This window comes from Paenibacillus sp. FSL R5-0378, assembly GCF_038009285.1.
Taxonomy (GTDB): domain Bacteria; phylum Bacillota; class Bacilli; order Paenibacillales; family Paenibacillaceae; genus Paenibacillus_AQ; species Paenibacillus_AQ favisporus.
This window is the reverse complement of the sequence record NZ_JBBPAY010000001.1, coordinates 6,640,592-6,698,262: the sequence shown is the minus strand read 5'-3', so window position 1 is coordinate 6,698,262 and position 57,671 is coordinate 6,640,592. Positions and strand designations below refer to the sequence as shown.

Here is a 57,671-nt window from a genome sequence, read left to right as displayed (position 1 = left end):
TATCTCATTTCCTCTCCTGAGGGGATGATGAAAGACGGAGCAATCTGTCACTTGCGGATGGGCCTGCGGCGCATTAGCTAGTTGGTGAGGTAACGGCTCACCAAGGCGACGATGCGTAGCCGACCTGAGAGGGTGAACGGCCACACTGGGACTGAGACACGGCCCAGACTCCTACGGGAGGCAGCAGTAGGGAATCTTCCGCAATGGGCGAAAGCCTGACGGAGCAACGCCGCGTGAGTGATGAAGGTTTTCGGATCGTAAAGCTCTGTTGCCAGGGAAGAACGTCCGATAGAGTAACTGCTATCGGAGTGACGGTACCTGAGAAGAAAGCCCCGGCTAACTACGTGCCAGCAGCCGCGGTAATACGTAGGGGGCAAGCGTTGTCCGGAATTATTGGGCGTAAAGCGCGCGCAGGCGGTCATTTAAGTCTGGTGTTTAAGGCCAAGGCTCAACCTTGGTTCGCACTGGAAACTGGGTGACTTGAGTGCAGAAGAGGAGAGTGGAATTCCACGTGTAGCGGTGAAATGCGTAGATATGTGGAGGAACACCAGTGGCGAAGGCGACTCTCTGGGCTGTAACTGACGCTGAGGCGCGAAAGCGTGGGGAGCAAACAGGATTAGATACCCTGGTAGTCCACGCCGTAAACGATGAATGCTAGGTGTTAGGGGTTTCGATACCCTTGGTGCCGAAGTTAACACATTAAGCATTCCGCCTGGGGAGTACGGTCGCAAGACTGAAACTCAAAGGAATTGACGGGGACCCGCACAAGCAGTGGAGTATGTGGTTTAATTCGAAGCAACGCGAAGAACCTTACCAGGTCTTGACATCCCTCTGACCGGTCTAGAGATAGACCTTTCCTTCGGGACAGAGGAGACAGGTGGTGCATGGTTGTCGTCAGCTCGTGTCGTGAGATGTTGGGTTAAGTCCCGCAACGAGCGCAACCCTTGATTTTAGTTGCCAGCACTTCGGGTGGGCACTCTAGAATGACTGCCGGTGACAAACCGGAGGAAGGCGGGGATGACGTCAAATCATCATGCCCCTTATGACCTGGGCTACACACGTACTACAATGGCCAGTACAACGGGAAGCGAAGCCGCGAGGTGGAGCCAATCCTATCAAAGCTGGTCTCAGTTCGGATTGCAGGCTGCAACTCGCCTGCATGAAGTCGGAATTGCTAGTAATCGCGGATCAGCATGCCGCGGTGAATACGTTCCCGGGTCTTGTACACACCGCCCGTCACACCACGAGAGTTTACAACACCCGAAGTCGGTGAGGTAACCGCAAGGAGCCAGCCGCCGAAGGTGGGGTAGATGATTGGGGTGAAGTCGTAACAAGGTAGCCGTATCGGAAGGTGCGGCTGGATCACCTCCTTTCTATGGAGAATCGCTTCCTGCAACGGAAGCATTCAAATACAAATCTAGCCAGGTCGGCTAGTTACTCACTCGTTGGTCAGTTTTGAGAGTTCAAACTCTCACATACGATTTCCAGAACTTGCTTGTAGCTAAGCAATTCGGGATTTGGTATGATATGAGTCCGGTCGCAAGACTGGATGATTTGATCCTTGAAAACTAGATAACGAAACGAATCTGCGTTTTAGAAATATCCTTTTAGCTGAACTTGTGTCACAACAAGTTAAGTTTTAAGTAGCAGACGAGTGTTTTGAACGATGAGAGCCTTTGGCTTTGCGCTTGCGCAAAACAAGAAAACGAATCGAGCAAAACAGGAGTCAAATGGTTAAGCTACTAAGAGCACACGGAGGATGCCTAGGCGCTAGGAGCCGATGAAGGACGTGGCGAACAACGATACTGCCTCGGGGAGCTGTAAGCAAGCTTTGATCCGGGGATGTCCGAATGGGGAAACCCGGCTGATGTAATAGTCAGTCACTCATAACTGAATACATAGGTTATGGTGAGGCATACCAGGGGAACTGAAACATCTAAGTACCCTGAGGAAGAGAAAACAAGAGTGATTCCGTCAGTAGCGGCGAGCGAACGCGGAACAGCCTAAACCGGTCAGCTTGCTGGCCGGGGTTGTGGGACGTCTCACATGGAGTTACAAAGGAATTGGTTAGGCGAAGAGGTCTGGAAAGGCCCGGCATAGAAGGTAAAAGCCCTGTAGCCGAAAGTCAGTTCCCTCCGAGACGGATCCCGAGTAGTGCGGGGCACGTGAAACCCCGTATGAATCTGGCAGGACCATCTGCTAAGGCTAAATACTCCCTAGCGACCGATAGTGAAACAGTACCGTGAGGGAAAGGTGAAAAGCACCCCGGAAGGGGAGTGAAATAGAACCTGAAACCGTGTGCTTACAAGAAGTCAGAGCCCTGTTTATGGGTGATGGCGTGCCTTTTGTAGAATGAACCGGCGAGTTACGTTCCCGTGCAAGGTTAAGGTGAGAAGCCGGAGCCGCAGCGAAAGCGAGTCTGAATAGGGCGATTAAGTACGTGGACGTAGACCCGAAACCGTGTGATCTACCCCTGTCCAGGGTGAAGGTGCGGTAACACGCACTGGAGGCCCGAACCCACGAATGTTGAAAAATTCGGGGATGAGGTGGGGGTAGCGGAGAAATTCCAATCGAACTCGGAGATAGCTGGTTCTCCCCGAAATAGCTTTAGGGCTAGCCTCGGTGAATAGAGTCGTGGAGGTAGAGCACTGATTGGGTGCGGGGCCCGCAAGGGTTACCAAGCTCAGTCAAACTCCGAATGCCATTGACTTGTAACCGGGAGTCAGACAGTGAGTGCTAAGATCCATTGTCAAAAGGGAAACAGCCCAGACCATCAGCTAAGGTCCCCAAGTGTGTGTTAAGTGGGAAAGGATGTGGAGTTGCACAGACAACCAGGATGTTGGCTTAGAAGCAGCCACCATTGAAAGAGTGCGTAATAGCTCACTGGTCGAGTGACTCTGCGCCGAAAATGTAACGGGGCTAAACACACCACCGAAGCTATGGCTTGATGCTTGCATCAGGGGTAGGGGAGCGTTGTATACAGCGTTGAAGGTATACCGTAAGGAGTGCTGGAGCGTATACAAGTGAGAATGCCGGTATGAGTAACGAAAAGATCAGTGAGAATCTGATCCGCCGAAAGCCCAAGGTTTCCTGAGGAAGGCTCGTCCGCTCAGGGTAAGTCGGGACCTAAGGTGAGGCCGACAGGCGTAATCGAAGGACAACAGGTTGAAATTCCTGTACCACCGTAAACCGTTATGAGTGATGGGGTGACGCAGGAGGGTAGTGACGCGAGCTGATGGATGCTCGTCCAAGCAGTGAGGCTGGTGTGTAGGCAAATCCGCACACTTTAAGGCTGGGCTGTGACGGGGAGGGAAAATTATAGTACCGAAGGTCATGATCTCACACTGCCAAGAAAAGCCTCTAACCAGGTGAAGGTGCCCGTACCGCAAACCGACACAGGTAGGCGAGAAGAGAATTCTAAGGCGCGCGGAAGAACTCTCGTTAAGGAACTCGGCAAAATGACCCCGTAACTTCGGGAGAAGGGGTGCCCCGGTAGTGTGAATAGCACGAGGGGGCCGCAGTGAAAAGGCCCAAGCGACTGTTTAGCAAAAACACAGGTCTGTGCGAAGCCGCAAGGCGAAGTATACGGGCTGACGCCTGCCCGGTGCTGGAAGGTTAAGGGGAGCGGTTAGGGGTTTACCCCGAAGCTGTGAACCGAAGCCCCAGTAAACGGCGGCCGTAACTATAACGGTCCTAAGGTAGCGAAATTCCTTGTCAGGTAAATTCTGACCCGCACGAATGGCGTAACGACTTGGGCGCTGTCTCAACGAGAGATCCGGTGAAATTTTAATACCTGTGAAGATGCAGGTTACCCGCGACAAGACGGAAAGACCCCATGGAGCTTTACTGCAGCTTGATATTGGATTTGGGTACGATCTGTACAGGATAGGTGGGAGCCTTTGAAACCTGAGCGCCAGCTTGGGTGGAGGCGCCGTTGGGATACCACCCTGATCGTATCTAGGTTCTAACCTGGTACCGTGATCCGGTATGGGGACAGTGTCAGGTGGGCAGTTTGACTGGGGCGGTCGCCTCCTAAAGAGTAACGGAGGCGCCCCAAGGTTCCCTCAGAATGGTTGGAAATCATTCGAAGAGTGCAAAGGCAGAAGGGAGCTTGACTGCGAGACCTACAAGTCGAGCAGGGACGAAAGTCGGGCTTAGTGATCCGGTGGTACCGCATGGAAGGGCCATCGCTCAACGGATAAAAGCTACCCTGGGGATAACAGGCTTATCTCCCCCAAGAGTCCACATCGACGGGGAGGTTTGGCACCTCGATGTCGGCTCATCGCATCCTGGGGCTGAAGTAGGTCCCAAGGGTTGGGCTGTTCGCCCATTAAAGCGGTACGCGAGCTGGGTTCAGAACGTCGTGAGACAGTTCGGTCCCTATCTGTCGTGGGCGTAGGAAATTTGAGAGGAGCTGTCCTTAGTACGAGAGGACCGGGATGGACGTACCGCTGGTGCACCAGTTGTTCCGCCAGGAGCATGGCTGGGTAGCTACGTACGGACGGGATAAGCGCTGAAAGCATCTAAGCGTGAAGCCCCCCTCAAGATGAGATTTCCCAGTATGTAAGACCCCTTGTAGACGACGAGGTAGATAGGTTGGAGGTGGAAGTGCAGCAATGCATGGAGCTGACCAATACTAATCGGTCGAGGGCTTATCCAAAAAAATACCCACCAAAGTGAAGAACAGCGTTGAAGCTGATTCGGAGTACTTTGGCGGGGACCCGATAATTCTTAAAGCGCAGATTCGTTTCGTATCTAGTTTTCAGGGAGTCAAAATTGCTGATTTCACTCCAAGCGGGTGAGAGAAGCGTGCCTGACTTTCAGCATTTGGCGATGCTGAAACCTGAATTATGCATTTGGTGATTAACCAATGCTCCGTTTGGTGGCGATAGCGGAGGGGTTCCACGCGTACCCATCCCGAACACGACCGTTAAGCCCTCCAGCGCCGATGGTACTTGGACCGAAGGGTCCTGGGAGAGTAGGACGTTGCCAAGCGGAAAACCACTTTTGTGGTATTTTTTTTGGCCTTGATGGTCACCTACATATGACAAAACTGGTTGGTTGTAACAACGTTCCCTGATAGCTCAGTTGGTAGAGCACTCGACTGTTAATCGAGTTGTCACAGGTTCGAGTCCTGTTCGGGGAGCCACTTTTAAAAAACGTCTAAGGATGTTTTGTTGCAGAAAACAGAATTAGACTTTATATATATGGCCCGTTGGTCAAGGGGTTAAGACACCTCCCTTTCACGGAGGTAACATGGGTTCGAATCCCATACGGGTCACTTTCTTATTAACATCAGGGATGAGAATCCCAAAAAGGGTTCGTCGGAGCGTGACTTCGGTAGCATCTGCATCGCAGTCTCGAACGAAGTGAGAGTATCCCATACGGGTCACTTTCTTATTAGCATCAGGGATGAGAATCCCCTATAAGTTTCAAAAGATTATGGAGGCTTAGCTCAGCTGGGAGAGCATCTGCCTTACAAGCAGAGGGTCGGGGGTTCGATCCCCTCAGCCTCCACCACTATACCTCAAAAAGTTTATACCGAATTACTTTTCGAGGGCCCAATATCAAATTACTTTTTAATGACGCGGGGTGGAGCAGTCCGGTAGCTCGTCGGGCTCATAACCCGAAGGTCGCAGGTTCAAATCCTGCCCCCGCAATTATCTCCTTAAGTTGGAGATCCCAAAGGCCGTGGAACCGTGGTGTAGAGGCCTAACATGCCTGCCTGTCACGCAGGAGATCGCGGGTTCGAATCCCGTCGGTTCCGCCATTTTAAATTGCTTCAGGGATGAGAATCCGGATACGGGTTCGTCGAAGCATCTGTTTCGTTAGCGCTGCATCGCAGTCTCGAACGAAGAGAGAGTATCCCGTCGGTTCCGTCATTTTAAATTGCTTCAGACGGAATCCAAATGGTTATTTGCTTTCGCGATAGATGGTTATCGCTTTGAAATTATTCAAATATTTATGCGCCGGTGTAGCTCAATTGGTAGAGCAACTGACTTGTAATCAGTAGGTTGGGGGTTCAAGTCCTCTCGCCGGCATGTTTATGGCGGTCGTGGCGAAGGGGTTAACGCACCGGATTGTGGCTCCGGCATTCGTGGGTTCAAGTCCCATCGATCGCCCCATTAATTGTTGGGGATTAGCCAAGCGGTAAGGCAACGGACTTTGACTCCGTCATGCATAGGTTCGAATCCTATATCCCCAGCCAGTGAGAGCCATTAGCTCAGTTGGTAGAGCACCTGACTTTTAATCAGGGTGTCGAAGGTTCGAGTCCTTCATGGCTCACCAGTTTTATTTACAGGTTTTGCGCGTGTGGCGGAATTGGCAGACGCACTAGACTTAGGATCTAGCGTCTTTGACGTGGGGGTTCAAGTCCCTCCACGCGCACCACTTTGTTTGATGCGGACGTGGCTCAGCGGTAGAGCATCGCCTTGCCAAGGCGAGGGTCGCGGGTTCGATTCCCGTCGTCCGCTCCAAATGCGCCCTTAGCTCAGCTGGATAGAGCGTTTGACTACGAATCAAAAGGTCAGGAGTTCGAATCTCTTAGGGCGCGCCATTTAACTGTTTTACAATAGATATCGGGATGTAGCTCAGCTTGGTAGAGCACCTGGTTTGGGACCAGGGGGTCGCATGTTCGAATCGTGTCATCCCGATACGCATGCACGGCTTCGTGTAAGTCTTGATCTTTCTGCGCTCAAGGCTTGCACGGAGAATCTGCGGGTGTAGTTCAATGGTAGAACTTCAGCCTTCCAAGCTGATAGCGTGGGTTCGATTCCCATCACCCGCTCCATACATAAAACATAACGCCGAAAGGCGTTTTTTGTTTAGAGCGGTAGTCTGATTTAAGCGGTTATAACTAATCCGAAGATTTTCCCATGGTGCAACCTTCCATATTTTCTTTGCGTCTGTAGGAAAGACAAGACCAAATTTTCCCGAAGAAGGTGTGGCTAGATGAAGAAGAAGCATGTTGTATCAGGAAGTGTTGCAGCCCTGGCGTTATCCCTGGCGATCGGCGGGTCCGTGTTCGCGGCAGGAGAGGGCTTTACGGATTTGGCGGGAGTCGCCGGTGCCGATAAAATCGCTGCGCTCCAGCAGCAGAAGCTGCTGAAGGGAGACAGTGATTCGGCCTTCCGGCCGCAGGCACAACTGACGAACGCGGAAGGAGCTCAACTGCTGGCAAACTTGCTTGCTGACGTGCCGGTCACGAAGGCAGCCGAGGGAAGCGAAACCGCAGCCCTGACAAACGTGAAGGCAGGCGCTTGGTTTGCTCCAGCTTTTCTTACGGTTACGAACCATGGCATCGCCCTTCCGGCTGATATTCAGCCAAGTGAAGGCATGACTCGTGAAGCTTTCACGCAATATTTGATCGAGACGGTGGAAAAGAAGGGCAACCTGCCGATGATCAATTTGGTACCTAAAGACATCGCGGATGACAGCAAAATGACGCCTGAGTATCAAGGGGCTATTCAGCGGGCGCTCGCCTGGGGGATTGCCGACCTGGACAGCAGCGGCAACTTCCGTCCCCAAGATCAAGTGACCCGGTCTGAAGCAGCGGTAATGGTGTACAACGCGCTTGAATTTTTAAAAACGCACAATTACCCTAAGCCGGAATAAAAGCGTCGAAAACGGTCACTGTTGTCAAACGGAAACGAGATCCGTCGATGAAGCACAGCCGAAAGGCACGACGAATATCGACAAAAAAGTCACCCTCGCAAAGGGTGGCTTTTTTTGTTGAGAAGACGCTTTTTAGAAAAATAGGAGGCGATCAAGAAAGGGGGAAACCTCTTTTTTCTGCTATAAAAAAAGGACAAGTCTCCCTAAAACCGCCTCTTGACTATCCGGCTGCGGAGGCGTAATATTACTTAAGTATTTAATGATTAAGTTACTAATTGATTAAAAATTTATCTATTAACAAATAATTAATTAGTGTCCTAATGCAACTGCGGCAATACGACGCGGATGGTCACAGATCCATACCACGCCAAGGAGGTCAACCGTTTGTCCAGAAATGAACAATTGTTTGAAGTGGCGGCGATGTTCCGGTCGCTGCTGAAAAGTATGTCCCATGAATGGAACAAAAACAGTGCCAAGCAGTATAATCTGACTTTTCCCCAGTTCCAGGTATTGTATGCATTGAAGCTCCGGGGCCCACAGAAGGTATCCGAACTGGCCGAATTGCTTGGCCTGACGTCTCCCGCCATAACGAGTTTGACGGATAAGCTCCTTGCTTCGGGTTATGTAAACCGGGAAAGGGCCGAGAACGACCGGAGGGTTGTGTATACCTCCATTACAGAGCAAGGGATGTCCACGATCGGGCAAATCGTTGAGGACCAGCAAGAAATCATTACGGTGTTCTTTGAAATGTTGTCCGAAGAGGATGTACAGCATTTGAGAAGGATCTTCTCATTAATGCTTTTGAATATAGATCATCATGAAGCATAGAGGTGAAAGAGGTACATGGAGCATTTAACGCTGAAGCGTAAAGTAACCATCATGATCGCGATTATGGCGGCGATGTTTTTTGCGGCCATTAACCAGACGATCACAAGCACGGCGATGCCGCGCATTATCGCGATCCTGGATGGTATGGATTACTATACATGGACGATTAATATTTATTTGTTAACTTCGACGATTGCGACGATTCTGGTCGGTAAATTGTCGGATATGTTTGGACGCAAGCCGTTCATCCTGATCGGCATCCTATTTTTCATGTTAGGCGCGTTCTTAACCGGTACTTCGGATAATGTGTACCAGTTCATCATTTATCGCGGGATTCAGGGTATTGGCGCCGGTATCATCCAATCGACGGCCTTTACGGCGGTAGGGGATTTGTTCCCTCCGCGCGAACGAGGCAAATGGATGGGCCTCATGACGGCGGTGTTCGGTTTCTCCAGTGTCCTTGGACCGACGCTTGGCGGTTATCTGGTGGATCATATCGACTGGCACTGGCTGTTCTGGATCTTCCTGCCGCTTGGCGTTGTCGCTTTTATTATGATTCTGACGCTGTTTCCAAAAGTGGACCGCAAGCACGGACAGAGCGTCGATTACGTAGGTTCTTTGTTCCTGACGACGACGATCGTTCCACTGCTTCTTGCCTTTTCCTGGGCAGGTACCGAGTACGAGTGGGGCTCTTGGCAGATTCTTAGTCTCCTTGGAGCAACCGTTGTATCTGCACTCATTTTTATTTATGTGGAAACCTTGGTGAAGGAACCGATTCTCCCGCTGCATTTGTTTAAAAACGGCGTGGTGACGGTCTCGAACTTGATCGGCTTTATTATGAACTTTGGCCTGATGGGAGCCATGATTTATATTTCCTTCTACGTGCAGGGCGTGCTGGCTATTTCTCCGACTTATGCGGGTTACGTCACGATTCCGATGTCGCTGTGTATGGTCATCACGAGTGCCATTACCGGTCAATTGATTGCCAAAATCGGGAAATACAAGCGCTTTGCCCTGATCGGGATGCCGGTTATGATTATTGGCATGGGCCTGATGATCTTTATGGATAACATCGCGATGACGATCGTCAGCACGATCATTTTCGGTATTGGCCTGGGCCTCGGGATGCCAGTCTTCTCGCTGGCAACGCAAAATGCGGTGTCGCATAAGGAGCTCGGTGTCGTTACCGCATCGACGCAGCTGTTCCGTAACCTTGGCGGTACGATCGGTATCGCTGTGATGGGTACGGTTATGTCGAACAGTTTGACGAAACATTTGAAAGAAGCGCTGCAGTCGCCGAGCGCGCCGGACTTCAGTTCCCTGGATCCGAAGACGGCACAAGGCCTGCTCGCCTTCGCCAATCCGCAGACACTCATGAACAAGCCACTGGTCGAAAAGACGGAAGCGAGCCTGCCGGAGCAAGCCAGAGCACTGTTCGTGCAAATGATCGACAGCATCCGGCACGCGCTGGGTGATACGCTGTCCACCGTATTCCTTACAGGTACGCTGGTGCTTGTCGTGGCTCTGGTGCTCGTGTTCTTCTTGAAAGAACTGCCGCTTCGTTCCACCAACCAGACACCGGAAGCGAACGCCTCGTCGGGGAATGCGAACGTGAAGCCGGGCAAGGCAGTAACGGCCGAATAATTCCGTTATTGACGGTATCATAGATCGATAACACTGATGAATATGAAAAGCCTGGGCGAAAGGAATTCGCTCCAGGCTTTTTTCGATAGGCGGGGCAGGGGGCCCCGTCTTATTGAAATTTCACGACAAGCGCATTGCTGATTTTCCGGCCGGGAGTGGTCAGGTACTTGCCGTTATAGTACAAACCGCTGGAAGCCCCGCCATCCAGGTTCATGGCCTGGTAGGCTCCGGCCTTCTTCATGATTTCCGCCAGCTGGGGAATGGTAGCTCCCCCGGTGGTCAGCAGGATCAGCCGGTGATCCCGGGTCAGGCCGAGCGCGCTGCGGGCGCCTCCACCGGTAAGAATCTTTGGATCTTTAAAGCCTTCCTTCTTCACATTCAGCGAAACTTTGCCGTTCACCAGCAGCCGCGGCCCGGCCTGAAGTCCGCCATCTATCCATCCCTGCTCAAAGGCTTGGCCAAAATCGGGACCGGCGATGATCCGCGCCAAGTGGTTGGCGTCATAAGCGAAGATCGAACGCTTGTCGCCGGGGCTTGGCATCTTGACGGTGCCATGGCTCACGATATAGCCGTATGGAGCCTTGTAGGCGCCGCTGGTATAAGCGTCAAAAAAGGTGCCGTTGACGGCTACCTTTGCGCCGCTGCGCTTGGCGATGCTGGAGAGGTCTTCGACCTTGCCGGGGGTATTCCCGGCGAGTACGACATCCAGCTGAATTTTCGGATGCAGCAGGTCGATCGTCACCGTCTGGGCGGAAAACGATCTGCCGCCGACCTTATACGTTTGACGTGCGCTCACGATCGGGTTTTTCAGGGCTTGTCCGACGTTTCGGGTAACGTAGGGGAGATACTGTTCCACTCCTTCCCTGGTCAGCTTGACGGCTGCTTCGTCCTTCTGCCAGCTGGCTTCAACGCCGAGCTTGCTGACGATGAGCGACAGCGGTACATAAACCGAACCGTTCTCACGGAACGGGGCGGCGGCTAGAGCGAGGCTAGTGCCGTCGAAAGCGGCCGACTTCTGCGCGAGGTGAAGCGTCAGACGGTGGTTGCCCTGGAAAATGTCGAGCTGCTTGGCGGCGTCGTTCCACTGGGTGGTCACGCCTTCGAATTCGGTCAAGGAGCGGACCGGCAGGAAGGAATAGCCGGTTTTTGCATCGACGATCACGACGTTTTTGACGGCCGAAGCGGCGGAGGCAGGCGCGGATGGCGCAAGGCACACCCAGGTAAGGCACATGATGAGTACTGCGGTTAACCATTTTTTCATGCTGCAAAAATATCCCCTTTGTCTCGAAATATAAACCAATGTTCAGGAAATCATTTCCTTACTAGTATATCGGCTTACAGAGCGGGAACTTTGAGCCGGATGTCATAAGGTTTATTCGCTAAACTATGCTGGGCGAAGCCGGACAAGCTCTCGATGGTGCAAGCAGAAAAAAGGAGGAACTTCGATCAACGAAGCCCTCCTTTTGCAATCCGCTCTGTAATCGCAGCGCCTATTCCGCTACGCGCACGTATACCCGGTCTCCGTGACGGTCGACCTCCACCGGGGATTCGAACAGGTCGCTGAGCGTGTCCGCGGTCAGCACGTCCTCGGTCCGCCCGCTGCAGACCGCCTCGCCGCGTCTCATCAGCATCACGTGGCTAAACGCCGGCAAAATTTCCTCCGTGTGGTGCGTAACGTAAATGAGCGTCGGAGCTTCCGGCTGCAGGGTCAGCTCCCGGATGCTGTCCAGCAGCTTCTCCCGGGAAAACAGATCCAGCCCGTTGCACGGCTCGTCCAGAATCAGGATGCGTGGATTGGCCATCAGCGCGCGGGCAATGAGCAGCTTCTGCTTCTCGCCCTGTGAGCAGGTGCGGTATTCGCGGTCCCACAAATGGCCGCAGTTCATCGTTTCCATCAACTCGCGGGCACGGTCGAAGTCCTCATCGCTCGTTTTGTCGTACAGGCCCACTGTGGCGTGCTTGCCGCTGACGACGATGTTCTGGGTGCGATCCGATCCGTACAGACGCTCCTGAAAGGAGTTGCTGACCCAGCCGATCGATTTGCGCAGCTCGCGCAGGTCCACTTCCCCGAAGCGGTGCCCCAGCACACTGACCGAGCCTTCGGACGGCCAAATATAACCGTTGACGATGTTCAGCAGCGTCGTTTTGCCCGAGCCGTTCAGGCCCAGCAGCGCCCAATTCTCTCCGGGCTTCACCTGCCAGCTTACATTTTTCATTAACGTATGCTGCCCGCTTCTCCACGTAATGTTCTCGATATCGATGATCATCAGGTTCCCTCTCTCTCTTGATCCGCAGTCGGATACATGCTGTTCTTCACATGTTAAAACAAATCCCGGTCCTGTCAATACCTGAGCCGAAGAAACGGCAGAGGATAACGTCCCTGGGATGCTCTGATCACTGGCCCCGTCTGGCGATTTCCTTAAATCATACGACGCGGGGAAAAGGGCTGTCGCCGCGATAATTGCTGAACGGGGGAAGCATTTTTTGCTATAATGGGCATCAGACAGCCGGAAATCGGGGCCTGATCCGGCCAAGCCGTCAAGCCGATGGGGAGCTCACGTGCTTATACGGCAGGCAGGAGAACAGCGGGTCCACAAAGGAGACATTTTCATGAAAAGGGAAAGCTTTATTCAGCCGGATGCTGCAGGCTGGCTGCAAAAGTTTCATTTTTCAATCCCGATCAAGGTGCGCTACTGCGAGACGGATATGCTTGGACATGTGAATAACGTCAGCTATTTTATGTATTTTGAACAGGGCAGAATCGAATACTTCGAGCAGCTCGGGCTGTTTGCCGACTTGTTCGGCGAGGAGAAAGTGATGGTGGTTGCCGACCTCGAGTGCCAGTATCTCGCCCAGATGTACCGCAGCGATCCGGTGCAGCTCCATGTGCGGGTGGCGTCGATCGGACGCTCCTCCCTGGACATTGAGTATGCCGTCGTCGCTTCAGGAGCACTGAAGGCGGCCGGACGCGGCGCGGTCGTGCTGATCGAAACGAAGAGCGGGAAGAGCACTCCGCTGCCGGAGGAAATCAAGGAAGCCATCCGGGCGTTCGAAGGAACGGGTCTGGCGCAATAGCCGTCTGCTTGGAAGAACGTCACTGTAGATGGGGAAAAAGATGCAGAAGCAGATAGGAGCAAATGCTAGTTATGGCAAAGCAAAAATTTTACGTCGTCTGGGAAGGGCATAAGCCGGGAATCTATACGTCTTGGCCCGAATGCCAGACTCAGGTGAACGGGTATACGGACGCCAAATACAAGTCCTACGAATCGCGCGCGGAGGCGGAAGCGGCTTATGCGGGCGGATGGAAGAAAAACTGGGGCAAAGCCAAGGCGTCGGGCTCAGCCGGAGGTTATACGTCCAAAGCAGCCAAATCCGGCAAGCCGTCTGCGTCGGCATCCTCGATGGAAGAGATCGATTACGACAGCATCTCGGTGGATGTCGGTACGCGCGGCAATCCCGGCCCGGTCGAGTACAAAGGCGTCGATACGCGGACCGGGGAAATTCTGTTCTATGTCGGGCCGGTTGAAAATGGAACGAACAACCTGGGCGAATTTATCGCGATCGTCCATGCGCTGGCGTATTTGAAGCAGAAGGGCAGCAAGAAGACCATTTACACCGACTCGAAGACGGCGCTGGCCTGGGTGCGCAACAAGAAACCGGCGACGACGCTGGCCCGTACCGAGAAAACGCGGAAAATTTGGGAGCTGACGGACCGCGCCGTGCAGTGGCTGCACGAGAACAAGTACGAGAACAAAATCGTGAAGTGGAAGACCGAGGAATGGGGCGAGATCAAGGCGGATTTCGGCCGGAAATAATATGGAAAAAGAGCCCGGAGCAGCTTGGAAGCGCTCCGGGCTCTTTGGTTTGCAGGAGAGTATGGGTTTAGGCGAAAGCATAAGCATGTATGTTCGCGACCGCTTGTATTTTTGCGTAAGTATGTGTTTATGCGTATCTGTACTGTGCTCTTTCGTTAGCATAGGGTTATGCGCAAGCCTGTATGTCCGAGTATGCGTGTGTGATTGCCAGTACGCTTGCGCTTGAGAGAAGCATGCGTTTATGAGATGGGGGCGTGTGTCTTGGGTAGAGACAGGCTGCCGCTGCTCGCTATTTCCCTTCCGGCTGGCCGTAATCCAGAACGACCATTTGGTGGCACTGCCACTCCGGCAGCTCATACGTGACGAGGCCGTTCTGCTGCCGGAAGTCGATAGGCGTCATCTGCGGCGCCAGGTATACGCCGGTGACCGGCTCGGAAATCCGCAGCTCCGCGGTTGTTCCACGGATCGGCAGCAGGTCCTCGATCACTTCAATGTTACGACCGCGCTTCACCGGCGAGGCGTACAGCGAATGATGGACATAACGCTTCTGGTCCGGCTGATGCTGAACCGTTGTTACGCCCTGCGCGGGAAGGTTCGTACGCAGCGTCTTCTCCGGCAGCAGACGGTTCAACGCGTACAGGACGGTTTCCTTTAAAACAAGGCTTCCCTTGGAAGCATAATCTTCGAACACGTTCCAGGCGATATAAATTCCGTTCGCATGCTCTACCATGCCCGGCCCGCCGTACTCTCCGCTGTTCGGTGTATGCTGATGGGAGCAGAACGTGAACGCGTCGCGGTTAAAATACGGATTTTCCCGTTTGCCAAGCTCGGTTCCGCCCTCGGCAAGCGTCACTTTCTGCCCCTCCGAATAGAAAATAAACGCCGATTCCTGCAGGCTCGCCAGCGGATGCTGCGGATGGTAGTAGTCCGGACGGAACGGATTGACGCCGGCGTGGCGAACGCCCAAGTCGATGGCAAATCCGCTGCCGTCCGGCTTCAGGCCCGACTCGCCGGTAGCAAGGATGCGCCCGCCGCCGGCCAAAAAGCTGTTCAGCTTGGCCAGGATCGCATCGTTGATCCGGATCCGGTCGGGCAGGATCAGGACGGCATACGGGCTGAAGTCGGCTTCCAGGTCGACGACGTCGAACAGGATATGCCCTTCCAGCAGCATGCGCACCGCGCCGGCGTCCGGATCGCCGGTGAAGCTGTCGTGGCCGCCAGTCGCCTGATGGGTGCCGGCCGCTTCCACCGACAGCAGCGCTACGTCGGCGACGTTGACCGCGTCACGGCACCACGCTTCCTTGGCTTCGACTTCGGCATAGGCCGCGCCAATCAGCCGGTAGGTGGCTTCATCCATCGCGCCCAGCGGATGCAGCTGGTCCCCGATGGAGCAGGCGGCGCCGTTCGCCAGACTGAGCGCGGCTTCATAACGCAGGGCGTTCGGGTGCTTATAGCCGCCGAATTCGCCCCAGGTGGTATGAAACTTGCCGGTCATGCCAAGGAACGGCATGCCCAGCGTCTGGGCGTAGCGGGCGGACAGCGGGAAGTGGTCGTAGCCCCAGCCCCCGGTCGGCAGTGACTCTAGCTCGAGATGCGAGTTCATGTGTGCAAGGTCGCGGCGTCCGCGGCGGATGTGGCCGCCGTTATGGAAAATCGGCAGCCCGGGTTTGTGCCGGTGCACCGTTTCTTTAACGCGGCTGGTGTAATTGGCGTAAGTTTGCTCCCAGAGCGGGCGCATGGCGCTTTTGTCCCGCGGGTCGATCCCCTGTTCGCGGGCCGCCGCTACGCAGGTGGCGCAATAGCACTCCCGCACCCCGACGATGTCCAGAAAGATGCCGTCGGCATCATAACGCTGCGCGACCTCTTCAATCTGGGACAGCAGAATGTCCAGATAAGGCGTATTCAGGCAGAGCTGGTGGTATCCCGGCGTGAACAGGTCGCCTTCGCGGCTGAAGCGTTCACGGATCAGCCATTCGGGATGCCGCACGGCAAGCCTCTCGTCAAGGCCTGCGGACAGGTAGACAGGAGTTCGTACCCCGATTTCGTGGGCGGCTTCAATCATGGCACCGAGCAGGTCGAAGGACAGTCCCGGATGCGTGACGTTCGCCTCGGAGGGATGGTATGCCCATCCGTGATGGCATTTGGAAAACACGGTGATCGAATCCACATGGCCAAGCTTCAGCGCCTGCTGAAACTGTTCCTTGCTGAAGCGGGTGCCGATGGGATGAATCGCTTCGGACGTATGAAAGTCGAGATGAACTTGGCGCATACGCATGGCAGATGTTCCTCCATTCAATAAGCAGAGATTTGAAAACGGCTTTGCACATACCCCTAAGGTAAAGGAAAATGGATACCGCTTCCATGCGGAATAGCGACTTTGTTCTGTCCGATATCGACTTTTGAAAAATGACCGAAACAGCATATTATGCTAGGATGAATTTATTGATGAGAAAGATCTGCCACGATATCGACTTGTGCAGGAGGTAGAGGAAGCCCATGAAATGCCTCGAGCTGGCGATTCCGCCGCTGCCGTCGCTTCTGACCGTCGGGCGCGCCGTATGGGCGCCTGGAAGCCGGCATCAGACCCGCAGCTTTGACGCCTACGATCTGATTCTGGTCAAAAAGGGCGCCATGTATATGCGGGAAGACGATACCGAATATGTCATTCAGGACGGCCAGCTGCTGCTGCTCGAGCCGGGACGTACCCATTGGGGCACTCAGGCTTGCTCGGAGCCGACGGCGGTGTATTGGGTGCACTTCCGGCACCCGGAGCCCCTGCGCCGGATGGAGTCGGAGGAAATTCCCTGGTCGGCGGTGCTCCCTCAAGGGCAGGACAGCGACGAGCATCCGGCAGAGCAAACGATGTATCTGCCGAAATTCGGCGATGCTCCTTTTCACCTGCTCCAGCCTTTGCTGGATCGGATGGTGGAGCTGCATCGCGGTTTTGCCGTGGAGCAGTCCTTGAAGCTGCAGGTGCTGTTTTGCGACCTGCTGGATCTGCTGCAGGCGGATTTGGGGCGCAGGCCGGGCTCGCGATCGGCCGCTCTCGCCCGGGAGACGGTCAGCTATCTGCAGCGCAGCTGGAACGAGCCTTTTCGCTCGGAGGAGCTTGAGGAGGCGCTGCATTTTCAATTCGACCACATTACCCGCTGCCTGAAAAAGTACACGGGCATGACGCCCCTTCAGTATGTGCAGCATTTGCGGATCAGCCAGGCGATGGTTCTGCTGGAGCAGACTTCGCTGACGGTGCAGGAAGTGGCAGAGCAGGTCGGCATTCCGAGCGCGAGCTTTTTCGGGAGGCTGTTCCGGGACCGTACGGGGATTTCCCCGGGGCAGTACCGCCAGCGCCGGCAGAGCCATTTATAGAGACTGGCGGTGGACAGGATTGGAGCCGGGAAGGCTTTCTTTGAACGCATGGCGAAATAGAAAAGCGGACCTCTTTTCGAACACACAACATCGAAAGAGTGCCGCACTGCTGTAGAATGAACTTAAGGAGGACGGTATGTCGACCATCGAAGTGCTGGATCAGGGCTATGTGCGTTTAGTGAATCATATGGGATCGGACTTAACCGTCGTTAATGCGGCCCGTGTCTCTTATGCCAAGCAGTCGCTGGAGTTGAACGAACGGGACGTGCGGCTTATCAAGTTCCTTGCCCGCGAAGGGCATACGTCGCCTTTTCGCCATGCCATCGTTCAGTTTGAGGTCTATGCCCCATTAATGGTGGCCAGACAATGGTGGAAATACGTGGTCGGGTCTGCCCATTATGAGGGGACCGGCGACAGCTTGGAGGCATGGAACGAATCAAGCCGGCGATACATAACAGAAGACCCTGCATTTTATATCCCAAAGGCAGGCGAGTGGAGGCTCCAGCCGGAAAACTCCAAGCAGGGCAGCGGCGGAGAGGTGAATTGGGAGCTTGGCGTGAAGCATACCCAAGAGCTGATGGGTTATGTGGAGCTGGGCATTTCCAAGTACGAAGCCGCCCTGGCGGACGGCATTTGCGCGGAACAAGCCCGGTTGTTCCTTCCCGCTTACGGGATGTATGTACGCTGGTACTGGACGGCGTCGGTTCAATCCGTCGCGCACTTCCTGTCTCAACGGCTGGAGCATGATGCGCAAAAAGAAATCCAGGAGTACGCAAAAGCGGTGCTCGAGCTGATCAAACCGTTATTTCCCGTTTCGCTGGGGGAGCTCCTTGGGAATGAGGAATAGCCAGTTCGATGCAAACGGAAAACTGGAAAGTCATGAAATGACCCATGACTAATAGTCTAAAATTCTAATATTCGTAATCTAACTTTGAGGAGGAATAATCACATGCCGAAAACGATCCAATGGGGTATTTTGGGAACGGGCTGGATTGCGTCGCAGTTTACAAAAGATCTTGCTTTTGCGGAAAATGGGGTGGCAGCGGCCGTAGGCTCCAGAACGCTCGACAGTGCTTCGCGATTCGCTGCTGACTATGGAATCGGGAAAGCATACGGCAGCTACGAAGAGCTGGCAAACGATCCGGACATTGACGCGATCTATGTCGCGACGCCGCATCCTGCGCATAAGGAAAACGTCCTGCTGTGTTTGAAGGCGGGCAAAGCGGTATTGTGCGAAAAGCCTTTTACGGTGAACGCGGGCGAGCTGGAGGAGGCCGTATCTTATGCCAAGGAGAACAAGGTTTTTCTGATGGAAGGAATGTGGACGAGATTTCTTCCGGTCATCCGCAAAGTGAGGGAATGGCTGGATGAAGGGCGGATTGGTGACGTTCAGCTCGTCAAAGCGGATTTTGGATTCCGTGCCGGCGTCAATCCGGAAAGCAGGCTGTTCAATCCGAGCCTTGGGGGCGGGGCACTGCTGGATGCCGGGATTTACCCCGTGTCTTTTGCATCGATGATCTTTGGGGCTGAACCGGAGGAAGTGTCGAGTACCGCTCAGATCGGCAGTACCGGCGTGGATGAGCAGTTCTCTCTCCTGCTGTCCTATGGCCCAGGCAAAACCGCACAGCTGAACGGGGCCATACGCCTGAATATGGACAATGAAGCATGCATTTACGGAACGGAAGGGTATATTCGAATTCCTTCCTTTTTGAACGCGACCAGAGCTGCGTTATATGTCAACGGCAGTGAAGAGATTTTTGAAGATGACCGGACATCGCTCGGGTATGCGTTTGAAGCCGAGGAAGTGGCAAGATGTCTGGCGGAGGGGCGGACCGAAAGCTCGGTCATTCCGCTTGAAGAGTCGGTGGCGATTATGAAGCTGCTCGACCGGATCCGAGGTCAATGGGGACTCCGTTATCCGTTTGAGTAATGTTCCGATATTTAAATTTCAAGGAGGCCTGCTGCCATCCAGGAGCAGGTCTTTTGGTGTGTACACTACTTAATCAACAACCTTTTTACGGTTCATTACGGCTGTAGCAAGGGAGAAAATACCGAGGGAGGAGACCAGAAACAATACGGTTACATCCTGGATATAAACATAAATAGCCCCAACTAACGCTAACCCGGCTGCATTAAAAACAGCAAGTCTTGTTACAAGCGATCTTCTTGCGAATGCTGCCGCAGCGAAATGAAGAAAACTTACTACGGCATGAAATCCATACAGTATCAAAAAGAAAAACACAAACACGACGAAATCCCCTGGGCCGCTAGCGTATGGGGTATCGGATACCAGCGAATGGTTGATATGGACGACAAGGGCACCGTTTAAAATGCTTAGAACAAGGGAGAGAAGGCAGAGGTTGACCACCAATTCTTTTTTCGCAATATCCATGATATAACTCCTGAATTTGGCTTTTTCTATATCATAAACTATTCTTGGCTGGAAAGCCTAGACTGGGGCTTGTCGAAGATCTGTCACTTTTTGCTGGTTTCAGAGCGATAAGGACAGGTACTATAATAGCTGTACATCCATGACGAAGGTCGCCTATCCGATTACAATGAATGCGACTGCTTAAAGGAGGCCGCAGCTATGAGTTCCTATATTTCTGAACGCATAAAAATTCCGCCGGGATTGTGGGCAGGATTCCGTCAACTCGGGATTGCCCCGCATGACGTTGTCCGCAGCGCAGGACTCCCGCTTACGATCATTGCAGAACCCGAGGTCACCTCGGTCCAATATTTCGCCATTTGGCAGGCTTATTCCGAGCTGGCCGGCGACGTCGCCCAAGGCATCATCCAGCTGGCGACTGTCTTTGAAACGGCGAAATACCCGCCGACCGTTTTGGCGACGTATCATGCCCGTGATTACCGTGACGCGCTGTACCGGATGGCCCGGTACAAGCAAATGTGTCCCCCCGAGAGCCTGCGCATCACCGAGGAGGGAGAGCACTGCACCATCGAGCTGGGCTGGCTGCATCCCGGGGAGTCCGGCCCGCCGGTGCTGGTTGGCATCACGCTGGCATGCCTCATGGAGCTTGGACGCCGGGGGACAGGGCAGCCTGTGCAAGCACGGTCCGTTGAATTTACGCAGCCAATGGGTGATATCCAGACCCTTGAAAGTTATTTCGGCTGCCGGATCCAGGTAGGTGCGACACGCAACCGGCTGACGCTGCACCGGAGAGATCTGGATCGGCCTTTTCTATCGTACAACGAAGAGCTGCTGGACATTCTGACTCCCGCGCTGGACCGGTCCCTTGATGAGCAGCAGCGCAGCCGCTCGTTCCCCGAGACGGTCAAATGGATTCTGAAGCGCAGCCTCACGGCAGGGCGCCCCGACATCCAGGCTGTCGCCAGAGAGCTCGGGATGAGCGACCGTACCTTGCAGCGCCGGCTTACAGAGGAGAACACCAGCTTCAAACACCTGCTGACGCAAGCCAGACATGAGCAGGCGCGGGAATATTTGGCGGACCCTTCGCTTGATATTAAAGAGGTCGCTTTCCTGGTTGGATACGAAGACCAGAATTCGTTCTACCGGGCCTTCCGGCTTTGGGAAGGAAATACGCCTTCCCATTGGCGTGCTGAACATGTAAGTACGAACTCGTGAGCAGAGCCCGATTTTCGATTCGATTTCCAAACCTCGGACTGCTTCGGCTTGTCGGGATATTCTGTTATTTTATTGGCGTGTATAGCAAGAATGTTGGCGCAGCACACTAGTTACTGAACCCTCCTGGTCAGGTAATATGATCTCTATCCGGAGTAAAAGGAGTTTTTTGTTATGGATATGGGATTAAACAATAAGACAGCGTTAGTTACAGGATCTACGAAAGGGATCGGAAAGGCCATTGCCATCGAGCTGGCCAAAGAAGGCGTTCATGTACTCATTAACGGCCGAAACGATGCAGAGGTAGAACAAACGGTGAATGAAATCAAGGCGAACTTCCCGGCGACCTCTCCGCAGAAGGCGACGGCCGATCTTGTAGATAAAGGGCAAAGAGAAGCTTTATTTGAAAAATTCCCCCAGGTTGATATTTTGGTGAACAATATGGGGATCTATGAGATCATGCCATATGAGAACGTTGACGACGAAGTATGGGAAACCTACTTCCGCACGAATGTTCTTGCCGCCAACGGACTGACCAAATTTTATCTGCCTACCATGCTGAAGCAGGATTATGGGCGGGTTCTCTTTATTGCAAGTGAGGAAGCGTTGATGCCTTCGGGACAAATGCCTCAGTATGCCGTGACCAAGTCGATGCTGTTATCTCTGTCGAAGAGCTTGTCCAAATTGACGAAGGGCACCGAGGTTACCGTGAATACGATCATGCCGGGACCGACCCTCTCTGAAAATGTGCAGCAAATCATTGAGGGGATGTACGCTGACGAAGATCTGACCTTCTCGGAAAAAGAGAAGAGGTTTATGGCGGTAGGCCTGCCCCAATCGGAAATTCAGCGGTTTATCCGGCCGTTTGAAATCGGCAGATTGGCTGCTTTTGTATGCAGCCCTTATGCATCTGCCTTCAAAGGCGCTCCGATCCGTATGGATGGGGGAATGGTGCCGACAATTTTTTAATCGGTGTTGTTGTGAAAAAGAACCTTGGGCGGAATCCCGAGGTTCTTTTTGGTATTTCGCCGTAAAGAGCAACACCAATTCCAAATTGTGGTATGATTGGGCTGCCTTACAGTATCAGGCGTTGTCAGGATCAAATCCGTTCCAGACGATCGTTTGCTCCACCGGGAAGCGCTTGGTCGGCCTGGCTGGCTTGACGGCTTTCCCTATCGCGACGAGCAGGACCGGAATATAACGCGGCGGAACGTGAAAGGTTTTGACGAATGCGTCGGCGTCGAAGCCGACCATCGGGCCGGAGTCCAGACCCATCGCTTTGGCGGCGAGCATCAGCTGCATGGCTGCCAGTGAAGCGTTGCGAATCGCTTCGTCGCGCCGGTAGGGTGAGGAGGCGTCCACTGCATAGGCCTTATCGATTTGATCAAACAGGATTCGGGATGAAGCATAGCCAGCGTAAGCATCTTCAGGCCCGCCTTCCATAACAGGTCCATAGACCGCTGCGGCATTCCGGTTAGCCTCGAGGTCGCCGAGCACAGCGACGGTCACGGATGCATCGACGACCTGCCGTTGGCCGTTCGCAGCGTGAAGGAGCTTGTGTTTGGCATCCATGTCGGTAAAGGCGACGAACTTCCAATGCTGCAGATTCCAGGACGAAGGAGCGCTGCCCGCAAGCTCCAGCAGCTGCTTGATTTCTTGTTCACTGATCATGTGTGAGGGATCGAAATATCGCACGGAATGGCGCTCATGGATGACGGTAAGAAAATCGGATTGAACAGTTGATGACATGAACGGGTCAACTCCCTTAATCTGTAGTCAGGATCTTGTTCGCGAACTTGCATCCTTTATACCGCCATGTTATGGCAACGGGCGGTCTGGAACAACCGCATTTTCAGCAAAGTGTACCGTAACAGTTGCGCCGTCTTCTATACATAACGCTATTAGAGTGAGGAAACAAAATGAAAAAATATTTGGATATCCTTGCCGATATCGAACGTAAAATCAGCGAAGGGCAGTTCGAGTCGGGTCAAAAGCTGCCTTCCGTCCGCAATGCGGCGAAGATGTATGGCTGCAGCGTCAGCACGGTTACACGGGCATACACGGAGCTGGAGAGCCGTCACATGATTTACTCCATCTCCCAAAGCGGCTACTACGTTGTGGAGAAACCCGGCAAAGGGCCCGACGCTGCGGAGGGCTGGCAGATCGATTTCGCCTCGGCATCGCCCGATCCGTCGCTGTTTCCGTATTTGGATTTTCGGCACGCCTTGAACCAGGCCTTGGACACGTACAAGAGCCATCTGTTCACCTGCGGCGAAGCCGAAGGACTGAAGAGGCTCCGCCATACGCTCGTTTCCCATTTTGCGGAAGACCAGGTGTTTGCCCAAAAGGAGAGGATCATCGTTTCGGCGGGTGCGAACCAAGCGCTCGAAATATTAGCAAAAATGCCGTTCCCGAATGGGAAGTCCATCATCTTGGTCGAACAGCCCAGTTACGACCTCTTTTTACGGTATCTTGAGGCGGAGGGCATCCCGGTATGCGGAATTTCCCGGACGACCGCGGGAATTGATTTGCAGCAATTGGAGGAGAAGTTCAAACACGGCGGGATCAAATTCTTCTACACCATGTCCAGGTATCACAGCCCGCTAGGGACTTCATTCAGCCGGGAAGAAAGAAAGGCGATTGCCCGGCTGGCCGGCAAATACGACGTTTATGTCGTGGAGGACGATTACATGGCCGATCTGGGAGAAGAGCCGGGAACAGATCCCATTTATGCCTACAGCGGCATGTCACACGTCATATATTTGAAAAGTTTCTCAAAAATAATATTCCCGGGGCTGCGGCTCGGGGCCGCCGTGCTGCCGGAGAAGCTGATGAAGGCGTTCTGCGAATACAAAAGATATGCCGACACCTCGCAGCTGTCCCAGGCAGCGCTTGAAGTCTACATCAAAAGCGGTATGTATGAGCGGCACAAGCGAAAGATACGCAGCCAATATGCTGACCGGATCCGCGAACTGAATAAGGCGGTTTTGCGGCATAACGGTTCAGGCCTGATCGATATCCCCCCTGTGTCCTCGGGATTGTATGTTCCGTTCAAGCTGCCGAAAAAGGCCAATCTGGAACGCCTCGTTGAGCGGCTTGCCGCAAAGAAGATTCTCGTCGTTTCGAGCAAGCGGTTCTATTTATCGGACTATAGGGAGCAGGAGAAGTTTTTAAGAATCAGCATTGCTAGGGCGCAGCCGGAACGGATTGAGGAGGGAGTCCGGGAGATCATCGGAGAAGTAAGCCGGGAGCTCAAATGCCTGGTATGACGTTAAGAAGGAGTGCATTAAGACGGCATGCGGCATTAAAAAAGCAGCAGGGCCGCCCGCACGGGCAGCTGCTGCTTGATCGAGAGCCAAACCGTTCTACTTCCCTGCCCGCTCCGTTATTGCCCGATGGAAGGGGCAGCCGGCCGGCGAGGTGTCGTCATCCCGCAGAAAATACTGCTTGTATTCAAGATTCCCCTGCGATCCGTAAGGCTTTAATTCCGGATGGGCCGGCGCGGTGTCGTATGCGGCAAGGCGTGCACGGATCCGGGGAGCGATCTCAGCCGCTTTTTCAGGATAGGCGTTCCACTGGTCCAGCACCCAGCGCGGCGTCAAAGCCAGCATGAAATAGGGGAAGCTTCGGCTCTGACGGGACGTATGTGCCGGGGTGCCGCAGTAGACGAAATACCGCTCACCATCGTAACAGAACTCCCACAGCGCCTGTTCCGGGTCTTCCGGAATGTCCTCCGGCCACGGCGTACGATCCAAACGGCTGACCTGGTTCAGTAAGTTCCAGAATGCATTTTCATACGCCAGAACCTCTCTAACGTTCTCCTCCGCCTCGAAAAAAACAACCAGGGAGGAGTAATCCCCGAAAGCACGCGAAGCTCTGCCATACTCGGCAATGATCTCTGCGAGCTCCGGCCCTGCCGAACCATCCCAAGGACTGGGCGCAAAACCGAAACGGAGATGACCAAGTGCAAACGCCCGTGTGGCCGGAATGCAGGGGAACCGGGCTTCCCGGTCCGTCATCTTGGCCGCAAACCGCCGGCAGGCGTCTTTCTTCCAGGCTTCCAGAGGAAGCTCTTCATTTTCGATGTCCGTATACTGCAGCAAAAGCGGCATGAACAGCCCTCCTTTTACCTACAGCATACGCCCAGGGGCAAAAGGGTGACTGTGCAGAAGCCCATGCGTTAGCCCCCTGCCCATCATATTGGTCCCGGTCGTTATCGGGCCAAAATAAAGATTGAACGCCCCGCTGCAATCCATTTACAATGAAACTATCTTCCAGGCCAAAGGAACGATGCATAGATGACGACAACAACCTTGTGGAATCAAACGCTGCATCTGGTTTCTCATGCATATTTCGAGCGTAAGGAAAGGTTTGAAATGGATGTGGATTGTTACTCCGTCTGGGTGCTGTTTGCCGTGGAATCGGGCAAATTTTATTACCGGATCGGGGAGGAACGAGGGGAGGCGGGGGCCGGAGACCTGGTGTACTGCCCGCCGGGGTTCACCTTTGAACGGGAGATGGTGTCTCCGCTTGCGCTTCACTACATCGGCTTTGAAATGGTGGGGGAGGAGCGGACGGGGCCCGTCCCGTCGCTGCCGACGTTTTTGTCGCGCCCGCTTGACAACAAACGCCTCGTTTCCAATTTTGCCTATTTGCGAAAGCTGCATTTAGCGACAGAACCGCGGCATGTGCTGCGCAAGGACATGATCATGAACGACATCTGGCAGCTCGCCTGCGAGGTGTGGGAAAGAGAGCATCTTCATGATGAGCAGCAGCTGCTGGCCGACTCGGACGATGTGCTGATGAACCGTGCGGCCGAATGGATCTACCAGAACGCGTACACCCCGTTCAGCATGAGGGAGCTGTCGGATTCGCTGAACCTCAGTCCCGTCCAGTTTACGCGCCGGTTCCGGAAGTCGTTCCGGATCGCTCCTTCGGACTTTGTCCGGTCTTTGCGCATCAGTAAAGTGGCCGAGCTGCTGCTGGATACCGATATGACGCTGGACCAGATTGCCACCTGCTGCGGATATGAGAACGGCTTGTATCTAAGCCGGGTGTTCTCCAAAAATATGGGCATGAGCCCATCCAAATACCGCGAGCTGAACCGGCTGTAACGGTCTCTGGTGTCCTTTGTGGGGGAAGACAGAGCAAGGCGCAGGCGTCCGGTCGATTTCGCATGCCGGTGATGACAGGCGCCCCGCTGTCCGCGTCCCGGTCTGCTAGCTCTCGGTCACTTCCAAATGCTTGATGCAGTCGTAGAGCGAATAGGTCCAGGCAGTGTCATTCAGAACGATGGTCGTAACGGAAGTATTGCGCAGCTTGACGCCCGTCGACTCATCCTGCATCAGTTCTTTTAAGGTTTGCCCCAGAAAATAGCCGTGCGTGACGGCGAGAATTTTTTGTCCCGGAAATCTGGCGGCCATCTCTTCCACAAAGCTTCGGCCGCGGGCCCGCATCATCTCATCCGTTTCCTGCTCCATGTCCAGCTCGTGCCAACGGGCTCCCCAGCGCTGGACCCTTTCCGCTTCGGTCGTATCGGCGATCTTGCCGCGGTCCATCTCGCGCAGGCGCACGTCGTAGAAATCGACCGGCTTCTTGATTTCGGCCGCGATGATGTCGGCCGTCTCCCGGGCGCGCCGCAGGTCGCTTGAGATAAACAGATCCCAATGCTCCCCGGCCAGCCGCTTGGCTACGAGCGCAGCCTGCATTCTTCCGGTTTCGTTCAGCGGATTTTGCGTATGCCCCTGCGCCCTGTTCTCGATATTATGATCGGTTATTCCATGCCTGACAAACGTAATTGATGTCACCCGATTTGTCCTCCTAAGCTTTTCTCCGATTGTAACCCAGCCCTACCAGGAATGAATCTAACACTTAGCGGTTTACGCCGCTTGCCGCGGCTTCCAGAATGGAAGAGACCGGCACCGTTTCCCCTTTTACCGGAAAATACGGCTTTACGCCCCGGGTGTCCTGCGATACCGGGAACCGGCTGTGCAGCGTAATGACGGTTTTCGGCGCAATGCTGCCGATCAGGCTGGCGAGCGCCTCGGGATGGGCGTGTCCGCCATTGGACAGGGAATGGCCGGTAATCGCGTAGGCGTTCAGAAACTTGGATACGGCAGCATGCTCGATTTTGACGCTGTAGTCCGACTGAATAAAATGCGATTGACCCTGCGGGCCTCCCAGCGTCTCCAATTCAATCATATGCGCAAGGTCCGGAAATTTGAAGAAATACACTATTTCTGGCTTGCGCTCGGCGACTTCTTCCAAAGAGACGGCAGGGTACGGCACCTCAATGCCATCAGCCATGGTAGTATCGATGACTTGAACGGGAACGTCAAGCGCCGGATGTCCATGGAGCACCTGCAAGCCTTCCCGGTTCGCCGTATGCCAGACGGCGGCAAGCGACGCCTCCATCACGATGCTTTTTCCTTGGTCTGCGGCGATCGCGATCATGTCGGCCATCCGCTCTAAATCCCGCGGCGACATCTGCAGATACACCAGCCCTTCCGCTTCGCGAACGATCTCCGCGAACGAGGCAAGCAGCGCCTCCTCCGTGATCTGCAGCGGAACGGTGGAGGGGTCGGATGTAAGGCGCGTCCCTTCCGTAATGAGCACGTCGATCGGTTTGCTGTGGCACAGCCGGATGAAACGGTCGATCTTATCCGGATGCTTGCCCTGCCGGCGCCAGTCCCCCGTATACGCAATTCTATGGGTGCCGTCATCGATGATGATGCCGGATGCGCCGGTCGCATTGTGATCCATCTCGACGACCTGCATCGTGAACTCTCCGAAATCGACCACGGTCAGGTCGTCACAGGTTGTTATCTTGGCCCCGGTATCCTTGCTGTGCCGGCCCGCCACCATGCCGCGGAACAAGGAATACGAATCATGGCTCATATATACGGGGAGATCCGGATGGGCAAAGGGAAGCAGCGCCATATGGTCCGTATGCATATGTCCAATATAGAGGTGAATCCGGTCGTAGTCCGGAAATTCCCGGTTTTCCCAGACCCGCCGAACCGCGGCCCAATCCAGGCCTTCCATCTGCTGAGCATCGTACAGCTCCGGCAGCGGGGCGGTCATGCCGCCCAGCAAAAACTGGCGCAGCTCGCGCCCGGGTGTCGCATTCACCGGCTCAAACAGCGTTACTTGGGTCGGAAACAGCAGACTGCTGTGCTCGACGCCAAAGTCGAACAACAGCCCCTGTTTTCCTTTGCCGTACAGAACCTGCACGCCTCCTGATTTGCCTACTCCGCCAAAAAAAGTCAATTGTGCCTCCTGCAACGTAATCGCCTCCTGTGTGGATATAAGCTCACTACATCATTAACTTGTCGTCCCGTTTGCCTCGCCAACGTCTTCCAGCGAAAGGATGGCGCCATGCTCCCTGAGCTTTTGCCGGATGATCCGGACATCGACATCCTCCGGCGGGATTTGCTGCTTCACAGCCAGAGCGGCGCCGATGCCCACGCCTTCGCCGACGGCCATGCAGGTAGGCATGACCCGGGAAGAGCCGAAGACGACGGGGTCGACGCTGATGCAGCGGCCGCTGAGCATCAGCCGTTTCACGTCCTTGGCGATCGTTGCCCCGTACGTGATGCCATAGGGGCCGGCCAGCGACCGGATAACGGTCGAGTCGCCTGAACCGCTGTGAATGTCGATAATATACGAGCCGAGCGCGATCGTGTCATCCGGAATGACGCCGTTTACGGCCGCCTCTTCGCGGATCATCTGCTTGCCTATGATCCGCCTCGTTTCACGGATGCCCAGAAACGGGGCAATCGAGGACAAATAGATGTGCTCAAACCCCGGGATGTGCTCGCGCAGCATGTCGATCAGGGGAAGGATCTGCAGATGCGATTCGATCTCGCCCCGGCTTAGCTCCTCGACCTTTGTCCCATCAAAATTCAGGATGCGGATGCAGTTCAGGGCAATGTACCCCTCCCTAGGCAGATTGATATAGATGATCGTATCGCGGCTGATCGGGCATTTGCCTTCCTGCCTGAGCCTGGAAACCGTATTTTTCAAGCCGACGAACACGTGATTTTCGCTGGCCCGCAGAAACTCCGCCGTATAGCCGGGGCGGATCTTCATCGAAGATCCGTGCCGGAGCTCCTCCGGATGCTCCCCGAGGAAATCCATAAACCGTTCGAGATCAAAGCCGCCGACGGTAAACATAAGGGTAGGCGGCTGAGTTTCCCCGTTCGCGTATTGCCCTTTCTCAAACGAGGCGCCCGCCATATAAGCGACGTCGCCGTCCCCGGTCGCATCGATGAAGACATCGGCGAAGACCTCGATTTCCCTGCCTTTTCCCTTTAAGAGAACGGATTTCAGCTCACCATCCTCCACGTTTGTTCCGATGATTTCGCAGTGCAGCAGGGGCTGTACCCCATACTGTTTGATTTTTTCAAAAATGACGATTTTCATCAAGCTGGGATCAATGACGGTCGTCGAATTGTGCAGCGGGCATTCCCGGTGTCCGAAGGAACCGCCAAGCAGGGTCAAACGGTCGACGATTTCCTGCGGCAGGCCGCGGGTAACCTGGCGTCCCTGGGCATCCAGGAAGGCCAGCAAAGGCAGTCCGATCGTCATGTTTCCGCCCAGGAAGCCCTGCCGGTCCACAATCATGGTCTGCGCTCCCTCCCGTGCGGCTGCAATGGCTGCCCCGACGCCCCCGGCCCCGCCCCCAAGGACAAGCACCTGTGTTCTGATAACTTCGCGTTGCAATTGGCTTTCCATATAACCCCTACTTTCTCATTGAATCTCCGCGGATGGACACAGCCCACTAAGCCGTGCACCGCTTAAGAAGCGTGAATTGGTTTTCATTATACGAGGGGCAAAGATGCATGAACATGCAGTAATCCTTCATTGGGGATGCACTTTGTTTCAGGGGTGGGAAGGAGAGGTGACAACATTCGGGATGCTTCTCCAAAACTTGACGTTCCGCCAACAAGGCCCTGACTTGGCTGAAACAAAATACATGTACAGTAAAAGAGCGTGCATGGACTCATCCGAGCGGAGGTTGCTAACATGTGGGTGAAAGCTTTCCAACATGTTGTTCATGTCAAAACAAGCCTTGAGGAGGAATACGATCGTGAACATGCGTAACAAACGTGCAGGTTCCATGGCGGCCGTGTTAAGCGCCATCCTGCTGCTGGCGGGCTGTTCCGGGGGCGGCGATTCGAAGGGCGCGTCCGCGGGCTTCCATGAGACGGGGCTGCCGATTGTCGATAAGCCGATATCCCTGACCATTGCCGGTACTTACGATGAACGAACGGGAACGAATTGGAATGAGCTTGAGACGATTAAGGAAATCAACGAAGGGACCAATGTTCAGATTAAGTGGAACCTCAGCCCGGGCACCGATTGGGCGACAAAGCGCAACCTGATTATCGCCAGCGGCGATCTTCCCGACGTGCTGCTGGAGCTCAGCAGCTCGCAGGTCGTGACGGGAGGCGCAGACGGCATGTTTATTCCGCTGGAGGAACTCATCGGGAAATACGCGCCGAATTTGACGGATTTTCTGAACAAATACCCGGAAGTACGGCAGGCGATCACAGCTCCGGATGGGCATATATACTCCCTGCCGATGGCCAACATGTCGGAGTATAAGCATGCCGACGGCAATACGCTGTGGGTGAACAAGGAATGGCTGAAGAAGGCCGGCTTGGAAATGCCGAGGACGACGGAGGAGCTCACGAAGGCACTCGAGGCATTCAAAACGATGGACATGGACGGAGACGGCAATCCGAATAACGAAATTCCGCTGACCGGCGTCTTCGGCGACTCGCAGTATGGGTTCGGCTACCTGTTCGGATCCTTCAATACGATCGACGAAACCTTTATCGTGCAGGATGACAAGGTGGTATTCGTCAGAGCGACGGAAGAGTTCAAAAATACGGTCAAGTACCTGCACTCGCTGTATGAAAAAGGGCTGATCGATCCGGACAGCATGACGCAAAACTCCACCCAGCTGATCGCCAAAGTATCCTCCGGCAAAAAAGCGTCTGTTGGAGCATTCTTCGCCTGGAGCGCCGACCAGATCACCAATGCGGACTACCGGTGGGATTACGGTTCGCCGATGATCCCGCTCGCCGGGCCGGACGGCTCCCAGATCACCCCGCGCAACAATTTGCAGATGACCCCGGGCATGTTCGTCATCACGAAGGTCAACCCGTACCCCGAGGCGACGATGAGATGGGTCGACCGGGCTTACGAGCCGGAAATGTCCATGAAGCTTCGCGAAGGCCCGAACCGTCTGAAGAAGCTGGCTGACGGCACGTATGACACCATCCCGAATCCGGACAACTATACGGCCGGCGAATGGAAGGTCAAAGAGACGCCTTACAATGACTTCGTCTACGGCTTCTCGCAGGAAATGCGCGACAAGCAGATTCTGCCGAAAGCGGAGCCCGGGCAGCTGGATCCCGATTTTGACGAGTGGTACGAAGCTCTGGTTCCTTACATGAAGCCATGGGTGTACCCGAATATTATGTTCACGGACGCGCAGTACAAGAGCATCGAGCAGTATCAGACGGATATTAAAACGTACACGGATAAAATGGAAGCCCAATGGATCGCCAAAGGCGGCATCGACGAAGAGTGGAATACGTACCTGGAGACGCTGAACAAAATGGGGCTGAGCGATTATACGAAGGTGTACCAGGACGGTTACGATACGAATAAAGCGAACCTGGCCAAATAGAAAACTGCCCCCAACATCCGTTAGCGAGCTGGTTTCCGGCCCCGCGTAACGTAAAGGACGGTTGATAACGATGAACACCAAAATCGAAAGGACGGCGCTCGCGCAGCTGGAGAAGCCCGCGAAACCGAGGGCCGCTTCGCTGTGGCAGCGGGTCATCCGCAACTGGCAGCTCTACGTGCTGCTGCTGCCGCTTTTGCTGCATTTCGCGATATTTCAGTACGCGCCCATGTACGGTCTTCAGATCGCTTTTAAAAATTTTCGCGCCATAGACGGGATTTGGGGGAGCCCCTGGGTGGGGTTCGAGCATTTCGAGCGCTTCTTCCGGTCCTATCAATTCTGGAATACGCTCAAAAATACGCTGCTGATCAATCTGTACGACCTGGTCTTTGCCTTCCCGATCGCGGTCGTGTTCGCGCTCATGCTGAATCAGGTCGCCCGGCTCCGCTTCAAGAAATGGGTTCAGACCATTACTTACGCCCCGCACTTTATTTCGACCGTCGTATTGGTCGGCATGCTGTACATTTTCTTGAATCCGCGGACAGGGATGATCAACCATTGGATCGACCTCTTCGGCGGGGAACGGATCAATTTTTTCGGCGAAGCGGCCTGGTTCAAACCGATGTACGTCATCTCGGAGATTTGGCAAACGACGGGCTGGAGCGCGATCATCTATTTGGCCGCCCTGACGTCCGTCGATCCGCAGCTTCATGAAGCTGCGATTATGGACGGGGCCAATAAATTCCAAAGGGTGCGCCATATCGACGTGCCTACGATCATGCCTGTCATTATGATCATGCTCATTCTCAAAATGGGGCACTTTGCTTCCCTGGGCTTCTCGAAAGTGCTGCTGATGCAGAACTCCTTGAATATCGATTCGTCGGAAGTGATTCAAACCTATGTGTACAAGACCGGCTTGGTCGGCGCGCAGTACAGCTACTCGGCGGCGATCGGCCTGTTCGACAACCTCATCAATTTTACCCTGCTGCTGACGATGAACCAGCTCGCCAAAAAATTGAAGCAGCAAAGCTTGTTCTAGGAGGGAGCGCTCATGGCTAAAACGGATGCATTCGACCATACCGCAAGGATTGCCCGTTCCCGTGCCGACAAAGTGTTTGACCTGTGCAACTATACGATACTGTCCGTTATTCTGCTGATTGTCCTGTATCCTTTGTATTTCATCGTCATTTCCTCGTTCAGCGAACCGACAGCCGTCAATTCCGGGAACGTCAGCCTTTGGCCCAAAGGGTTTACGCTGGAAGGCTACCGCATCATTCTGCAGAACCACGACGTATGGAGAGGTTATGCGAATACGTTCCTGTACACGGTGATGGACGTCGCTTTAAGCTTAGCGATCATGATCCCGGGCGGCTACGCCCTGTCGCGCAAGGAGCTGGACGGGCGGAATGTGTTTATGGTGCTGATCGTCTTTACGATGTTTTTCAGCGGGGGCATGATCCCAACCTATATGGTGGTCAAAAATTTGGGCATGGTCGACACGATCTGGGCGCTGTTTGTGCCCACAGCCGCATCGGCGTATTACGTCATCGTGGTGCGGACGTTTTTCCAAAATACGCTGCCGGAAGAAATGCTGGAATCGGCCAAGGTCGACGGCTGCTCGACCTTCCGCTTCTTCTTCAGCATGGTCATTCCGCTGTCGGCGCCCATCATTGCGGTCATGGCGCTGTTTACCGCGGTATCCCAGTGGAACTCCTTTTTCAGCGCGCTGATTTATCTGCACGATGCGGATCTGTATCCCCTGCAGTTAATCCTGCGCAGCATCCTGATTTCCAGCCAGATGTCGGCCCACGGAACCGATGCCGTCGTGGACCCGGAAACGATCGTGGAAGCCCAGCGGTACGCGGAACTCATCAAGTATGCTCTCATCATGGTCGCCAGCGTTCCGGTACTGGCACTCTATCCCTTCCTGCAGCGTTTCTTTGTGAAAGGGATGATGATCGGTTCGGTCAAAGGGTAAACCTAACAACGAACTGCCGCGAAGTTGAAGTGCACCTCCAACGGTTAGCCGATGTCGAACCATTGGGGGTACCGTTCAAATGCGGCAGTTTTCGTGTTGGACGGAAAAAGATTAGCGCGATCACGAGCGGGCTCTAGCTCTCCAACACCGCATGGGGGACCGGATTGCCTAACTTGTTATTTTCCACAAATTGCTGAAGAAGGGAAATAAACGCCCGGGCCGCGTGGCTCAAAAATTTATCCTTATTCATAATGATGACGATCTGCCGGTATAAGGTGGGATTGACGATAGGGATTGCGGATATCGCACCGTCACGGTTCAGATCGATCAGCGATTTGGATAAGATGCTGACGCCGGCACCCGATTTAACCAAATTGAAGATGGTGCTGATGGAATTGGTTTCGACGAAGGGGCTCATCTGTTTGCCGGTCATGCGGCAGGTCGCGTCCACTAGCTGGCGGCACTTGTGGTTCTCGGGAAGCAGGATCAGCGGCAGCCGGTCCACTTCGGTAAAGCCAATCTCTTTTCGCTGGGCAAGCTCATGGCTGGAGGAGACGGTTAAATAAAACTGTTCGAAGTATAAAGGGATTTTGTCCAGCCGGTCATCGTCGACGGGCAGAATGGTCACGGCCGCATCGAGTTCATTATTCAGTACCTTCTCCGTAACGTTTCCGGATTCAACGATTTTGACCGTAACGTTCGGATATTTCTGGTTGAAATCGACTAGAAGCGAGGACACCAAATGATTTAACTCCCCGGGGGGAGAGCCGATGGCGAGCGTTCCGCGATCTCCGCTTTGCAGCTCGTTCATTTGGTCCTTTGCGCTTTGGAGGGCGTTGAAAATGACAGCCGTATGCGACTTCAGGATCTTCCCCGCCTCGGTCAACGCGATTTTCTTCCCGATTCGGTCAAAAAGAGGGGTGCCGATTTCGTCTTCAAGCGACTTGATCTGATGGCTCAGCGTAGGCTGGGTCACATTTAATTTATCTGCGGCCCGCGTGAAGTGGAGCTCCTCGCAAATCGCTTGGAAATATTCCAATTGCCGTATCTCCATGATTCGTTTCCTCCCGAGGTGTAGGATGGCATGATGAGTGTTTGAATGCTATGAGCGTCCGAATGATGTGGTTTATCTATTATTATTATAGAAATCATAACATTGATCTATCGTATACTGCATTTTACAATAAGGGCATCAACAACACAATCCTTTTTTGCGAGGTGTATGACAATGTCCTTATTGATCGGTCATGTAAAAATCCCGGACAGCGCATTAGCCAGACAGGCTGCCGAGCTGCTCCGGGATCATGGGGATGATTTGCTGTGGAACCATTCTCATCGGGTATATCTGTTTGGTGCCGTACAGGGGGAGCAGACTGGAATAACGTATGATGCCGAGCTGCTGTATATTAGTGCTTTGTTCCATGATTTGGGATTAATCAATCATTTCAGCAGTCCTGACAAGCGGTTTGAGGTTGACGGGGCCAATGCGGCAAGAAAGTTTTTGGAATCGCATCAGGTTCCGGAAGAGTCGATCCGGCGCGTCTGGGATGCCGTCGCCCTGCACACGACGATCGGCATTGCGCAGTATAAGGAGCCGGAAGTTGCGCTGATTTATTCAGGTGTCGGTTATGATGTCATGGGAGAAAATTTTGATGTGATTACGCCGGAGATTCGTGAGCAAATTGTAACGGCTTTCCCGCGGAACCAGTTTAAAAGCAAGATTCTGAACGCTTTTCTGGAAGGCTTCAAGCATAAGCCGGAAACGACATTCGGCAACATCAAATCGGATGTATGCGAACGGCTGCTGCCAGGATACAAACGTCCGAACTTCTGTGATTTGGTTCTTCACTCGCATTGGGACGAGTAAGTGGATACACTTGCCTTTCCGAAAAAAAACCCGATGCCTTGCGGCATCGGTTTTTCATGCATTAGCCTTTTTCAGTTTAATTGAAGGTTTACGCCAACTACTCCGATTTTACCGCGTTCTATTTATATACTTCATTAGAATGGCGGGGAGGGATTTCAATGAAGAAGGTGCTCATTGGCTTATGGGTCATTACTCTTGCGATGTTATCCGGATGTCTAAGTCATCCTTCCGTGATTCAATTTACTGGCGAAAGTAAAACCTGGTCTGCAAGCTATACAATTACCAAAATGAATCGAGAAGATCATATGGAGCGGTTCCAAATCCGGTACAAAGGGAAAGACCCGGCTAACGTGGGGAGAGTGAAATATAAATTCACCGGCACAACGATGGGTGGGAGCGGGGAACAAAAATTGTCAGGGAACAGAGACATCGTTAGCGGATCCGGAGGCAACGGCGCTATTCCGCTGGAGGACTCAACCATTCAAGTTACCGTCGAGTGGAAAGGCCACAAGGAAGAGATGGAGCTTTCGACCGGCGATTCCCGTAAATAATAAGCCCCTATCCACAAGGGACAGGAGCTGTTCCAGGGAGGAGAAACTTAAAGCTTCTTCCCTTTGCCGTGCAATATTTTCAATTCTCCGTTCTCATATCCGACCGAATAGCTCATCCGGTAACCTTGATAGACGGTGCCGCTCTTACGCCGCTCCTCAGCCGTAATATCCACGCTGACCAATGCGCCGTCGTCCTGCTCTTCAAGCGTCAAGGAGCCTAGCGTTATATCACCGGTATTCAAATATCCCGCCCGGAAATCCTCGTAACTGATCCCGCTCTGCCATTCGCTGCCGAGCAGGGAATACGCCGTGACGTAATCGCCGTTATTCAGGCTTTGATAGAAGAAAGCGACAATGTCCCGCTCGTCCGCGACCGTTCCGTCGCTGTCCGTACCGTACTCATCTCCGCCGTCCCCAGCCGGAAGCTCGGTCATCGGGGTCTTGGACCATTCCCTGGCCTGCTGAAGAATGCTGGAGATCGGAATGCTGAACCCGATTCCCGGTTCCTCGGACACAGCCGCCGAGTTGATACCCAGCACTTCACCCGTTTCTGCATTGACCAGCGGTCCGCCGCTGTTGCCGTGGGTAATCGGCGCAGAGATTTGGTACAGATTGCTGTAGGTGTACGGATCAATATCGAAGCTGCGGCCGAGTCCGCTGATAATCCCCGTCGTTACCGTATTTTCCAGACCCAAAGGGCTGCCGAGCGCGAGGATTTCGTCCCCGACCTCCGCCTTGTAGCCTTCGGCTACGGGAAGCGGGGCGAGCTTCTTAAGTTCAGGCACGCGAACGACCGCAACATCCGTATCGGTTCCGATCCCGATGACAGTTCCTTTATATTCTTCGTGATTCAGCGTCCGCACCGTTACCTGCTGTGACCCGGTTACGACATGGGCGTTGGTTAACAGGTCACCTTGATCGTTATACAGAAATCCGGAGCCGAGTCCGTCTCCGCTTTCGATCGTGACGACCCGTTTCTGGCTGTTCTCGATAATCTCCTTGCGCGTCTTTTTCTCCTTTGGCACCGCTGCTGCAGTGGTTGTCTTGGCTGCCGTTTGCACCGCGAGCAGCGGCGCCCCACCAAGTTCGTTCTCGGCCGTCCTGTGAATGAAATACGTCCCGCCGCCTCCCAAGCCGAGGATGATCAGGGAGGCCAGTGCGCTGATCCAAATGCCTTTACTCATATTCCCTGCCCCCTATTCCAAATACCAGGATGCGTTATCAACCGAGACTTCCGCTTGTTCGTAGACCCCATAGTAAGATGTCGAGAAGCTCCCTGATTCCCCTGGTTCCAGTCTGAACGGGGAAACGTTGGCATAAGCATCGCCTATGTAGGCACCGGAGAAGCTGCTGTAAATATGGAGGTAAACGCTGACCGAATAGATCGGGCGGGTCGCGGTGTTCGTGACCGTCCCGGAAATGGTCAGATCGCCGTAATCGTCCAGCACGGCCGTAACGCCGGATACATCAACGGCCGCGGTCCGGTTGTTCAATTCTTCTTCGGCGGCCTTCTGCTGGGCCAGCTGAATACGCTTCGCTTCAGCCTCCTCAAACTCCCGCTTCGCTTCCGAAATCTGCTTCCGGTACGACGTCAGCTTCGGATTGTCCGCAGCGTAGGACAGCCCGTTGTCCACCGCTTCCAGCGCTCCGGCAAAATCCTTTTTCCGCAGCTTCTCTTCGGCTGACGAATAACTGATTCCGGCGATTTTGTTAATAATCTGCGCTTTGACGGCCGCCGCTTCCTGGCCGCTGAGGCCGCGGACCGTATCGAGCTTGTCGGCCAGCGCATCAACTGTGGTCAGCTTGTCCAGCTGGCCTTTGATGCGAAGCACCGTCAGCATGACCTGATCCGCCGCCAGCGATTTCTGAAGCGGCGCGAACAGCGGCTCCTGCCGCTTGCCGATCATTTCCGCGATTTGCTTCAGCGCTTTTTCCCCTTCATCCAGCTTCTTGGCCTTAAGCTGTGCCGAAGCACCGTCGAGTTGATTTTTTAGCTGAGCGGCCTTGGCCGCAAGCTCCCGGTCCCGGGTCAGTGCGGCGAAGCGCGGCCGTTGTTCTTCGGCCCGTTCCAGCAGCTGGACCGCCTCCGAATACCTTCCGGCCAACGCCTCTTTCTTGGCTTGCTGCTGAAGCGCCGTCACTTCCTGGTTTACGGACTGCTCATACTTGTAATAGAGTGTAAGACCCAGGGCAACCACTCCGGCAAGCATAATAGGGATGATCCACTGGAATACCCGGCCGCTTTCCCCCTTGGTGACGGCCGCCTGTGCCGGGCGCTGATCATCTCCCGGCTTGCCTGCCGCAGCTTGAGGCAGCCGGATGGCCTCAGTGCCTGCGGCTACCTCAAGAACGGCCTGCCGTACTTCTTCCGTCAATAATCTTGCTCCGCACTTTCCGCATATTTTCTGTTCCGGAGCACACTTTGCCCCGCACTGATGACAATACACCCTGCTCCCCCCAGCATTCTTGTATCGATCCGGCTGCGGTAATTGAAAGCCGGTTCCATCAAAATATCTAGGTCTTCAGCGATTCTTCTGGTTCCATAGACCTAGATTACTAGTTTTTACTATACCATAATATGGATTGATGCGAGAAGAGGATTTTAATAGCTTGGAGTCAGCCCATCTTTTAACGGCTGTCGGGTGTCCGATTGCTTTTTTAGCTGGACGGGGTAAAAGCAATTCGCAAGAAATAACAACCTGATAGTTGTGCTACGATGACGTTAGCAAAACATGTGGGCTGATAGATCCATTTTTGTGAAATTGGAGGTTGGATACCCATGACCAATCATTCGAGTAACAAGAGAATCGACACTGCCTCGAGGACGATCCAAGCATCACCGCAAACGATTTATAATGCGTTCGTGGACCCTAAGGCTTTAGTAATGTGGCTTCCTCCGGAGGGGATGAAAGGCCGGATTTTCGAGTTCAACCCCGTGGCGGGCGGAACTTACCGGATGTCGCTGGCTTATTTAGAGAACGACGGCACAATGCAAGGGAAAACCTCTGACGATACAGACGTCGTCGAAGGAACGTTCCTGGAGCTCGTCCCGGACGAGCGTATTGTACAGGCTGTTGTATTCGAGTCAGATGATCCTCATTTTGCCGGAGAGATGATCATGACATGGACATTAGCAGCCGACCCGAAAGGCACGGTGGTTACGATCGTATGCGAGAACGTACCGGCAGGGATCCGCAAAGAAGATCACGACGTCGGTTTAAGGTCCACTTTGGAGAACCTGGCATTATATACGGAACAATAGTTCGTTTCGTTGAACGAGTCATAATCGGTTTGGTAAAAATTTATAGAAAAAAATCCATAAAAGATCGTGTATTTGTCGATTATGGTGAGCCGCGTTCGTTGTATTGGTAGAGGACAAAAAACGAAGCAAGGAGGCTTTGCCTTATGAGAACGGTCACTTCGAAAGACGGCACGAGCATTGCTTACGACAAGGTTGGAAGCGGCCCGCCGCTCCTGCTGGTCGATGGTGCGCTGTGCAGCCGGGGGAATGGCCCGAGCAGTGCCTTGGCAGCTGCATTGCAGCAGGATTTTACCGTGTATACCTATGACCGTAGAGGGCGTGGCGAAAGTGGAGATCATGCTATTTATGGAGTGGATCGCGAGATTGAGGACCTTTCTGCTGTGATTGAAGAAGCAGGAGAGGATGTATTTGTATACGGCGTATCCTCGGGGGCAGCGCTTGCCCTTGAAGCGGCAAATCAGCTTTCGTCGATAAAAAAACTGGCGTTATACGAAGCGCCTTTTGTTACGGACGGTAGCCGTGAAGCTGTGCCGGATGAGTACGCTGCACAAATGGATGAACTGATTAGAGCCAATCGCCGGGGTGCAGCAGTCAAGCTGTTTATGAGAAAAGGAGTCGGACTGCCGGCCCCGGTCGTGGCCATGATGCCGATGATGCCTGCCTGGTCCAAGCTTAAGTCGGTCGCCCATACGCTTCCTTATGACACCATACTGACGATCGGGCAGCAGAAAGGGAGTAAGGAGACGTTGAAAAAATGGTCGAGCGTCTCTGTCCCCACGCTTGTTGCCGTTGGCGGCAAGAGCCCGGAATGGATGCGAAATTCCATGAAGGAGCTTGCACAGGTTTTGCCGAATGCAACCCATCAAGTGCTTCCCGGTCAAACGCATATCGTGAAACCGGCCGCATTGGTACCTGTATTGGTCGACTACTTGAAGGGGTAAAAAAATATTGAGGAGGTTGCGATATGGTAACATTTACTGCCGACCTGCAGCTGCACGGAAAGACCGCAACAGGAATTGAGGTGCCGGAGGAAGTAATCAGAAGCTTAGGCTCTGGAAAAAAGCCTGCGGTTCGTGTTACGATCCGGGGGTACGCGTACCGAACTACGATTGGAGTAATGGGCGGACGATTTTTGATTCCGGTCAGCACGGAGCATCGGAAGAAAGCAAAGGTTGCCGCCGGCGACAAACTGGAGGTTCAGTTGGAGCTGGATACGGAACCGCGTGAACTAGCCGTGCCGGATGATTTCTTGTCCGCATTGTCGCATAACGGGGTGGCGAAGGCCGCTTTTGAGAGCATGTCTTATAGTAATCGACGGCGCCTTGTTCTGAGCATTCAGGATGCCAAGACACCGGAAACCAGACAGCGGCGAATAGAGAAAGCTTTGAACGAGCTCAATGATTTCGAAAGTAAAAAGTGACAGAAGCAGCGTATTAAGGAGGCAATCATGCACGCTAGACATGATTATAAAACATTGCGTCAAACCTTTGAGCAGGCGGCAGACCTGTACCAGCAGGCGCGGCCGGATTACCCGGAAGCATTGCTGGACGATCTGGTCCAGGCGGCAGATTTGCATCCGGGAGATCGTTTGCTGGAAATCGGTTGTGCGACAGGAAAGGCAACCCTCCCGTTAGCCAAACGAGGATTCAACATGACATGTGTGGAGCTTGGAGCGGATCTTGCGGAAGCAGCCCGCCGCAACCTCACCGGAATGGATGCCGAAATTATAACGGGAGGCTTCGAGGAGTGGCAGCCCGAGGCCGGGAAAAGGTTCGATTTGGTATTTGCCGCCACCGCGTGGAACTGGATTGATCCGAAGGTTCGGTATTCCAAGGCATGGCAGGTCCTGCGTCCCGGCGGACATTTGGCTTTTTGGAACGCCACTCACGTTTTTCCGGACAACGGGGATCTGTTCTTCCGTGAAATCCAAGACGTATACGATGAACTGGGCGAGGGCAAACCGAAAAACACCGACTGGCCAAAGCCGGGGGAACTGCAGGAGCAGCGGGAAGAGATCGGGCAAAGCGGCCTGTTTGAGGTCGTTCATGTTCGGCAGTTCGACTGGGAACGCATCTATCATGCGGAAGAATACATTAACCTTCTAAAAACGTTCTCCGACCACATTCTTATGGAGGAATGGAAGCGTGAGAAGCTCTTCAGCGAAATCCGGGTTCGCCTGAACAGCCGTCCGGACTCGTCGGTCCGCCGCCATTGGGGCGCTGTTCTTCATGTCGCCCGGCGTTTAGACTGAGCGGGAAGATAAATTTAACAAGCGGAATAATTGAAATGACAAAGCTCCGATTGGATACCGGGTTCAACAGGCCAATCGGAGCTTATTGTTTTTTTATTATGATTTATCCGGGTCACAGCTGTTTGATTTAAATCCGGATTCGCAAGGATCAGGTTTGAACTCCCTGAAAGCGGGACAGTTTGGTTATAGCCATTCCATACCTGAAGCTTATGGTAAAATTCAAGTATGAATGCGAGCCGACGGAGGGAGCCCATGTGGAATTACAGGAAATTAAGTTTTGAGGACGCTGAACTCATTAACGGGATGAACCCATCTGTTTTATAGTTTCCGAATACCCCCAAAAGGAGCTGTGCAAGCATGCATGAGAAATCGAGTATCTCCGAATTTCATAAATTGTGCCATGCGTTGAAGTTAGGCGAATTGCAATCGGACCCTGTACCGGTTACCGGTGGGCTGCTTCACAAAATGTACGCGGTGGAAACTGCGACAGGCAAATATGCCGTAAAGGCATTAAATCCGCAGATTATGACCAGACCAACTGCAGTGAACAACTACATCTTGTCTGAGCGGATTGCGAATTACGCGGCAAAATTCATTCCTGCGCTTCCCGCAAAGAAGTTTGACGGGGAGTCGCTGCAGCGATTAGAGGACAGGTATTATCTTGTTTGTGATTGGACCAGCGAAAACAGCCTGAAGCATGGTGAAATAGACACGACTCATTGCGAAAAAATGGGTGACATTCTAGCAAAGCTGCATCGGATCGACTTTTCTGCTCTAGGCATCGAAACTCCGCGATTCTCCAATTCTGCTCTAACGGATTGGAGCTTCTATTTGGAGAAAGGACAAGAAAACCATGCCGAGTGGACCGGTCAGCTGCTCGAAAGCATGGAACATTTACATCGGTGGAATGAAGCCGCCATCGAATCGGTGAACGGGCTTTCTTCTGAATGGGTGATTACGCATGGGGACTTGGACCCGAAAAACGTACTGTGGTCAGGTCATGAACCGATACTGATTGACTGGGAATCCGCCGGTTATAAAAATTCGTCGCTGGACTTACTGGAAACTGCGGTTTATTGGTCCGAAAGTGAGAAGGGTGAGATACAGAAGGAGAAGTTTTCAGCTTTTATACAAGGATATAAAACAGCTCAGGGGCGCATTTCATCCGATTGGAGGCTGATTCTGGCTGGTGGGTTATTGTCCAAACTGGAATGGCTGGAATATAGTCTGAAACGGTCTTTGTGGATCGAATGTACGGATGAAGAAGAACAGAAGACCGGAACAGAGCAGGTCTCCATAACCCTGGGTGCTATTAAGCATTATGCAGAATCCATCCCCAAGATGGAAGAATGGCTTGAATTGCAGAAGATATAGAGAAGCACAGGATATATTGATGCTGACTGGACAGCGGCTCGAGTTCGTTCCAATGCGCGTGCTGTCCAGTATTGGAGTCAAGTGATAAACGACATATCCTGTTGTTTTACCTGGATGCTCCGAACTTTCCACCATGTTTCCGAACGGATCGATGACGGATTTATCCACGTGTTAACAAGGCAAAAGCCGCACTCGGTGATGGCAGCTGCATTTCGCTGATGACGCAGGCAAGCATGATGGATTCCTGAAGGCGGCTTCGGCTGATATCCCCCAGATCAATAATCGTTGACCAGCCGAGGTCTTTCAACAGAGTCCTGACTTGCTCCTTGGACTCCAAGTTGTTGCCGGATATAAACATGACCGGTGAGCCTTCGCTAAAATGCGGGTGAACCATGATTTGATCGCTGACGATATTTAGTGTTTTAACGATAGAACTGTCAGGCAGCAGCTGTTGGACGATTTCCCCTGCAGATGTTTCGTTATGGAGCAAACGCGGCCCGCCGTCAAAGGATACGGCATTGCTGACGTCGATGACGGTTTTATTTTTTAAACAGGCAGGGTCGATGGATTCCAGCACGTCTTTCAAACCATTCCAGGGAAGCGCCAGAATCATCGTCTCTCCAAACCGGGCGGCTTCGTCAAAAGTGACCATTCCGACCGAACTACCGCTCTCTTTTTTCCAAGATGCGTGTTTCGGATGATCAGGTTCCCGGCTGCTCACGACAACGCGATGGCCCGACACCGCTAAACCTTTAGCTAACGCTTTACCTACATTTCCGGATCCCAAAATCCCGATTTTCATGTTCGCTTCCCCCCTCACGAGCCATTATAGAACTGGGTCCATGCCGGGAACAATAAGGCACTTTTTTGTATCCAGGCATGCGCACGCAGCTTGGTGTATAATGTTGGAAAAAAATAGGGAGGGAGTCCAATGCCTGTGCAGCTGAATGAGTGTCCGGTCGAGGTGGTCATATCCAGTCTAAGCGGGAGATGGAAGATACCGATATACCGGTATTTGTACAAAAACGACCAGCCCGTGCGTTACAGCGCATTGCAGCGCCATTTACCGTCCATCTCCAAGAAGGTACTGACGGAACAGCTCCGTGAGCTGGAGCGTGACAGCATTATTGAACGGAAATCATACCCGGAGCCCCGGCCCAGAGTGGAATATGCGCTGACTTCGGCGGGACGGTCTATGATTGAATTTCTGGATCAGATCAGCGAGTGGGGCGTGAAGCACATTCTATCAAAACAAGAAACTCAGCAAAGCTGATTTGGATCTTGATTGAAAACCGATGATCAAATATGCAACAAACGCCAAGAAATCGCTATGCTAGTAGCAAAGCGATTTCTTGCGCATATATTACTAATAATCTTGGAGCCGCCGCTAGGTTGTTTAGGCCGACGCCAATTTTTCAATGACGATCGAAGCGCTAGTCGTAGGCGTTCCGCCGCCTATGCTACCCTGAAGTGTTTGGGTACCCATATTATCGGTTCGGTTCAGAGTCAAGATGCCTCCCGCGGTTAATCGTGCTACGACTTGACCTTGATAAGGGTTATTGCCCGCACCGGAGCCATAATTACTGCAAGGAACCAGCGTGGCAGGCAGCGGTCCGGCGGCATCCGGATCGAAGAACAGGCCGAATGCGCTGTTTCCGGGAGTCGGGAATACTTCCCAGCTGATGTTATAGAAACCGGTTTCCAGGATATTGACGGTGGAAGGGCTGGTAAAAGAAGTGGCCGTTCCGTTAATGACGGAGTTATTAAAAGTGACGGCGCCGCCTTGGCCACCGGGAGTAGGGGCTGCGGCTACGGTTTGATCGACCGTGCTGCACAAGAATGCAAACGATGCGATGCCCCCGGCTGGACCGGCAGGACCTTGAGGACCGGCAGGGCCTTGTGCTCCTGCAGGACCTTGAGGACCGGTAGCACCCTGTAGTCCTGGAATGCCTTGTGCTCCAGGAAGACCTTGTGGTCCCGGGAGACCTTGTGCTCCTGCAGGACCTTGAGGACCGGCCGGAGCATTTACTTTAATTTTCGGTGGAGGACAGTTTACCTTTACGATCTTTTTAATGACGCGGTGTTTCTTATTTCTATGGTGGTGAAAAACAATTTTACCTCTGCAATGCTTTCTTGGACAATGCAATGATATACACCTCCTGTCGATTTGTCTACAGAGTATGGGTTTGCTTCACATTTGGCATGGACTGATAACTATCATTTGCTAGACTAACGGCTATATTTTGAGAAAACGGGCATATGCGGGGTATTTCTTGGGACAAGCGGTTTGTCTGCCAATCCATAGGAATAAATTGATAGATTGGTTTACATATTCGATATTTTCAGAAGGCGATGCTATTTTGACGCATTATTAAAAGATGGAGAGAGATAGACAATTGAGAGCACAAATGGGCAAAATGGATACTGCATAGCTCAAAAAGTGCCCGGACTTAGGCAGGAGTGCGATGACTATTAAGGGAAGGCAAAGGATGGGAATGATCCAACATAAAGAAGTGTATATCTTTACGGGGTTTATCTGGTGCCTTCTGTTTGCGATCATCAGCTTTTACTGGGCAGGCGGAGGCATGATTGGCGTAAATACATTAGGAGGGTTCATCTATAATCAAGCCATAGAAAGAGAAGCATCGTTCATAGCCATGGTCTGGCTTACTGGATTCGTGAAATTGTGCGGCGGTTTATTTTTGCTGCTGCTTCTAAGGCCATGGTCGAGCATGACGAACCGGGTTTTATATGTTTTAGGGCTACTAGCGGGGATTTTGCTATTCTTATACGGCCTGACCAACGTTGTTTCTCTTATTTTTGCCTGCATAGGGCTGCTGTCCCTGCAGATTGACGATTTTGCGCTCAGGTGGAGGCTCTTTTTTTGGGAGCCATTTTGGATGCTGGGAGGAGCGTTATTTATCCTTGCTGCACTCAAGTTTAAAAGGGAGGCCAAATCAAAATCATGATCCTTTTGTAAAGCAGCCGACTTCTCAGCAGTCGGCCGCTTTTTTTCATTTCTGAAATTTCATGGAAAAATTTGATGGTATCTGCTGTGTTCTATTTCATGCTAAACTCAATCGGATTCAATATAGGATAGGGGAAGTTTAGAATGGAATAGTATTTAAAAGCATTGAAAAATTACGCAGGATTTCAGGGGAGGGCGTCCAAAAAGGAATATTGGATGTTTATGCTGTATGAAGGAGTAATCTACATCGTGCTTTCCGTCGTCGAGGAAATCGTGGGGCTGTCTTACATATTATCCGGGATCTATTTTGCAGCTACCTTCTTGCCGGCTTTGGCGGTTGCATGCCGCAGACTCCACGATACGGGAAGAAGCGGTTGGTGGAACTTGATCGCCCTGATACCGATCGTGGGTATCGTTATTTTTGTTGTGCAAACCTGTCAGGCAAGTCAGGAGACGGATAACCAATATGGCCCCCAGCCCGTGAAGTAATGTTTGGGAAGGCGGGCGAGACATAAGGATCACATCACAAGAGGAAGGCTGCCGGCCGATTGAGCCGGGAGTCTTTTTTGCTCGGTTGGTCAATTTTGATATGCCGCCCTTATCACGCCGGATCACTCAAAAATGACACATTGTCCGCTTGTCCAAGCCGCTTGTCATCAGGCCGCAGGCACCTTGTCACCGGGGCTTAGGGGCAGTAGCTAAAATGACATATTTACGTGCACCGCTCCCTGGGCTATCGTAAAAATGTAAGCGTTAGCACACCTGACATACTGTGGCAACGATGGGTGGAGCACAAACCATTTATCAGGAAGGGGTGATCCTATGCAGGAAACCAATACGGCGTTTGCCGGCCGCCCGGCGGCGGCCATGCCGACAAAGAGAAAAGGCAAAGGTTTATGGAAGCGCATCATTATGAACTGGGAGCTGTACCTGTTTATTGCGCCGGCCTTTTTGTACTTTCTTATTTTCTGTTACGGGCCGATGTACGGTATCCAGATCGCGTTCAAGAACTTCATTCCGACAAAAGGAATCACGGGAAGCCCGTGGGTCGGCTTCGACCACTTCGTCCGCTTCTTTCATTCCTACTACTTCTGGGATCTACTCTGGAACACGCTGAGCATCAGCTTGTACTCGCTGGCCATCGGGTTTCCGATCCCGATCATTCTGGCGCTGGCCTTCAACGAAGTCCGAAACGGCTTCTTCAAGAAGCTGTCCCAGACGGTGACGTACGCGCCGCACTTCATTTCCATGGTCGTTATGGCCGGGATGATTATCACGTTCCTTTCGCCGTCGACGGGGATCGTCACCCACATGATCGAGGGGCTGGGACTGAAAGCGCCGGACTTCCTCACCGACCCGCGCTGGTTTAAGACGATGTACGTCTTCTCGGACGTGTGGCAGAGCGCCGGCTGGGGCACGATCATCTATCTCGCCGCGCTCTCGGGCGTTGATCCGGGGCTGCATGAGGCGGCGATTATCGACGGGGCCTCGCGCTTCCAGCGCGTGCGTCACATCAACATCCCGGTGCTGATCCCGACGATGACCATCCTGCTCATCCTGAATATGGGCAGCCTGCTCGGGGTCGGCTTTGAGAAAATCCTGCTGCTGCAAAACCCGCTCAACATGAGCTCGTCGGACGTCATTTCCACCTTCGTCTACCGCTCGGGTCTGGTGGATGCGCAGTACAGCTTCTCGACCGCCATCGGCCTGTTCAACTCGGTCATCAATGCGGTATTGCTCATCGTCGTCAATCAGATCGTCCGCCGTACGAGCGAGAACAGTTTGTGGTAGAGAGGAGGGGCTTCGATGTTATCCGGAGTCAGAGAAACCCGGCGGGATAAAGTTTTTCTCGCCTTCAATTACCTGTATGTGTTTCTGGCGTTTCTAATCGTGTTCTACCCGCTGGTGTACATGGTCAGCGCCTCCATCAGCGACCCGAAAGCGGTCGGGTCGGGGGAGATGTGGCTGTGGCCGAAAGGCATTACGTTTGACGGCTACAAGCGGGTGTTCGAGAACACAAGCATCTGGACGGGGTACGGCAACACAATTCTGTACACCGTGGTCGGGACCGCGATCAACCTGCTCGTGACGCTGCCGGCGGCGTATGCGCTGAGCCGCAAGGACTTTGTCGGCCGCAACTTCTTTATGGGCATGTTCATGGTCACGATGTTTTTCGGGGGCGGCCTGGTGCCGACGTACCTCCTGGTGAAGCAGTTGGGCATGGTCAACACAATGTGGGCGATCGTCATTCCGTCGGCCGCGTCGATCTGGAATATCATCGTCTCGCGGACGTTCTTCCAGAGCTCGATTCCAAAAGAGCTGCAGGAAGCGGCGCAGATCGACGGGTGTACGAACATGCGGCTGTTCGTGAAGATTATCCTGCCGCTGTCGATGCCGATCATCGCGGTCATGGCCCTGTTCTACGGGGTGGGCAACTGGAACAGCTACTTCTCGGCGCTCATTTACCTGAACGACTCGGCGAAATACCCGCTGCAGCTGGTGCTGCGCCAGATTCTGGTGCTGCAGGAAATGGCCGCGCAGGGCGGAGGAGCGATCGACGCCTCCACGGCGGCCGCGATGAACAACAAGGCGGAAATTGCCGCTCTGGTGAAGTATTCCGTGATTATCGTCGCCACGATTCCGGTGATTGTCATTTATCCATTTCTCCAGCGTTACTTTGTGCAAGGTGTTATGATTGGTTCCGTAAAGGGCTGATCCTGCCTGCTTAGAATCGACATCAAGTCAAAAAGGGGAGTTTATAAAACATGAAAAAGCTTCGCAAGGCGTCATCCATTCTGCTCTGCCTCACCGTATCCGCCAGCCTGCTGGCAGCCTGCGGTTCCAACGGCGACGGGGGTTCCTCCTCAGCTGCCGGATCTGCGGCCGAAGGGGTTAAAAAAGAAGGCTTTCCGATCGTAGACAAGCCGCTCACGCTAAAAGTGATGTCCCAGGACGCGGGCGTGGCCGACTGGAACAAAATGCCCGTACTGCAAGAAATGGAGAAATTGACGGGCATCCACCTGGAATACCAGCTTTCGCCGATCGACAGCTTTGAAACGAAAAAGAACCTCGTATTCGCGAGCGGCGACTTGCCGGATATATTTTATGCGGCGGATTTGAAACCGGCGGAGCAGGTGACATACGGAAGTCAGGGCGTTCTGATCCCGCTCGAAAAGTATATCGACGAAGGCTATGCGCCGAACATCAAGAAAATTTTCGACGAGCATCCGGATATCCGCAAGTCGTTTACGACGCCTGACGGGCATATCTACGCACTCCCGAACATCGATCTGTCGGCGGTATGGTACCGCAGCCCGATGTGGTATAACGGCAAGTTCCTGAAGGCGCTGAACGTAACCGAGCTGCCGAAGACAACCGACGAGCTGTACACGCTGCTGAAACGCTTCAAAGACGAAGATCCGAACGGCAACGGCAAAAAGGATGAAATTCCGCTGACCTCGGTCAAGCTGGACGACCTGCGCATGTATTTCCTCGGCTTCTGGGGCATCTATGACGAAGTCATTTACGCCGACAAGGACGGAAAAGTGCACTATACGCCGCAAGAAGAGGGTTATAAGGGCTACCTGACCTTCATGAATAAACTGTGGAAGGAAGACCTTCTGGATCACGAGACGTTCTCGCAGACGCCGGATCAGAAGAAGGCCAAGGGGCAAAACAACCAGATCGGCGTGTTCAACGACTATTTCCCTTACTTCACGCTGGGCGGCGAGCCAAGCTCGGACAACCCGCTCATGACGCCGGTCGCCAGCGAAATTCCGGGAACGCCAGTCTACGGCAAGCATCCGGGCATTTCGGCCAACGGCACGTTTGCGATTACGAGCAAGGACCCGAATCCGGAAGCGACGATGCGCTGGATCGATTACCAATACGGTTATGACGGAGCGACGCTGTTCAGTCAGGGACCGGAAAATACGCTGTGGAAATACAAAGATAAAGAAGCCCATGAGAAAGAATGGCTGCCGGTACCGGGCGGCGGCGACCGTGAGGAATATCGCGGCACACTGACGCCGAACTACGGCATTCTCGCACCGGGCATGAATTCTGCGGAATTGACCAAAGGGCTGAAGAGTGACTTCGACCGCTTCATCGACAAGGAAAATGCGGAGAAGCTGATGCCGATCGGCAAAACGCCGTTCCCGAACGTCTATTTGACCAATGAAGAGCAGACGGAAGCAACGGCACTGTTGTCCGACCTGAACACCTATGTCAAGCAGATGGAAGCGAAGTTTGTGACCGGCCAGGAACCGCTCTCGAACTGGGGCAAATATGCAGCGCAAATCAAAAAAATGGGAGGCGACCGGATCGCCGAGCTGTACCAGGGCGCTTACGACCGCTGGAACTCGGGCAAGTAACCGGATCATCCGCACCATGCAAAAGCAAATAGCCAACATCGCCCTGCTGCGCAAGCGGCAGGGGAGTTGGCTATTGCTTTAAGAAGAAGCGGGAAGAGGCGCAGCCTCATTCCTCGTCCGGATCGGAAGAAGCGGGAGGCTGGCCGGTTTCGGAGAACAGCTTCCGGTACTGCCCCGGCGTATAGCCGGTCTCCTTCTTGAACTTCCGCGTGAAGTTCGGGGTGTCCTGGTAGCCGACCCGCAGAATGATGTCCTTGAGCGGATCGCTGGTCGTCCGCAGTTGATGAATCACTTCTTCGAGGCGTTTCTGCCAGACATACTGGATGAAGTTCAGCCCCATCTTTTCCTTGAACGACCGGCTGACGTGAGACGGCGAGATGTCGAATTCAAAAGCGACGCTCTCCAGGCTCAGCGTATGGTCGGTGTAATGCCCGTCGATGTAAGCGACGATCCGGTCGATCATCGACTGCTCTTCCTTCTGGTTATTCCGCTCGACCTGGCTGCAGACCCGGGAAGCGAGGCTGAGCAGGCCGCGTTCGACTTCCTCGAGCGAGCTGCTGTACACCATGCCTGGAGGCACGTCCTGCAGCACGCTGTGGATACCGAGCTCGGATGCGGTCTTGAGGATCGTGTTGAGCAGGTCGAAGCAGACGCAGCGCATCAGCATCGCCGATACCTCGGTCGCCTGCAGGTCCTGCACCGACAAGGAGATAATTTGGGCGGCAACGTCGTAGCTGCCCTGCTTCAAGCTCTGGGACAGCTTCATCAGCGTGTTGTTCGGCACCCAGGCCGTATGGTCCGGCGTGTAGGACAGCTTCTCGAAATACGTGACGCTGCCTTGGCCGGTGGTCGCCCGCAGCTCGAAAGCCGAGCAGGCTTCGATGAAGGACTGGTTCAGCTGGTCCGGGCTCGGATAGCTGGTGCCGACGCCGATCATCGGAAAGACGTCGAAGGATTCGAGCAGACAGCCGCGGACCGCCTCAACGATCTGGTGCATCCGGTTGAACTCCTCGGCGCCTTCTTCCGGATCGTAGCAGATGATGAGCCCCAGCTGGTCCAGCTGCGGAAGCTCCACGCCATAGCCGAGAGCTGCCAGCTCAGGGAATTCGATCTGGGTCAGCAGCCGGATCATTTCGGTGCGGTCCTGCCGGTCGCTTTTCTCCTGCTCTGCCGGCTCCGACCCGATGACCATCACAAAGTACCGTGACCGGTCAAAATGAAGGTCGAACGCCTCCCGCAGCTCCGGCGACAGGCTCTGGGCGCTGCCGTACTTCAGCAGCATCGACAGGAAGTGGTTGCGGGCGAACGGCTCCTGCAAATCGATCCGCGAGCTGTATTCCTGCAGCGCGGTGCGGATCCGGTCCAGCTCGTTGCCGGACGGCGTCTTGCCGCTCTGCGGCCGCTTGGCCGGGGAGTTGGTGGAGGCAAACTCCACGAGCATCGAGATCGGCTGGTACTGCATGCGGGCAAGGAGCAGCGCGATGGCCGCGCCGACTAGGACGACAATGATGAACAGCATGATGATAAAGCTCCGCACATGCAGAACGCTGCTGAAAAATTGTGAGCTCGGCATGGCGGTAACGTAGGTCCAGCCGTTATTGTCGGATTTGACCGAGACGATGGAATGCGCCTTGCCGTTAATGGTCCGTTCGTGAATGCCAGGGGACAGATTGATCAGCGACTTGGCCTCGCTTCCGGTGAGCGCTTCGCCTTGACGGTTGTCCACCAGAATGCGGCCTTCGTTATCGAGAATATACGTCAGCCCCTGATAGCTGCCGAGAATGGAATCGATCAGGCTGGTAAGCTCGGATTCCCGGATCAAATACATGACCGTTCCGTGCGGCGTCGGACTGTTGGGCGTAATCGGAATCAGGTACGCAAGCATCGTTTCTTTTAAACCGGAAGCGTTGCTGACCGTATCGGCGGGACGCATCTCCGGATACTGGCCCTCATTGAGATCCTTGAACATCCGGCTCTTGTCCCAGCTCTGGAAGCTGAACTTTTTGGCGAATACATCAAGATTGTACAGGCCGTTGCTGGAATAGATTTTCTCATCTTTATGAAAATAGAGGAAAATTTCGCCGATGATCGAGCTGGTTGCCTTGTACTGATCCAGTGCCTGAATGGCGTCTCCGCTCGTCAGCGGGTCATGGACCCGGTATTTCGTCAGCCTCTCGTCATAGGAGACACGGGAAGCGATTTCGCTGAGCTCCTTCATCCGCCCGTCAATGATCACTTTAGTCTGGGTCAGCTGATCCAGCCGGGAGTGCTCGATCTCGGAGCGGAGATTCGTCACAGCGTTTTCATAAATAAAGATCGTCATGAGGATCAAGGGAATCAACAAGATAAACAAATAGGACCAGATATATTTCAAAAACAGCTTGGACTTGAAGTAATTTTTCTTCAACAATTCTGCCTCCCGTTAACCGTAATGCGTCTGATCAAGTTCCATGATACCAATATTTCGGGCTTTTGGACATAGAGAGAAAAACGAACGAAGTCGAAATATGGAGAATTTTGTTGATAGGAAGGCGCGGTTTAGCGGCGGGCAGCTCAATCTAAGATAAAAATCCGAATCAATGGAGGGTGTAAGATGAGCGAAATCAAGCAGGTCCAGGAAGAACAGGAGTCCGTCGTCGTGGAAGGCGTCCACAATTACAGCAGTGAAGAACATTGGGTGAAACCCGAGGATCCGCTGCTGCTGGAGCGTCTGGAGTGGTTCAAGGACCAGAAACTGGGCCTGATGATGCACTGGGGGCCTTATTCCCAGCTCGGATTGGTGGAATCCTGGGCGCTGAGCGACGTGGATGAGGAATGGTCCAGAAACGAAATCGACTGGGACATCGATGCGGAGGAGCTGAAACGCGAGTATTTTGCCTTGAACAAAACGTTCAACCCGCTCCGTTTCCAGCCGGAGCTGTGGGCGGATCTGGCCGCCGAGAACGGCTTTAAATATTTAAACTTTACGACCAAGCACCATGACGGGTTCTGCATGTGGGACACGAAGACGACCGACTACCGTATCACCGGGCCGGACTGCCCGTTCCATACGCACAAATACGCGGATATCACCAAGCAGCTGTTTAACGCTTTCCGGGAAAAAGGGCTCGGCATCTCCGCCTACTTCTCCAAGGCGGACTGGCACACCCCGTATTACTGGGCTCCCGGGATGAAGCCGGGAACAACGACATCCCGCGGACCAACCTACGATCCGAAGGAATATCCGTGGCTGTGGGAGCAGTTCGTCCAGTTCACGCATGAACAGATCATGGAGCTCATGACGAATTACGGCCGAATCGACGTGCTGTGGCTGGATGCCGGCTGGGTCAACGATTATCGGGATCAAAACATCCGTCTGGGCGAAGTAGTTGAGCGGGCACGGAAAATTCAGCCTTGGCTGCTGTCGGCGGACCGCACGGTAGGCGGACCTTACGAAAACTTGATCACGCCGGAACAGACGCTGCCCGAACGCGCGCTGAGCGTACCTTGGGAGAGCTGCATCACGATGGGATCGGCCTTCTCCTTCCGCTATGAGGACGACTACAAGACGGTCCGGCAGCTGATCCATCTGCTGGTTGAAGTTGTTGCTAAGGGCGGCAATTTGGCGCTGAATGTGGGACCACAGCCGGACGGACGGATTTCCAAAACGGCCATCTCCCGCATCAAGGGCATGGGCGCATGGCTGAAGGTTCACGGCGAAGCCATTTATGGCACGCGCATTTGCGAGCCGTATTCGGTCGGCCGGGTGCAGTTCACCCAAAAAGGTGACACGACTTACGCCTTTTACCTGTACCGGGACGAGCACGAAGAGGTGCCAGCGGAGCTGCCGCTGCCGCTGCAGCAGCCGTTCAGCCGGATCGATCTCGTCGGCGGAGCGGACAACCTGGAATTCCGGCGCACGGATGACGGCGTTGCCATCCGCCTTCCGGAGAAGGAACGCGAAGGGCTGGCGCCGATCGCGCACGTGTTCCGCATCCGCTAAGACAGCGGGCAGGCGCGGCATAAGAATATAGATCCAAACACCGCCTATAAACAACCGAATACAACGCGAAAGGTGCGACCGATATGCAACCATGGTTTGAAAACGCAAAGCTGGGGATTTTTATCCACTACGGCATTTATGCCGTCGACGGAGTGGCTGAGTCCTGGTCATTTTACAACGGACACATTCCCTATGAACAATACATGAAGCAACTGGACGGATTTACGGCGTCGAAATTCGATGCTGAAGCGTGGGCAGACTTGATCGAAAAGTCCGGCGCCAAATATGCGGTGCTGACAACGAAGCACCATGACGGGGTAGCGCTCTGGGACACGAAGTACAGCGATCTGAACGTCATTCAGAAAACGCCGGCCAAGCGGGATATCGTTAAGGAGTACGCGGAGGCCATCCAGAAGCGCGGGATCCATCTGGGCATGTACTATTCCTTGATCGACTGGTCCCATCCCGACTATTCGAGTGTCTATGAAGGGGGCAAGGTGCCGGAGGATTTGAGCACGGCCAACCGCTTCTCGAGCCCTCAAGACGGCATTCAGGACGAAGAGCGCTGGCAGAAGTTCCTCGAGTTTAACAACAACCAGCTGCGGGAAATTTTGACGAATTACGGCAAGGTCGATCTGCTATGGTTCGACGGGGACTGGGAGCGCAGCGCCGAGCAGTGGAACCTGCCGGCCTTTAAGGAATATTTGCACACGCTGAATCCGGACATCATCATCAATTCCCGCCTGCAGGGCCACGGCGATTACAAAACGCCGGAGCAGGGCATTCCGATCACGAGACCGGAGGGGCCATGGGAGTTCTGCACGACGATCAACACGTCCTGGGGCTACGTGCCGACAGATAACAAATACAAGTCGCTGAACCAGATCATCCGCATGTTCTGTGACTGCATTTCGATGGGCGGCAACATGCTGCTCGATATCGGACCGCGGGAAGACGGCACGATCGACAAGCGGCAGGAAGATATTTTGCTCGGATTGGGCGATTGGATCCGCACTCACGAAGAGGCGGTGTTCGGCACGGAAGAAGGCATCATGACCCGTTATTACCTCGGAGGCAGCACGGTGTCCAAGGATCGCAAGACGCTGTACCTGTTTGTCTATGACGATCCGAAGGAAAACGTCTGCCTCAAAGGGCTGTGCAACCCGATCAAAAAGATCACCGTGCTCCACTCGGGCAAAGAGCTTTCGCATGAAATTCACGGCGGGGTGCCGTGGTTCAACATCCCGGGAACGACATGGATTCACATGACCCCGGAGGACACCCATGAGCAGGTAACGGTGCTGAAGCTGGAGTTCGACGAAGAGCTGGAAATGTACGGCGGATCCGGCGCCGTCGTAACCCATAACTGACGGATGGACGGGACGCTATAAGCGGACGATCACGGGGAGGAACGCCTTGCACTTTTCACGGCGGGGCCTCCCCCTCTTTCGGGTAAACGGACAGGATTCGGGGGCCAAAGGTAATCAAGGCTTAGCTGCATCGTCTTAGGATCAGCCCGGAGCATATGACCATGTATACAAAAGGAGATCAAGAATGGAACAATTCAGATTGCCACAAATCAACATGCCGCGGATGGAACTTCCGGCTTCCATTCGGAACGTGCTGACCGAAGCGGAAGAGAAGCTGTCGCACCGGCCCAAGCTGCTGCAGCTGTTCAAGAACTGTTTTCCGAACACGCTGGAAACGACCACGAAGCTGATGGATGACGGAACCACCTTTGTCATTACCGGGGATATTCCCGCGTCCTGGCTCCGTGATTCCGTGGAACAGGTCATGCATTACGTGCCTTTCGCCAAAGAGGATGCCGCGCTGCAGCGGATGATCGGCGGGCTGGTCAAGCGGCATATCCAGTACATACATATCGACCCGTACGCGAACGCGTTTAACGAGTCGGCAAACGACTGGCACTGGAACAAAGCCGACGTGACCGATATGGGCCCTTGGGTGTGGGAGCGCAAGTTCGAGATCGACTCCCTGTGCTTCTCCATGCGGCTCGCCTATGCGTACTGGAAGGAAACCGGGCTGACGGACATTTTCGACGCCGGATTCAAATCGGCGATGCGGATCATTTACGAGCTGTTCCGGACCGAGCAGCGTCATATGGAACAGTCGCCGTACCGTTTTATGCGCAATAACGGCATCCGGCAGGATAGTCTGGCAAACGGAGGGCTCGGCATGCCGGTCAACTATACGGGCATGGTCTGGTCCGGCTTCCGCTCCAGCGACGACGCGTGCGACTTTCATTACAACATTCCGGGCAACATGTTCGCCGTGGTTGCGCTCCGCCACATGCAGGAGTTCGCCGAATGGGTGTTCCGCGATACGGGCTTCCTGCAGGAGCTGAAGGCGCTTGAGGAAGATATCCATCATGGCATCCAGCTCTACGGCATCTACCGCCATCCGGAATTCGGACCGATTTACGCGTACGAGACCGACGGGTTCGGCAACTACTGCCTGATGGACGACGCGGGTACTCCGGGACTGCTGTCTATTCCTTATCTGGGCTATGTCACAGCCGATGATCCGATCTATCAAAACACAAGACTCTTTGCGCTGTCCAAAGCCAATCCGTTCTACTTCGAAGGCCGGGCGGCAAAGGGCATCGGCAGCCCGCATACGCCGGAAGGCTATGTGTGGCATATGGCTTTGTCCATGCAGGGACTGACAGCGGTCACGAAGGAAGAAAAGCTGGAGATGATTGCGACGCTGGAGGCGACGGACGCGGGAACGGGCTATATGCATGAGGGATTCCTTGCCGACGATCCAGCCGTATATACGAGATCGTGGTTTGCCTGGTCGAACAGCCTCTTCTCGCAGCTGGTTTATCAAGCGATGAAAGAAGGGATTCTATGAGCCGGCCGGTCATCATTTTCTATGATTCGGCGTTTCCGGGCGCATCACTTCCACCAGCCGAGCAGCTTGAAGAGCTGCGGCAGATCGGTAAAGTGGCCGACGCCAAAGGTCTTGCCGAAGCGCTGCGGACTGCTGAGGGAGGATGCTTCGTAAACCTGCATGCGCCGTATTTTCCGAAAGACGCATGGGCGGACATTGCGGCGTTTCTAAGACGCGGCGGCGGCCTCGTCAGCGCCGGCGGGGCTCCGTTCCGCCGGCCGGTCCGGCTTGAGGAAGGGGCATGGAAGGCGGAGGCGGAGCAGACCGCTTACCACCGGGAGCTGTACATTCATGAAATGCTGCATGTGGACGCCGGACCGGTCGCGAGCCTGCGGGCTTCGGAGCAGATCCCGCTTCTGGCCGGACAGGAGCAGCTGTTTGGCATCAGCGACACGCTGAACCTGGTGCCGCACACGACCCGGAACGCCGATCTGCCGCACCAGATGGGCTCCGCGGGTACGATGAGCACGCAGGTGCATGCGCTGCTGACCGGCATATCCGCCGACGGCCGCGAGGTAGCCGCCCCGGTAGTGCTGTGGGAGAACTCGCGCGGTGATTTTGCCGGTTCACGCTGGCTGTTCGTGA

The 57,671-nt window shown here is 53.9% G+C and carries 47 protein-coding genes, 14 tRNA genes and 3 rRNA genes (2 of these 64 running past the window's edge); 49 read left to right on the top strand and 15 right to left on the bottom strand.

Annotated elements, in window-relative coordinates; all coding sequences use genetic code 11:
* From MKY74_RS31045 to MKY74_RS30950, 20 genes are all read left to right on the top strand, one after another.
* Positions 1-1,373, top strand: a 16S ribosomal RNA gene (locus MKY74_RS31045); it begins 180 nt to the left of the window's first position.
* 359 nt (positions 1,374-1,732) lie between these two features.
* A 23S ribosomal RNA gene (locus MKY74_RS31040) occupies positions 1,733-4,660 on the top strand.
* A 218-nt stretch (positions 4,661-4,878) separates the two neighbouring features.
* Positions 4,879-4,995, top strand: a 5S ribosomal RNA gene (gene rrf, locus MKY74_RS31035).
* Together the 16S, 23S and 5S rRNA genes with 14 tRNA genes alongside form the textbook arrangement of a ribosomal RNA operon.
* A gap of 78 nt (positions 4,996-5,073) precedes the next feature.
* Positions 5,074-5,149: transfer RNA gene (locus tag MKY74_RS31030), tRNA-Asn, on the top strand.
* A 60-nt stretch (positions 5,150-5,209) separates the two neighbouring features.
* Positions 5,210-5,281: transfer RNA gene (locus MKY74_RS31025), tRNA-Glu, on the top strand.
* 163 nt (positions 5,282-5,444) lie between these two features.
* Positions 5,445-5,520, top strand: a tRNA-Val gene (locus MKY74_RS31020).
* A 66-nt stretch (positions 5,521-5,586) separates the two neighbouring features.
* A tRNA-Met gene (locus MKY74_RS31015) sits at positions 5,587-5,660 on the top strand.
* 33 nt (positions 5,661-5,693) lie between these two features.
* Positions 5,694-5,770: transfer RNA gene (locus MKY74_RS31010), tRNA-Asp, on the top strand.
* Positions 5,771-5,968: 198 nt separating this feature from the next.
* Positions 5,969-6,041, top strand: a tRNA-Thr gene (locus MKY74_RS31005).
* Positions 6,042-6,049: 8 nt separating this feature from the next.
* Positions 6,050-6,125: transfer RNA gene (locus tag MKY74_RS31000), tRNA-His, on the top strand.
* An 8-nt stretch (positions 6,126-6,133) separates the two neighbouring features.
* Positions 6,134-6,208, top strand: a tRNA-Gln gene (locus tag MKY74_RS30995).
* 4 nt (positions 6,209-6,212) lie between these two features.
* Positions 6,213-6,288: transfer RNA gene (locus MKY74_RS30990), tRNA-Lys, on the top strand.
* A gap of 18 nt (positions 6,289-6,306) precedes the next feature.
* A tRNA-Leu gene (locus MKY74_RS30985) sits at positions 6,307-6,390 on the top strand.
* A gap of 11 nt (positions 6,391-6,401) precedes the next feature.
* A tRNA-Gly gene (locus MKY74_RS30980) sits at positions 6,402-6,476 on the top strand.
* A gap of 3 nt (positions 6,477-6,479) precedes the next feature.
* Positions 6,480-6,556: transfer RNA gene (locus tag MKY74_RS30975), tRNA-Arg, on the top strand.
* Between the two features lie 23 nt (positions 6,557-6,579).
* Positions 6,580-6,653: transfer RNA gene (locus MKY74_RS30970), tRNA-Pro, on the top strand.
* Between the two features lie 63 nt (positions 6,654-6,716).
* Positions 6,717-6,790: transfer RNA gene (locus MKY74_RS30965), tRNA-Gly, on the top strand.
* Between the two features lie 161 nt (positions 6,791-6,951).
* Positions 6,952-7,614, top strand: coding sequence for an S-layer homology domain-containing protein (locus MKY74_RS30960; RefSeq protein ID WP_076177069.1), 663 nt, complete (start codon positions 6,952-6,954; stop codon positions 7,612-7,614).
* A 384-nt stretch (positions 7,615-7,998) separates the two neighbouring features.
* Positions 7,999-8,442 (top strand): MarR family winged helix-turn-helix transcriptional regulator, encoded by a 444-nt coding sequence (locus tag MKY74_RS30955; RefSeq protein ID WP_076177067.1) that lies wholly within the window; start codon positions 7,999-8,001, stop codon positions 8,440-8,442.
* 15 nt (positions 8,443-8,457) lie between these two features.
* Positions 8,458-10,086 (top strand): MDR family MFS transporter, encoded by a 1,629-nt coding sequence (locus MKY74_RS30950; protein ID WP_076177065.1) that lies wholly within the window; start codon positions 8,458-8,460, stop codon positions 10,084-10,086.
* 109 nt (positions 10,087-10,195) lie between these two features.
* On the opposite strand, the gene MKY74_RS30945 is transcribed toward MKY74_RS30950, so the two are convergent.
* Together MKY74_RS30945 and MKY74_RS30940 are read right to left on the bottom strand one after the other, a co-directional pair.
* Entirely contained in the window at positions 10,196-11,347 is a 1,152-nt protein-coding gene (locus MKY74_RS30945; protein WP_076177064.1) for a phosphodiester glycosidase family protein, read from the bottom strand.
* 229 nt (positions 11,348-11,576) lie between these two features.
* On the bottom strand, positions 11,577-12,353 hold the full coding sequence (locus MKY74_RS30940) for an ABC transporter ATP-binding protein (RefSeq protein WP_076177063.1): 777 nt from the start codon (positions 12,351-12,353) through the stop codon (positions 11,577-11,579).
* 343 nt (positions 12,354-12,696) lie between these two features.
* Here MKY74_RS30940 and MKY74_RS30935 point away from each other — a divergent pair, with 343 nt between their 5' ends.
* Both MKY74_RS30935 and rnhA read left to right on the top strand, forming a co-directional pair.
* Entirely contained in the window at positions 12,697-13,161 is a 465-nt protein-coding gene (locus MKY74_RS30935) for an acyl-CoA thioesterase (RefSeq protein WP_076177062.1), read from the top strand.
* A 71-nt stretch (positions 13,162-13,232) separates the two neighbouring features.
* A complete protein-coding gene (rnhA, locus tag MKY74_RS30930) occupies positions 13,233-13,901 on the top strand; it encodes a ribonuclease H (RefSeq protein ID WP_076177061.1) in 669 nt (222 codons plus the stop codon).
* Positions 13,902-14,190: 289 nt separating this feature from the next.
* Here the strand turns inward: rnhA and MKY74_RS30925 are convergent, their stop codons facing one another.
* Entirely contained in the window at positions 14,191-16,176 is a 1,986-nt protein-coding gene (locus MKY74_RS30925; RefSeq protein ID WP_076177060.1) for an alpha-amylase family protein, read from the bottom strand.
* 221 nt (positions 16,177-16,397) lie between these two features.
* Here MKY74_RS30925 and MKY74_RS30920 point away from each other — a divergent pair, with 221 nt between their 5' ends.
* The 3 genes from MKY74_RS30920 (at position 16,398) to MKY74_RS30910 (ending at position 19,197) form a co-directional block, all read left to right on the top strand.
* Positions 16,398-17,267 carry an AraC family transcriptional regulator gene (locus tag MKY74_RS30920; protein ID WP_076177059.1) on the top strand — a complete coding sequence of 290 codons (870 nt, stop codon included), beginning with the start codon at positions 16,398-16,400 and terminating at the stop codon, positions 17,265-17,267.
* 136 nt (positions 17,268-17,403) lie between these two features.
* A complete protein-coding gene (gene thyX / locus MKY74_RS30915; protein ID WP_076177058.1) occupies positions 17,404-18,114 on the top strand; it encodes an FAD-dependent thymidylate synthase in 711 nt (236 codons plus the stop codon).
* Between the two features lie 102 nt (positions 18,115-18,216).
* Positions 18,217-19,197: a Gfo/Idh/MocA family protein gene (locus MKY74_RS30910; protein ID WP_076177057.1), complete on the top strand. Its 981-nt coding sequence runs from the start codon at positions 18,217-18,219 to the stop codon at positions 19,195-19,197.
* Between the two features lie 69 nt (positions 19,198-19,266).
* On the opposite strand, the gene MKY74_RS30905 is transcribed toward MKY74_RS30910, so the two are convergent.
* Complete coding sequence (locus MKY74_RS30905; RefSeq protein WP_076177056.1) at positions 19,267-19,659, bottom strand: hypothetical protein; 393 nt, start codon at positions 19,657-19,659, stop codon at positions 19,267-19,269.
* 198 nt (positions 19,660-19,857) lie between these two features.
* On the opposite strand from MKY74_RS30905, the gene MKY74_RS30900 reads away from it, so the two are divergent.
* Both MKY74_RS30900 and MKY74_RS30895 read left to right on the top strand, forming a co-directional pair.
* A complete protein-coding gene (locus tag MKY74_RS30900; protein ID WP_076177055.1) occupies positions 19,858-20,871 on the top strand; it encodes a helix-turn-helix transcriptional regulator in 1,014 nt (337 codons plus the stop codon).
* Positions 20,872-21,042: 171 nt separating this feature from the next.
* Positions 21,043-21,837 carry an SDR family NAD(P)-dependent oxidoreductase gene (locus tag MKY74_RS30895; RefSeq protein ID WP_076177054.1) on the top strand — a complete coding sequence of 265 codons (795 nt, stop codon included), beginning with the start codon at positions 21,043-21,045 and terminating at the stop codon, positions 21,835-21,837.
* Positions 21,838-21,951: 114 nt separating this feature from the next.
* Here MKY74_RS30895 and MKY74_RS30890 read toward each other — a convergent pair whose 3' ends face one another.
* On the bottom strand, positions 21,952-22,617 hold the full coding sequence (locus MKY74_RS30890) for a nitroreductase family protein (RefSeq protein WP_076177053.1): 666 nt from the start codon (positions 22,615-22,617) through the stop codon (positions 21,952-21,954).
* Positions 22,618-22,787: 170 nt separating this feature from the next.
* On the opposite strand from MKY74_RS30890, the gene MKY74_RS30885 reads away from it, so the two are divergent.
* Positions 22,788-24,137, top strand: a complete 1,350-nt coding sequence (locus MKY74_RS30885) for an aminotransferase-like domain-containing protein (RefSeq protein ID WP_076177052.1) — start codon at positions 22,788-22,790, stop codon at positions 24,135-24,137.
* A gap of 96 nt (positions 24,138-24,233) precedes the next feature.
* On the opposite strand, the gene MKY74_RS30880 is transcribed toward MKY74_RS30885, so the two are convergent.
* Entirely contained in the window at positions 24,234-24,980 is a 747-nt protein-coding gene (locus MKY74_RS30880) for a YqcI/YcgG family protein (RefSeq protein ID WP_076177051.1), read from the bottom strand.
* A 186-nt stretch (positions 24,981-25,166) separates the two neighbouring features.
* On the opposite strand from MKY74_RS30880, the gene MKY74_RS30875 reads away from it, so the two are divergent.
* Positions 25,167-25,982 (top strand): AraC family transcriptional regulator, encoded by an 816-nt coding sequence (locus MKY74_RS30875; RefSeq protein WP_076177050.1) that lies wholly within the window; start codon positions 25,167-25,169, stop codon positions 25,980-25,982.
* A gap of 105 nt (positions 25,983-26,087) precedes the next feature.
* Here MKY74_RS30875 and MKY74_RS30870 read toward each other — a convergent pair whose 3' ends face one another.
* From MKY74_RS30870 to MKY74_RS30860, 3 genes are all read right to left on the bottom strand, one after another.
* Complete coding sequence (locus tag MKY74_RS30870) at positions 26,088-26,675, bottom strand: histidine phosphatase family protein (RefSeq protein WP_076177049.1); 588 nt, start codon at positions 26,673-26,675, stop codon at positions 26,088-26,090.
* A gap of 64 nt (positions 26,676-26,739) precedes the next feature.
* Positions 26,740-28,152, bottom strand: coding sequence for a hypothetical protein (locus MKY74_RS30865; protein ID WP_076177048.1), 1,413 nt, complete (start codon positions 28,150-28,152; stop codon positions 26,740-26,742).
* A 39-nt stretch (positions 28,153-28,191) separates the two neighbouring features.
* Positions 28,192-29,604, bottom strand: a complete 1,413-nt coding sequence (locus MKY74_RS30860) for an FAD-dependent oxidoreductase (protein ID WP_341013644.1) — start codon at positions 29,602-29,604, stop codon at positions 28,192-28,194.
* Positions 29,605-29,965: 361 nt separating this feature from the next.
* Between MKY74_RS30860 and MKY74_RS30855 the strand changes: the two genes are divergently transcribed.
* From MKY74_RS30855 to MKY74_RS30845, 3 genes are all read left to right on the top strand, one after another.
* Entirely contained in the window at positions 29,966-31,570 is a 1,605-nt protein-coding gene (locus tag MKY74_RS30855; RefSeq protein WP_244169373.1) for an extracellular solute-binding protein, read from the top strand.
* Between the two features lie 70 nt (positions 31,571-31,640).
* The gene (locus MKY74_RS30850) at positions 31,641-32,606 is read left to right on the top strand and encodes an ABC transporter permease (RefSeq protein WP_076173516.1); all 966 of its coding nucleotides are present in this window, start codon (positions 31,641-31,643) and stop codon (positions 32,604-32,606) included.
* A gap of 12 nt (positions 32,607-32,618) precedes the next feature.
* A complete protein-coding gene (locus tag MKY74_RS30845; RefSeq protein ID WP_076173517.1) occupies positions 32,619-33,545 on the top strand; it encodes a carbohydrate ABC transporter permease in 927 nt (308 codons plus the stop codon).
* A 133-nt stretch (positions 33,546-33,678) separates the two neighbouring features.
* Here MKY74_RS30845 and MKY74_RS30840 read toward each other — a convergent pair whose 3' ends face one another.
* On the bottom strand, positions 33,679-34,599 hold the full coding sequence (locus MKY74_RS30840; RefSeq protein ID WP_076173518.1) for a LysR family transcriptional regulator: 921 nt from the start codon (positions 34,597-34,599) through the stop codon (positions 33,679-33,681).
* Positions 34,600-34,773: 174 nt separating this feature from the next.
* Here MKY74_RS30840 and MKY74_RS30835 point away from each other — a divergent pair, with 174 nt between their 5' ends.
* Entirely contained in the window at positions 34,774-35,412 is a 639-nt protein-coding gene (locus tag MKY74_RS30835) for an HD domain-containing protein (RefSeq protein ID WP_076173519.1), read from the top strand.
* Between the two features lie 158 nt (positions 35,413-35,570).
* Positions 35,571-35,963, top strand: a complete 393-nt coding sequence (locus MKY74_RS30830) for a hypothetical protein (protein WP_076173520.1) — start codon at positions 35,571-35,573, stop codon at positions 35,961-35,963.
* Positions 35,964-36,010: 47 nt separating this feature from the next.
* On the opposite strand, the gene MKY74_RS30825 is transcribed toward MKY74_RS30830, so the two are convergent.
* Positions 36,011-37,147 carry a S1C family serine protease gene (locus tag MKY74_RS30825; RefSeq protein ID WP_076173521.1) on the bottom strand — a complete coding sequence of 379 codons (1,137 nt, stop codon included), beginning with the start codon at positions 37,145-37,147 and terminating at the stop codon, positions 36,011-36,013.
* Positions 37,148-37,159: 12 nt separating this feature from the next.
* Complete coding sequence (locus tag MKY74_RS30820) at positions 37,160-38,338, bottom strand: FxLYD domain-containing protein (RefSeq protein WP_076173522.1); 1,179 nt, start codon at positions 38,336-38,338, stop codon at positions 37,160-37,162.
* Between the two features lie 404 nt (positions 38,339-38,742).
* On the opposite strand from MKY74_RS30820, the gene MKY74_RS30815 reads away from it, so the two are divergent.
* The 5 genes from MKY74_RS30815 (at position 38,743) to MKY74_RS30795 (ending at position 42,850) form a co-directional block, all read left to right on the top strand.
* Complete coding sequence (locus MKY74_RS30815) at positions 38,743-39,225, top strand: SRPBCC family protein (protein WP_076173523.1); 483 nt, start codon at positions 38,743-38,745, stop codon at positions 39,223-39,225.
* 143 nt (positions 39,226-39,368) lie between these two features.
* Positions 39,369-40,166 carry an alpha/beta fold hydrolase gene (locus tag MKY74_RS30810; RefSeq protein ID WP_076173524.1) on the top strand — a complete coding sequence of 266 codons (798 nt, stop codon included), beginning with the start codon at positions 39,369-39,371 and terminating at the stop codon, positions 40,164-40,166.
* 23 nt (positions 40,167-40,189) lie between these two features.
* A complete protein-coding gene (locus tag MKY74_RS30805) occupies positions 40,190-40,645 on the top strand; it encodes a YdeI/OmpD-associated family protein (RefSeq protein WP_076173525.1) in 456 nt (151 codons plus the stop codon).
* A gap of 27 nt (positions 40,646-40,672) precedes the next feature.
* Positions 40,673-41,476 (top strand): class I SAM-dependent methyltransferase, encoded by an 804-nt coding sequence (locus MKY74_RS30800; RefSeq protein ID WP_076173526.1) that lies wholly within the window; start codon positions 40,673-40,675, stop codon positions 41,474-41,476.
* 357 nt (positions 41,477-41,833) lie between these two features.
* Positions 41,834-42,850, top strand: a complete 1,017-nt coding sequence (locus MKY74_RS30795) for a phosphotransferase (protein ID WP_076173527.1) — start codon at positions 41,834-41,836, stop codon at positions 42,848-42,850.
* Between the two features lie 160 nt (positions 42,851-43,010).
* Here the strand turns inward: MKY74_RS30795 and MKY74_RS30790 are convergent, their stop codons facing one another.
* Complete coding sequence (locus tag MKY74_RS30790; protein WP_076173528.1) at positions 43,011-43,652, bottom strand: NADPH-dependent F420 reductase; 642 nt, start codon at positions 43,650-43,652, stop codon at positions 43,011-43,013.
* Between the two features lie 129 nt (positions 43,653-43,781).
* On the opposite strand from MKY74_RS30790, the gene MKY74_RS30785 reads away from it, so the two are divergent.
* Positions 43,782-44,123, top strand: a complete 342-nt coding sequence (locus MKY74_RS30785; RefSeq protein WP_076173529.1) for a winged helix-turn-helix transcriptional regulator — start codon at positions 43,782-43,784, stop codon at positions 44,121-44,123.
* A 123-nt stretch (positions 44,124-44,246) separates the two neighbouring features.
* Here MKY74_RS30785 and MKY74_RS30780 read toward each other — a convergent pair whose 3' ends face one another.
* Entirely contained in the window at positions 44,247-44,687 is a 441-nt protein-coding gene (locus tag MKY74_RS30780; RefSeq protein ID WP_244169365.1) for a hypothetical protein, read from the bottom strand.
* 652 nt (positions 44,688-45,339) lie between these two features.
* On the opposite strand from MKY74_RS30780, the gene MKY74_RS30775 reads away from it, so the two are divergent.
* The 5 genes from MKY74_RS30775 (at position 45,340) to MKY74_RS30755 (ending at position 50,191) form a co-directional block, all read left to right on the top strand.
* A complete protein-coding gene (locus MKY74_RS30775; protein ID WP_244169366.1) occupies positions 45,340-45,819 on the top strand; it encodes a DUF3995 domain-containing protein in 480 nt (159 codons plus the stop codon).
* A gap of 164 nt (positions 45,820-45,983) precedes the next feature.
* Entirely contained in the window at positions 45,984-46,307 is a 324-nt protein-coding gene (locus MKY74_RS30770; protein WP_256992952.1) for a DUF805 domain-containing protein, read from the top strand.
* Between the two features lie 333 nt (positions 46,308-46,640).
* The gene (locus MKY74_RS30765; RefSeq protein WP_145950258.1) at positions 46,641-47,609 is read left to right on the top strand and encodes an ABC transporter permease; all 969 of its coding nucleotides are present in this window, start codon (positions 46,641-46,643) and stop codon (positions 47,607-47,609) included.
* 15 nt (positions 47,610-47,624) lie between these two features.
* Positions 47,625-48,533: a carbohydrate ABC transporter permease gene (locus MKY74_RS30760; protein ID WP_076173532.1), complete on the top strand. Its 909-nt coding sequence runs from the start codon at positions 47,625-47,627 to the stop codon at positions 48,531-48,533.
* A gap of 50 nt (positions 48,534-48,583) precedes the next feature.
* Positions 48,584-50,191, top strand: a complete 1,608-nt coding sequence (locus tag MKY74_RS30755; protein ID WP_076173533.1) for an ABC transporter substrate-binding protein — start codon at positions 48,584-48,586, stop codon at positions 50,189-50,191.
* 106 nt (positions 50,192-50,297) lie between these two features.
* Here MKY74_RS30755 and MKY74_RS30750 read toward each other — a convergent pair whose 3' ends face one another.
* Positions 50,298-52,598, bottom strand: a complete 2,301-nt coding sequence (locus tag MKY74_RS30750) for a helix-turn-helix domain-containing protein (RefSeq protein WP_076173534.1) — start codon at positions 52,596-52,598, stop codon at positions 50,298-50,300.
* A 186-nt stretch (positions 52,599-52,784) separates the two neighbouring features.
* Between MKY74_RS30750 and MKY74_RS30745 the strand changes: the two genes are divergently transcribed.
* The 4 genes from MKY74_RS30745 to MKY74_RS30730 form a co-directional block, all read left to right on the top strand.
* On the top strand, positions 52,785-54,173 hold the full coding sequence (locus MKY74_RS30745) for an alpha-L-fucosidase (RefSeq protein WP_076173535.1): 1,389 nt from the start codon (positions 52,785-52,787) through the stop codon (positions 54,171-54,173).
* A gap of 83 nt (positions 54,174-54,256) precedes the next feature.
* Positions 54,257-55,543, top strand: a complete 1,287-nt coding sequence (locus tag MKY74_RS30740; protein ID WP_076173536.1) for an alpha-L-fucosidase — start codon at positions 54,257-54,259, stop codon at positions 55,541-55,543.
* Between the two features lie 184 nt (positions 55,544-55,727).
* On the top strand, positions 55,728-57,047 hold the full coding sequence (locus MKY74_RS30735) for a glycoside hydrolase family 125 protein (RefSeq protein WP_076173537.1): 1,320 nt from the start codon (positions 55,728-55,730) through the stop codon (positions 57,045-57,047).
* Positions 57,044-57,671: the start of a beta-galactosidase gene (locus MKY74_RS30730; protein ID WP_076173538.1), read on the top strand. 2,510 nt of this gene lie beyond the right edge of the window; only the first 628 of its 3,138 coding nucleotides appear in the window; its start codon is at positions 57,044-57,046; its stop codon lies beyond the right edge, outside the window. The genes MKY74_RS30735 and MKY74_RS30730 overlap by 4 nt, the downstream gene beginning before the upstream one ends.

Excerpts from the sequence above, each read along its gene's own strand:
- MKY74_RS30960 (WP_076177069.1), top strand. The coding sequence starts at position 6,952 with ATGAAGAAGAAGCATGTTGTATCAGGAAGTGTTGCAGCCCTGGCGTTA.
- MKY74_RS30950 (WP_076177065.1), top strand. The coding sequence starts at position 8,458 with ATGGAGCATTTAACGCTGAAGCGTAAAGTAACCATCATGATCGCGATT.
- MKY74_RS30945 (WP_076177064.1), bottom strand. The coding sequence starts at position 11,347 with ATGAAAAAATGGTTAACCGCAGTACTCATCATGTGCCTTACCTGGGTG.
- MKY74_RS30940 (WP_076177063.1), bottom strand. The coding sequence starts at position 12,353 with ATGATCATCGATATCGAGAACATTACGTGGAGAAGCGGGCAGCATACG.
- MKY74_RS30935 (WP_076177062.1), top strand. The coding sequence starts at position 12,697 with ATGAAAAGGGAAAGCTTTATTCAGCCGGATGCTGCAGGCTGGCTGCAA.
- rnhA (WP_076177061.1), top strand. The coding sequence starts at position 13,233 with ATGGCAAAGCAAAAATTTTACGTCGTCTGGGAAGGGCATAAGCCGGGA.
- MKY74_RS30925 (WP_076177060.1), bottom strand. The coding sequence starts at position 16,176 with ATGCGTATGCGCCAAGTTCATCTCGACTTTCATACGTCCGAAGCGATT.
- MKY74_RS30920 (WP_076177059.1), top strand. The coding sequence starts at position 16,398 with ATGAAATGCCTCGAGCTGGCGATTCCGCCGCTGCCGTCGCTTCTGACC.
- thyX (WP_076177058.1), top strand. The coding sequence starts at position 17,404 with ATGTCGACCATCGAAGTGCTGGATCAGGGCTATGTGCGTTTAGTGAAT.
- MKY74_RS30910 (WP_076177057.1), top strand. The coding sequence starts at position 18,217 with ATGCCGAAAACGATCCAATGGGGTATTTTGGGAACGGGCTGGATTGCG.
- MKY74_RS30905 (WP_076177056.1), bottom strand. The coding sequence starts at position 19,659 with ATGGATATTGCGAAAAAAGAATTGGTGGTCAACCTCTGCCTTCTCTCC.
- MKY74_RS30900 (WP_076177055.1), top strand. The coding sequence starts at position 19,858 with ATGAGTTCCTATATTTCTGAACGCATAAAAATTCCGCCGGGATTGTGG.
- MKY74_RS30895 (WP_076177054.1), top strand. The coding sequence starts at position 21,043 with ATGGATATGGGATTAAACAATAAGACAGCGTTAGTTACAGGATCTACG.
- MKY74_RS30890 (WP_076177053.1), bottom strand. The coding sequence starts at position 22,617 with ATGTCATCAACTGTTCAATCCGATTTTCTTACCGTCATCCATGAGCGC.
- MKY74_RS30885 (WP_076177052.1), top strand. The coding sequence starts at position 22,788 with ATGAAAAAATATTTGGATATCCTTGCCGATATCGAACGTAAAATCAGC.
- MKY74_RS30880 (WP_076177051.1), bottom strand. The coding sequence starts at position 24,980 with ATGCCGCTTTTGCTGCAGTATACGGACATCGAAAATGAAGAGCTTCCT.
- MKY74_RS30875 (WP_076177050.1), top strand. The coding sequence starts at position 25,167 with ATGACGACAACAACCTTGTGGAATCAAACGCTGCATCTGGTTTCTCAT.
- MKY74_RS30860 (WP_341013644.1), bottom strand. The coding sequence starts at position 29,604 with ATGGAAAGCCAATTGCAACGCGAAGTTATCAGAACACAGGTGCTTGTC.
- MKY74_RS30855 (WP_244169373.1), top strand. The coding sequence starts at position 29,966 with ATGCGTAACAAACGTGCAGGTTCCATGGCGGCCGTGTTAAGCGCCATC.
- MKY74_RS30850 (WP_076173516.1), top strand. The coding sequence starts at position 31,641 with ATGAACACCAAAATCGAAAGGACGGCGCTCGCGCAGCTGGAGAAGCCC.
- MKY74_RS30845 (WP_076173517.1), top strand. The coding sequence starts at position 32,619 with ATGGCTAAAACGGATGCATTCGACCATACCGCAAGGATTGCCCGTTCC.
- MKY74_RS30840 (WP_076173518.1), bottom strand. The coding sequence starts at position 34,599 with ATGGAGATACGGCAATTGGAATATTTCCAAGCGATTTGCGAGGAGCTC.
- MKY74_RS30835 (WP_076173519.1), top strand. The coding sequence starts at position 34,774 with ATGTCCTTATTGATCGGTCATGTAAAAATCCCGGACAGCGCATTAGCC.
- MKY74_RS30830 (WP_076173520.1), top strand. The coding sequence starts at position 35,571 with ATGAAGAAGGTGCTCATTGGCTTATGGGTCATTACTCTTGCGATGTTA.
- MKY74_RS30825 (WP_076173521.1), bottom strand. The coding sequence starts at position 37,147 with ATGAGTAAAGGCATTTGGATCAGCGCACTGGCCTCCCTGATCATCCTC.
- MKY74_RS30815 (WP_076173523.1), top strand. The coding sequence starts at position 38,743 with ATGACCAATCATTCGAGTAACAAGAGAATCGACACTGCCTCGAGGACG.
- MKY74_RS30810 (WP_076173524.1), top strand. The coding sequence starts at position 39,369 with ATGAGAACGGTCACTTCGAAAGACGGCACGAGCATTGCTTACGACAAG.
- MKY74_RS30805 (WP_076173525.1), top strand. The coding sequence starts at position 40,190 with ATGGTAACATTTACTGCCGACCTGCAGCTGCACGGAAAGACCGCAACA.
- MKY74_RS30800 (WP_076173526.1), top strand. The coding sequence starts at position 40,673 with ATGCACGCTAGACATGATTATAAAACATTGCGTCAAACCTTTGAGCAG.
- MKY74_RS30795 (WP_076173527.1), top strand. The coding sequence starts at position 41,834 with ATGCATGAGAAATCGAGTATCTCCGAATTTCATAAATTGTGCCATGCG.
- MKY74_RS30790 (WP_076173528.1), bottom strand. The coding sequence starts at position 43,652 with ATGAAAATCGGGATTTTGGGATCCGGAAATGTAGGTAAAGCGTTAGCT.
- MKY74_RS30785 (WP_076173529.1), top strand. The coding sequence starts at position 43,782 with ATGCCTGTGCAGCTGAATGAGTGTCCGGTCGAGGTGGTCATATCCAGT.
- MKY74_RS30775 (WP_244169366.1), top strand. The coding sequence starts at position 45,340 with ATGGGAATGATCCAACATAAAGAAGTGTATATCTTTACGGGGTTTATC.
- MKY74_RS30765 (WP_145950258.1), top strand. The coding sequence starts at position 46,641 with ATGCAGGAAACCAATACGGCGTTTGCCGGCCGCCCGGCGGCGGCCATG.
- MKY74_RS30760 (WP_076173532.1), top strand. The coding sequence starts at position 47,625 with ATGTTATCCGGAGTCAGAGAAACCCGGCGGGATAAAGTTTTTCTCGCC.
- MKY74_RS30755 (WP_076173533.1), top strand. The coding sequence starts at position 48,584 with ATGAAAAAGCTTCGCAAGGCGTCATCCATTCTGCTCTGCCTCACCGTA.
- MKY74_RS30745 (WP_076173535.1), top strand. The coding sequence starts at position 52,785 with ATGAGCGAAATCAAGCAGGTCCAGGAAGAACAGGAGTCCGTCGTCGTG.
- MKY74_RS30740 (WP_076173536.1), top strand. The coding sequence starts at position 54,257 with ATGCAACCATGGTTTGAAAACGCAAAGCTGGGGATTTTTATCCACTAC.
- MKY74_RS30735 (WP_076173537.1), top strand. The coding sequence starts at position 55,728 with ATGGAACAATTCAGATTGCCACAAATCAACATGCCGCGGATGGAACTT.